The 57,160-nt window shown below is 47.1% G+C and carries 61 protein-coding genes and 3 tRNA genes (2 of these 64 cut by a window edge); 15 read left to right on the top strand and 49 right to left on the bottom strand.

Annotated features, from left to right (window positions below; all coding sequences use genetic code 11):
• A protein-coding gene (gene aroA / locus C558_RS0112370; RefSeq protein ID WP_018756593.1) for a 3-phosphoshikimate 1-carboxyvinyltransferase crosses the window boundary here: on the bottom strand, positions 1–397 show its 5' portion. The gene continues 893 nt to the left of window position 1, outside the view; only the first 397 of its 1,290 coding nucleotides appear in the window; the start codon lies at positions 395–397; its stop codon lies off the left edge, out of view.
• A gap of 73 nt (positions 398–470) precedes the next feature.
• On the opposite strand from aroA, the gene C558_RS0112375 reads away from it, so the two are divergent.
• Positions 471–770: a rhodanese-like domain-containing protein gene (locus C558_RS0112375; protein ID WP_018756594.1), complete on the top strand. Its 300-nt coding sequence runs from the start codon at positions 471–473 to the stop codon at positions 768–770.
• A gap of 12 nt (positions 771–782) precedes the next feature.
• Here C558_RS0112375 and C558_RS0112380 read toward each other — a convergent pair whose 3' ends face one another.
• Complete coding sequence (locus tag C558_RS0112380; RefSeq protein WP_018756595.1) at positions 783–1,295, bottom strand: shikimate kinase; 513 nt, start codon at positions 1,293–1,295, stop codon at positions 783–785.
• 260 nt (positions 1,296–1,555) lie between these two features.
• Here C558_RS0112380 and C558_RS0112385 point away from each other — a divergent pair, with 260 nt between their 5' ends.
• Complete coding sequence (locus tag C558_RS0112385; RefSeq protein WP_018756596.1) at positions 1,556–1,888, top strand: hypothetical protein; 333 nt, start codon at positions 1,556–1,558, stop codon at positions 1,886–1,888.
• Here the strand turns inward: C558_RS0112385 and gndA are convergent.
• The 5 genes from gndA to C558_RS0112410 form a co-directional block, all read right to left on the bottom strand.
• Complete coding sequence (gene gndA, locus C558_RS0112390; RefSeq protein WP_018756597.1) at positions 1,872–3,281, bottom strand: NADP-dependent phosphogluconate dehydrogenase; 1,410 nt, start codon at positions 3,279–3,281, stop codon at positions 1,872–1,874. The two genes, C558_RS0112385 and gndA, sit on opposite strands and share 17 nt — an antisense overlap.
• Positions 3,282–3,431: 150 nt before the next feature.
• Positions 3,432–4,028 carry a hypothetical protein gene (locus tag C558_RS0112395; RefSeq protein WP_026263883.1) on the bottom strand — a complete coding sequence of 199 codons (597 nt, stop codon included), beginning with the start codon at positions 4,026–4,028 and terminating at the stop codon, positions 3,432–3,434.
• Positions 4,029–4,220: 192 nt separating this feature from the next.
• Positions 4,221–5,381 (bottom strand): ABC transporter permease, encoded by a 1,161-nt coding sequence (locus C558_RS0112400; RefSeq protein ID WP_018756599.1) that lies wholly within the window; start codon positions 5,379–5,381, stop codon positions 4,221–4,223.
• On the bottom strand, positions 5,374–6,546 hold the full coding sequence (locus C558_RS0112405; protein ID WP_018756600.1) for an ABC transporter permease: 1,173 nt from the start codon (positions 6,544–6,546) through the stop codon (positions 5,374–5,376). Before C558_RS0112405 ends, C558_RS0112400 begins: the two co-directional genes overlap by 8 nt.
• Positions 6,547–6,560: 14 nt before the next feature.
• Positions 6,561–7,496: an ABC transporter ATP-binding protein gene (locus tag C558_RS0112410; RefSeq protein WP_018756601.1), complete on the bottom strand. Its 936-nt coding sequence runs from the start codon at positions 7,494–7,496 to the stop codon at positions 6,561–6,563.
• A gap of 178 nt (positions 7,497–7,674) precedes the next feature.
• Here C558_RS0112410 and C558_RS0112415 point away from each other — a divergent pair, with 178 nt between their 5' ends.
• From C558_RS0112415 to C558_RS0112425, 3 genes are read left to right on the top strand one after another with little or no spacing between them, the layout of a single operon-like run.
• A complete protein-coding gene (locus tag C558_RS0112415) occupies positions 7,675–8,847 on the top strand; it encodes a sensor histidine kinase (RefSeq protein ID WP_018756602.1) in 1,173 nt (390 codons plus the stop codon).
• Complete coding sequence (locus tag C558_RS0112420) at positions 8,844–9,491, top strand: response regulator transcription factor (protein ID WP_018756603.1); 648 nt, start codon at positions 8,844–8,846, stop codon at positions 9,489–9,491. The genes C558_RS0112415 and C558_RS0112420 overlap by 4 nt, the downstream gene beginning before the upstream one ends.
• 16 nt (positions 9,492–9,507) lie before the next feature.
• Positions 9,508–10,149 (top strand): DUF1054 domain-containing protein, encoded by a 642-nt coding sequence (locus C558_RS0112425; protein ID WP_018756604.1) that lies wholly within the window; start codon positions 9,508–9,510, stop codon positions 10,147–10,149.
• 71 nt (positions 10,150–10,220) lie between these two features.
• Here C558_RS0112425 and C558_RS0112430 read toward each other — a convergent pair whose 3' ends face one another.
• Positions 10,221–11,486 carry an MFS transporter gene (locus C558_RS0112430; protein WP_018756605.1) on the bottom strand — a complete coding sequence of 422 codons (1,266 nt, stop codon included), beginning with the start codon at positions 11,484–11,486 and terminating at the stop codon, positions 10,221–10,223.
• A 206-nt stretch (positions 11,487–11,692) separates the two neighbouring features.
• On the opposite strand from C558_RS0112430, the gene C558_RS0112435 reads away from it, so the two are divergent.
• A complete protein-coding gene (locus C558_RS0112435) occupies positions 11,693–13,168 on the top strand; it encodes an aminotransferase class I/II-fold pyridoxal phosphate-dependent enzyme (RefSeq protein WP_018756606.1) in 1,476 nt (491 codons plus the stop codon).
• 85 nt (positions 13,169–13,253) lie between these two features.
• On the opposite strand, the gene C558_RS0112440 is transcribed toward C558_RS0112435, so the two are convergent.
• The 14 genes from C558_RS0112440 to C558_RS0112505 all read right to left on the bottom strand — a co-directional run bounded on the left by C558_RS0112440 (position 13,254) and on the right by C558_RS0112505 (position 29,468).
• A complete protein-coding gene (locus tag C558_RS0112440; RefSeq protein WP_018756607.1) occupies positions 13,254–13,856 on the bottom strand; it encodes a hypothetical protein in 603 nt (200 codons plus the stop codon).
• Complete coding sequence (locus C558_RS0112445; RefSeq protein ID WP_018756608.1) at positions 13,846–14,040, bottom strand: type II toxin-antitoxin system antitoxin; 195 nt, start codon at positions 14,038–14,040, stop codon at positions 13,846–13,848. The genes C558_RS0112440 and C558_RS0112445 overlap by 11 nt, the downstream gene beginning before the upstream one ends.
• Before the next feature lie 17 nt (positions 14,041–14,057).
• The gene (locus C558_RS0112450) at positions 14,058–14,924 is read right to left on the bottom strand and encodes an SPFH domain-containing protein (RefSeq protein ID WP_018756609.1); all 867 of its coding nucleotides are present in this window, start codon (positions 14,922–14,924) and stop codon (positions 14,058–14,060) included.
• A 163-nt stretch (positions 14,925–15,087) separates the two neighbouring features.
• Positions 15,088–16,650: an aminomethyl-transferring glycine dehydrogenase subunit GcvPB gene (gcvPB, locus tag C558_RS0112455; protein ID WP_018756610.1), complete on the bottom strand. Its 1,563-nt coding sequence runs from the start codon at positions 16,648–16,650 to the stop codon at positions 15,088–15,090.
• Positions 16,647–18,065 carry an aminomethyl-transferring glycine dehydrogenase subunit GcvPA gene (gene gcvPA / locus C558_RS0112460; RefSeq protein WP_018756611.1) on the bottom strand — a complete coding sequence of 473 codons (1,419 nt, stop codon included), beginning with the start codon at positions 18,063–18,065 and terminating at the stop codon, positions 16,647–16,649. Before gcvPA ends, gcvPB begins: the two co-directional genes overlap by 4 nt.
• Before the next feature lie 23 nt (positions 18,066–18,088).
• A complete protein-coding gene (locus C558_RS0112465) occupies positions 18,089–18,871 on the bottom strand; it encodes an SDR family NAD(P)-dependent oxidoreductase (protein ID WP_018756612.1) in 783 nt (260 codons plus the stop codon).
• A complete protein-coding gene (gene ebgA, locus C558_RS0112470) occupies positions 18,864–21,998 on the bottom strand; it encodes a beta-galactosidase subunit alpha (RefSeq protein ID WP_040674972.1) in 3,135 nt (1,044 codons plus the stop codon). The genes C558_RS0112465 and ebgA overlap by 8 nt, the downstream gene beginning before the upstream one ends.
• An 18-nt stretch (positions 21,999–22,016) precedes the next feature.
• The gene (locus C558_RS0112475; RefSeq protein ID WP_018756614.1) at positions 22,017–23,201 is read right to left on the bottom strand and encodes a response regulator transcription factor; all 1,185 of its coding nucleotides are present in this window, start codon (positions 23,199–23,201) and stop codon (positions 22,017–22,019) included.
• 34 nt (positions 23,202–23,235) lie between these two features.
• A complete protein-coding gene (locus tag C558_RS0112480; RefSeq protein WP_018756615.1) occupies positions 23,236–24,063 on the bottom strand; it encodes a carbohydrate ABC transporter permease in 828 nt (275 codons plus the stop codon).
• Between the two features lie 13 nt (positions 24,064–24,076).
• Complete coding sequence (locus C558_RS0112485; protein ID WP_018756616.1) at positions 24,077–24,961, bottom strand: carbohydrate ABC transporter permease; 885 nt, start codon at positions 24,959–24,961, stop codon at positions 24,077–24,079.
• A 109-nt stretch (positions 24,962–25,070) separates the two neighbouring features.
• Entirely contained in the window at positions 25,071–26,408 is a 1,338-nt protein-coding gene (locus C558_RS0112490; protein ID WP_018756617.1) for an ABC transporter substrate-binding protein, read from the bottom strand.
• A 112-nt stretch (positions 26,409–26,520) separates the two neighbouring features.
• Complete coding sequence (locus C558_RS0112495) at positions 26,521–28,239, bottom strand: cache domain-containing sensor histidine kinase (RefSeq protein WP_018756618.1); 1,719 nt, start codon at positions 28,237–28,239, stop codon at positions 26,521–26,523.
• Between the two features lie 224 nt (positions 28,240–28,463).
• Positions 28,464–29,042: an RNA 2',3'-cyclic phosphodiesterase gene (gene thpR, locus C558_RS0112500; protein ID WP_018756619.1), complete on the bottom strand. Its 579-nt coding sequence runs from the start codon at positions 29,040–29,042 to the stop codon at positions 28,464–28,466.
• Positions 29,043–29,177: 135 nt separating this feature from the next.
• Entirely contained in the window at positions 29,178–29,468 is a 291-nt protein-coding gene (locus C558_RS0112505) for a DUF3055 domain-containing protein (protein WP_018756620.1), read from the bottom strand.
• Positions 29,469–29,691: 223 nt separating this feature from the next.
• Between C558_RS0112505 and C558_RS0112510 the strand changes: the two genes are divergently transcribed.
• A complete protein-coding gene (locus tag C558_RS0112510; RefSeq protein ID WP_018756621.1) occupies positions 29,692–30,111 on the top strand; it encodes a DUF1885 family protein in 420 nt (139 codons plus the stop codon).
• A gap of 57 nt (positions 30,112–30,168) precedes the next feature.
• Here C558_RS0112510 and C558_RS0112515 read toward each other — a convergent pair whose 3' ends face one another.
• From C558_RS0112515 to C558_RS33770, 6 genes are all read right to left on the bottom strand, one after another.
• Entirely contained in the window at positions 30,169–30,486 is a 318-nt protein-coding gene (locus C558_RS0112515) for a DUF1292 domain-containing protein (protein WP_018756622.1), read from the bottom strand.
• Positions 30,487–30,590: 104 nt separating this feature from the next.
• A complete protein-coding gene (locus C558_RS0112520) occupies positions 30,591–31,148 on the bottom strand; it encodes a stalk domain-containing protein (protein ID WP_026263887.1) in 558 nt (185 codons plus the stop codon).
• A gap of 151 nt (positions 31,149–31,299) precedes the next feature.
• On the bottom strand, positions 31,300–31,512 hold the full coding sequence (locus C558_RS0112525) for a hypothetical protein (protein ID WP_018756624.1): 213 nt from the start codon (positions 31,510–31,512) through the stop codon (positions 31,300–31,302).
• A gap of 178 nt (positions 31,513–31,690) precedes the next feature.
• Entirely contained in the window at positions 31,691–31,930 is a 240-nt protein-coding gene (locus tag C558_RS0112530; protein ID WP_018756625.1) for a DUF3892 domain-containing protein, read from the bottom strand.
• 54 nt (positions 31,931–31,984) lie between these two features.
• Positions 31,985–32,428 carry a GNAT family N-acetyltransferase gene (locus tag C558_RS0112535; protein WP_018756626.1) on the bottom strand — a complete coding sequence of 148 codons (444 nt, stop codon included), beginning with the start codon at positions 32,426–32,428 and terminating at the stop codon, positions 31,985–31,987.
• A gap of 254 nt (positions 32,429–32,682) precedes the next feature.
• Positions 32,683–32,838 (bottom strand): hypothetical protein, encoded by a 156-nt coding sequence (locus C558_RS33770; RefSeq protein ID WP_018756628.1) that lies wholly within the window; start codon positions 32,836–32,838, stop codon positions 32,683–32,685.
• Between the two features lie 111 nt (positions 32,839–32,949).
• On the opposite strand from C558_RS33770, the gene C558_RS0112550 reads away from it, so the two are divergent.
• Positions 32,950–33,672 carry a uracil-DNA glycosylase gene (locus C558_RS0112550; protein ID WP_018756629.1) on the top strand — a complete coding sequence of 241 codons (723 nt, stop codon included), beginning with the start codon at positions 32,950–32,952 and terminating at the stop codon, positions 33,670–33,672.
• A 13-nt stretch (positions 33,673–33,685) separates the two neighbouring features.
• Positions 33,686–34,132: a hypothetical protein gene (locus tag C558_RS32545; protein ID WP_018756630.1), complete on the top strand. Its 447-nt coding sequence runs from the start codon at positions 33,686–33,688 to the stop codon at positions 34,130–34,132.
• Positions 34,133–34,220: 88 nt separating this feature from the next.
• On the opposite strand, the gene C558_RS34685 is transcribed toward C558_RS32545, so the two are convergent.
• The gene (locus C558_RS34685; protein ID WP_156826095.1) at positions 34,221–34,325 is read right to left on the bottom strand and encodes a sporulation protein YjcZ; all 105 of its coding nucleotides are present in this window, start codon (positions 34,323–34,325) and stop codon (positions 34,221–34,223) included.
• Positions 34,326–34,503: 178 nt separating this feature from the next.
• Here C558_RS34685 and C558_RS0112560 point away from each other — a divergent pair, with 178 nt between their 5' ends.
• Positions 34,504–34,842 (top strand): L,D-transpeptidase, encoded by a 339-nt coding sequence (locus C558_RS0112560; RefSeq protein ID WP_018756631.1) that lies wholly within the window; start codon positions 34,504–34,506, stop codon positions 34,840–34,842.
• 92 nt (positions 34,843–34,934) lie between these two features.
• Positions 34,935–35,267 carry a hypothetical protein gene (locus C558_RS0112565; protein WP_018756632.1) on the top strand — a complete coding sequence of 111 codons (333 nt, stop codon included), beginning with the start codon at positions 34,935–34,937 and terminating at the stop codon, positions 35,265–35,267.
• A gap of 110 nt (positions 35,268–35,377) precedes the next feature.
• On the opposite strand, the gene C558_RS0112570 is transcribed toward C558_RS0112565, so the two are convergent.
• Together C558_RS0112570 and C558_RS0112575 are read right to left on the bottom strand one after the other, a co-directional pair.
• Entirely contained in the window at positions 35,378–36,055 is a 678-nt protein-coding gene (locus C558_RS0112570) for an LrgB family protein (protein ID WP_018756633.1), read from the bottom strand.
• The gene (locus C558_RS0112575; protein WP_018756634.1) at positions 36,049–36,423 is read right to left on the bottom strand and encodes a CidA/LrgA family protein; all 375 of its coding nucleotides are present in this window, start codon (positions 36,421–36,423) and stop codon (positions 36,049–36,051) included. Before C558_RS0112575 ends, C558_RS0112570 begins: the two co-directional genes overlap by 7 nt.
• A 110-nt stretch (positions 36,424–36,533) precedes the next feature.
• Between C558_RS0112575 and C558_RS0112580 the strand changes: the two genes are divergently transcribed.
• Both C558_RS0112580 and C558_RS33780 read left to right on the top strand, forming a co-directional pair.
• A complete protein-coding gene (locus tag C558_RS0112580) occupies positions 36,534–37,424 on the top strand; it encodes a LysR family transcriptional regulator (RefSeq protein ID WP_018756635.1) in 891 nt (296 codons plus the stop codon).
• Between the two features lie 146 nt (positions 37,425–37,570).
• On the top strand, positions 37,571–37,744 hold the full coding sequence (locus tag C558_RS33780; RefSeq protein WP_018756636.1) for a hypothetical protein: 174 nt from the start codon (positions 37,571–37,573) through the stop codon (positions 37,742–37,744).
• Between the two features lie 17 nt (positions 37,745–37,761).
• On the opposite strand, the gene C558_RS0112590 is transcribed toward C558_RS33780, so the two are convergent.
• The 4 genes from C558_RS0112590 to C558_RS0112605 form a co-directional block, all read right to left on the bottom strand.
• Positions 37,762–38,016 (bottom strand): hypothetical protein, encoded by a 255-nt coding sequence (locus C558_RS0112590; protein WP_018756637.1) that lies wholly within the window; start codon positions 38,014–38,016, stop codon positions 37,762–37,764.
• A gap of 49 nt (positions 38,017–38,065) precedes the next feature.
• Positions 38,066–38,623 (bottom strand): hypothetical protein, encoded by a 558-nt coding sequence (locus C558_RS0112595; RefSeq protein WP_018756638.1) that lies wholly within the window; start codon positions 38,621–38,623, stop codon positions 38,066–38,068.
• A gap of 97 nt (positions 38,624–38,720) precedes the next feature.
• Positions 38,721–39,458: an SDR family NAD(P)-dependent oxidoreductase gene (locus C558_RS0112600; protein WP_018756639.1), complete on the bottom strand. Its 738-nt coding sequence runs from the start codon at positions 39,456–39,458 to the stop codon at positions 38,721–38,723.
• A 454-nt stretch (positions 39,459–39,912) separates the two neighbouring features.
• Entirely contained in the window at positions 39,913–40,650 is a 738-nt protein-coding gene (locus C558_RS0112605) for an MBL fold metallo-hydrolase (RefSeq protein WP_018756640.1), read from the bottom strand.
• 209 nt (positions 40,651–40,859) lie between these two features.
• Here C558_RS0112605 and yjcZ point away from each other — a divergent pair, with 209 nt between their 5' ends.
• Positions 40,860–40,973 carry a sporulation protein YjcZ gene (yjcZ, locus tag C558_RS33150; protein ID WP_018756641.1) on the top strand — a complete coding sequence of 38 codons (114 nt, stop codon included), beginning with the start codon at positions 40,860–40,862 and terminating at the stop codon, positions 40,971–40,973.
• A 288-nt stretch (positions 40,974–41,261) separates the two neighbouring features.
• On the opposite strand, the gene C558_RS0112615 is transcribed toward yjcZ, so the two are convergent.
• Positions 41,262–43,334, bottom strand: a complete 2,073-nt coding sequence (locus C558_RS0112615; RefSeq protein ID WP_018756642.1) for a DUF5054 domain-containing protein — start codon at positions 43,332–43,334, stop codon at positions 41,262–41,264.
• Positions 43,335–43,738: 404 nt separating this feature from the next.
• Between C558_RS0112615 and C558_RS30940 the strand changes: the two genes are divergently transcribed.
• Entirely contained in the window at positions 43,739–44,140 is a 402-nt protein-coding gene (locus tag C558_RS30940; protein WP_018756643.1) for a PH domain-containing protein, read from the top strand.
• Positions 44,141–44,299: 159 nt separating this feature from the next.
• Here C558_RS30940 and C558_RS0112625 read toward each other — a convergent pair.
• The 13 genes from C558_RS0112625 to C558_RS0112685 form a co-directional block, all read right to left on the bottom strand.
• Positions 44,300–44,372, bottom strand: a tRNA-Val gene (locus C558_RS0112625).
• Positions 44,373–44,473: 101 nt separating this feature from the next.
• A tRNA-Ile gene (locus C558_RS0112630) sits at positions 44,474–44,550 on the bottom strand.
• 26 nt (positions 44,551–44,576) lie between these two features.
• Positions 44,577–44,653, bottom strand: a tRNA-Met gene (locus tag C558_RS0112635).
• A gap of 87 nt (positions 44,654–44,740) precedes the next feature.
• Positions 44,741–44,905, bottom strand: coding sequence for a hypothetical protein (locus tag C558_RS34260; RefSeq protein ID WP_018756644.1), 165 nt, complete (start codon positions 44,903–44,905; stop codon positions 44,741–44,743).
• 108 nt (positions 44,906–45,013) lie between these two features.
• The gene (locus C558_RS0112645; protein ID WP_018756645.1) at positions 45,014–46,504 is read right to left on the bottom strand and encodes an ABC transporter substrate-binding protein; all 1,491 of its coding nucleotides are present in this window, start codon (positions 46,502–46,504) and stop codon (positions 45,014–45,016) included.
• Between the two features lie 6 nt (positions 46,505–46,510).
• Positions 46,511–47,395: an ABC transporter ATP-binding protein gene (locus tag C558_RS0112650; protein ID WP_018756646.1), complete on the bottom strand. Its 885-nt coding sequence runs from the start codon at positions 47,393–47,395 to the stop codon at positions 46,511–46,513.
• A 3-nt stretch (positions 47,396–47,398) separates the two neighbouring features.
• A complete protein-coding gene (locus tag C558_RS0112655) occupies positions 47,399–50,239 on the bottom strand; it encodes an ABC transporter permease (protein WP_018756647.1) in 2,841 nt (946 codons plus the stop codon).
• Positions 50,239–51,321: an efflux RND transporter periplasmic adaptor subunit gene (locus C558_RS0112660; RefSeq protein WP_026263890.1), complete on the bottom strand. Its 1,083-nt coding sequence runs from the start codon at positions 51,319–51,321 to the stop codon at positions 50,239–50,241. The genes C558_RS0112655 and C558_RS0112660 overlap by 1 nt, the downstream gene beginning before the upstream one ends.
• Positions 51,287–52,084, bottom strand: coding sequence for an ABC transporter ATP-binding protein (locus tag C558_RS0112665; protein WP_018756649.1), 798 nt, complete (start codon positions 52,082–52,084; stop codon positions 51,287–51,289). Before C558_RS0112665 ends, C558_RS0112660 begins: the two co-directional genes overlap by 35 nt.
• Positions 52,085–52,352: 268 nt before the next feature.
• Complete coding sequence (gene pyrE, locus C558_RS0112670; RefSeq protein WP_026263892.1) at positions 52,353–52,994, bottom strand: orotate phosphoribosyltransferase; 642 nt, start codon at positions 52,992–52,994, stop codon at positions 52,353–52,355.
• Between the two features lie 2 nt (positions 52,995–52,996).
• A complete protein-coding gene (gene pyrF / locus C558_RS0112675) occupies positions 52,997–53,725 on the bottom strand; it encodes an orotidine-5'-phosphate decarboxylase (protein ID WP_018756651.1) in 729 nt (242 codons plus the stop codon).
• 67 nt (positions 53,726–53,792) lie between these two features.
• Positions 53,793–57,014: a carbamoyl-phosphate synthase large subunit gene (gene carB, locus C558_RS0112680; RefSeq protein ID WP_018756652.1), complete on the bottom strand. Its 3,222-nt coding sequence runs from the start codon at positions 57,012–57,014 to the stop codon at positions 53,793–53,795.
• Position 57,015: 1 nt separating this feature from the next.
• Positions 57,016–57,160, bottom strand: partial view of a carbamoyl phosphate synthase small subunit gene (locus tag C558_RS0112685; RefSeq protein ID WP_018756653.1) — the 3' end only. It continues 986 nt past the right edge of the window; the window shows 145 of its 1,131 coding nt (coding positions 987–1,131); its start codon lies off the right edge, out of view; its stop codon occupies positions 57,016–57,018.

Here is a 57,160-nt window from a genome sequence, read left to right on the forward strand (position 1 = left end):
CCATTTGCTGCAGCGAATCAATAAGATCATTATGCGGGCGTTTGCCGAGTGAATCCGGGTACGTATTGACAAATGTCACTTCTGGACATAATGCAGCAATAGCCATCAAGAAGCGCAATACTGCGCCAGCATTGCCAACATTCAGTTCACTCACATTCGCAGGACGATTACCAAAGCCAGTTATAACAATCTTGGTCTCATCCTCCTCAATGACAGCACCTAAATCACGAATACAACGACGCATCGCATCACTGTCTTCACTATGAGCTGGGAAATGAATTGTACTCGTCCCGTTCGCAAGAGCTGCAACGAGCAAATAACGCGTCGTATAGTTTTTGGAAGATAGGGCTTGAATCTCTCCTTCAAGCCTCGAAGTTGGTGTTACAATCACATCCACCTTGATTCACTCCTTCAATAATGTATGTTAAAATAAGGTTCAGATTTCATGAAAAGTAATGGGGGACTACCTAATGAACATTGTACAAATTCAACCCGAGGAAGTAAAAACAAGACTTGAACGCGGTGAATCATTAAATCTGATAGATGTGCGTGAGCCCGAAGAGGTCGCTCAAGGCATGATTGCTGGTGCAGTGCACATCCCACTCGGGCAAATACCTGATCGCATCGATGAAATTAAGCAGACGGGAGAAATTATTATGATCTGCCGCAGTGGATACCGAAGCGAGAGAGCCTGCGAGTATCTCACTGAACTTGGCCTTGAAGGGCTCAAGAATATGGAAGGCGGCATGCTTGCTTGGAGCCAGCTCTAAGCTTCGAATACCTTATCGATGATGGGCGAGAATGATCCCCACGATCGTATCCACAGACAAATCTGTTGTATCTATCGTCAAATCTGCAAATCGATACGCATCCTTGCGCTGTTCTAACAGCGTATGTACACGTTCTTCCACACTTCCTTGCAATAACGGTCGATTCGGATCCTGCGATACGCGAGCAATAATGCTGTCTGCATCGGCCGTTAGCGCAATGACTTGTCCACCGGCAAGCATCGCAGCCCGATTCTCTTCACGTAGTATGGAGCCGCCACCTGTCGATACAACAAGACCGTCGCTATGCAATATTTCCTGAATCGCCTCTTGTTCCAATTGACGAAAGATATCCTCACCACGTGAAGCAAATAATTCAGGTATTGAACTTCCTGCCTTCGATTCGATATATGAATCCGTATCAACGAACTTATAGTTCATCATATCAGCTAGCATTTTCCCTACCGATGACTTCCCAGTACCCATAAAGCCGATCAGAATAAGATTGCGTTTTTTGTCATTTTCCAACAGTTTTTCACCTCTAACGCCTAATCTTCTGTGAGCGAAACTTCCCATATCATACCACACTTACGGAAAGATTACATTTGAAACCCAGAAAAGAATGTATAATAACCTTACAAAATGGTGCTTTGTCTTCGAGGTAATTCAGGTACTTCACGGGGACCCCCGGAAATTATTAAATTCTAAACGTATAAAAAAGGGTTTTTAATCGTAAAGATGTTAATAGCCTTTTTTTTCCTAATTTTGAGATAGGAGTGAGCCTTCCCATGCAGTTGGAGACATCGAACAAACACAAAGTAACGCAACGACTAGATCGAATCTTTGATCCTAATCACTCATTATGCAAGGATGACATTATTTATGTGCTGGAGTTCATTAAAAAAAGGGTGGCTGATAAAGATCCACGATTATTGGATCTATCACAACCACGCCTTTTAGAGAATTTCCAATATTTCGCTGAAGCTGCCACGCTGCTCATTCATCGCCGCACAGGGCATGATCAGGAAATCAACCGACTCCGCCAGCTCTTAATGGAAGCCGTACACGGACTGTATCCTCAAGATCAGGAGAGCCGGTCCGAGATTAATCCATCCAGTTGAAGTGGAAAGTACCTTCCATATCAACACGTTTGAACGTGTGCGCACCGAAGTAGTCGCGTTGTGCTTGCAACAGGTTCGCTGGAAGTCTTTCTGTACGATAACTGTCGTAGTATGCTAGTGCGCTGGACATGCCTGGTACCGGAACGCCGTTTGCTACAGCTGCCGATACGACTTGTCTCCATGCATCCTGGTAGTTCTCAACGATATCCTTGAAGTAAGAATCAAGAAGCAAGTTCGGAAGATTTGCATCGCGATCGTACGCATCTTTGATGTTCTGTAGGAAACGGGAACGAATAATGCATCCGCCGCGGAAGATCATCGCGATGTTACCGTATTTCAAATCCCAGCCGTATTCATCAGAAGCCGCACGCATTTGAGCGAAGCCTTGTGCATACGATACGATTTTACTTGTGAACAATGCTTTGCGAACAGATTCGATAAACGCAGCGCGATCGCCGTCGAATGCCGATACTTTCGGACCGTTAAGCACTTTGGAAGCTTGAACGCGTTCTTCTTTCATTGCAGACAAGAAACGGGAGAATACGGATTCCGTAATCATGGAGAGCGGAACGCCGAGATCAAGCGCGCTTTGGCTTGTCCATTTCCCTGTACCTTTTTGGCCTGCAGAGTCAAGAATCACATCTACCATAGGCTTTTTCGTTTCTGGATCATATTTGGAGAAGATATCTGCCGTAATCTCGATCAGATAGCTATCAAGTTCACCTTTGTTCCACTCTGTAAAGATTTCATGCAATTCTTCAGCGCTAACGTGAAGAACGTTCTTGAGAAGATCATATGCTTCACAGATCAATTGCATATCACCATATTCGATGCCGTTGTGCACCATTTTCACATAGTGTCCAGCACCGTCTGGTCCGATATACGTACAGCAAGGGTCGCCATTTACTTTCGCGGAGATCGCTGTAAGAATTGGCTCTACCAATTGATAAGCACTTTCTTGTCCGCCTGGCATAATCGAAGGACCTTTCAACGCGCCTTCCTCACCACCGGATACGCCTGTACCAATGAATCGGAAACCTTTATCTTCCAACTCTTTGCTGCGACGAACGGTGTCAGGGAAGTAAGCATTTCCTCCATCAATGATGATGTCCCCTTGATCCAAATGTGGAAGAAGTTGTTCGATCGTAGCATCGGTAGCTTTACCTGCTTGTACCATGATCAGAATCTTACGAGGAGTTTCTAGCGATTGTACAAACTCTTCAACGGAATAGGTACCGAATAAGTTCTTGCCTTGCGCCTCTTGTACAAGATCGTCTGTTTTCTCTCTCGAACGATTGTACACGGAGACCGTGAATCCTCTGCTCTCAATGTTTAGCGCGAGGTTTTTCCCCATAACCGCCAAACCAATTACCCCGATTTGCTGTTTCGACATTTGGTTTTCCACCCTTTACCTTTTGTATATGTAGATTTTCTCAATATACCTATTTTACTCTTTTTATATGCAGAAGTGAACCCCTAACTCCATCCTCACACCAAAAACACCCCAACAGCCGTGAGGTGTCTGGATAGCATACAACCCCTACTAGCATTCAAGTTGCAGCATTTCACTGCGCAGGACAAGCAATTTTTCTTTGCACTGCTGTACACATTCATCATCTTCCCGCTCCAACGCTTCATACAAATTTGATAGCTCATAATCAAGCTCCATACGCAATACGCCGATTCGTTCTTCCGCGCGTGTCGATTGGAATGCACGAATCATTTCCTCTGTGGTGACGAGCGGCCGCTTCTGGAAAATAATCCGGTGATCCACACCCGATACTTCGACGAGCAGAATTAACTCCCCAAACAAAATACTCTCGATCAAAATTTGTCGATCCTTAAACCGCTTCACAACCGCATGCCCACGAGTGTCTCCGATCAGGCGCTCCATAAACTCTGACAGCTTCTCATCTTTAATCGTGTAGTTGCCTACAATTTTGTAGCGATTCTGAATCCGCTGGAACCGTAGTTTGACCAATTTACGACCTGTACGCACGGAAATGATAAATAATGATTCATTCTCACTCCAATATAAGGAGTAGCCTTCATGAATCAAATCGCGAATCAAATTCTGGATTGTTCTTCGATCGAACCGCAGCTCCAAGTTGCAATATTCCACTTCGTAGCTCTTGTTCATGGCAATTCCTCCCTTCATGTGATTGAATCCTCCAGCAAGCCTAGTCTCCATTAGAAAATGTTGACAACTTATGGTTTTACAATATCTTATACGTTATTTTATGTTTCGGTAACTTGGTTTATTGACTATTTTCAAGCCTGATTCTTCATAAAACGAAGAAAAAGCCCCCAAAGGGACTTTCTCGTCTGATAACTATAATGCTCTCTGGGCCGGTCTAAGAATCGAAGCTCCGATCGATAGCAGCAGAACCGCGAACAGCAGCAGAATCCCTAGATTCGAGGCTACAGCCATGAGATGCTCCCCATCAGCAAGCTTCATAGCCGCGTCAATCGCCCATTTTTGAGGAACGAAATTAGCAATCTTCTGCATAAAATCCGGCATAATCGCGATCGGCCAGAAGCAGCCCCCAAGCATGCATGTAGGTGTTACTAGAATATTGTTCACTTGCCCCAAACTCTTCGTATCTCGAACTGTACCAGCTATCGCACTAGCCATTCCTATCGCTGCGAGCAAGAAACATTCGAGCACAAGGAATAGCGCCAATAAAGGAATGCCATTGTAATCATACCCGATCACATAACGCGTGAAGAGCAAGGTGACACTAATCTGAATCGTACCGATCGCCGCATTCCCAAGGAAATTCCCTAATGTTATCTCCCAAGCGCGAACCGGAGCACTATATACCCGCTGCATCGTTCGATTTACCCGGTCTTCCATAATAATATGGATGCCGCCGCTGCTCATCATTAAGAGGAACATGAGCATGATCCCGATAATCGTATTAAAGTAAGGATTCAAATTATAGTGCCCTGGATCTATGTTCGTCTTAATCGCAGGCTGTTCTTGCTGTGTTAGCAGGCGCTCGAGCAACGCTTGATGATCTTGCGCTATCGCAGCATCTGCTGCTCTTGTCTGAACGATAGCCTGCTGCACGCGAGAGATCTCAGCATCGCTATATTGGCGAAGCATGACGGTTGACTTGGTCTGCGTAAGTTCGAATAGCTCTACGTCAGGCAGCTTGCCATCCCATAAGACTGCTGAGAAATCCCGTGGAATCACGAGAGCCCCACTCGCTTGATGCGCAACGATCTGACGCTTCACCTCTTCCATGCTGTCAACCGGTTCGACCGTGAAGCCCTGTTTGCCTTGCAATCCAGTCACCACATGCTTCCCGAGCTGACCTTGATCCGCATTGTAGTAGATAACTCGGATATTCTCAGCACCCATGGATGCGGTAATTCCAATAATGGCAGAGATGACAGCAACGGGTATGATAATCCGACTGAGTAGTGCTTTTCGACTGCCGAGCATACGACGAATGAAGAATCCAGCAATAATTAGGCTATTATTCATAAATGCTCCCTACCCTTCTTGCGAATCGTATTGCCAGAAGAAGCAGCACACCGGCGATGCCCATCAATACGAATAATAAATGCCACGCCGTATTCACATCCACACCCATCATGAATCGAAAAACACTCCCATTTGCCCAATAATTCAAGGTGAACTTCCCGACACTCTCGAGCTCTCCACCAACGAATACAATCATGCCGCCGCTTAGAAAGGTCATTATGAATACAATGGTTGAATATATCGACTCCACTGCTTTACTGCTCTTCAGAATACCCGCTAGAACCGCAGCTAGACTAATCGATGCAATAACTGTGAAGAATACGGTCAGACCAACCCCTAAGAGGTTCTCTCCCCAATCCACGCCATATACGAGCCCCGTGAACCCAATAATAAGAGCACCTTGAATGATTGACTGGATCGTTGCGCCGAGCAATTTGCCCAAGATCACATGAGAGACAGCTACTGGCGCGGCAATCATCCGTTGGAGCGTCTTGTTCTCTCGTTCCCGCAGCAAGCTAATCGCTGATGACATCCCCCCGAACAACAAGAACATAATGAGCATTGTGCAAGAATAATACTGGAAGGAGCTCGCTTCGTAGAGATTATCCTGCAGCTTGCCGATCTTCACCGCATTTATCGACTCCGCCTTCTGGCTAGAACTATTGATCGGTGTTCCGTTCACGCCAAGGACTATGGCTGCAGCTTGCGTTTGCGTCGTCTGATCTGTAAAAGCTTGCAGCATCATTCGTACCATATCATTCTTGCTCGTGGTCGGTCCTGCGACGTACGTCCAATCTGCTGTATGACCACCCATGATCTCTGTGGAGAATGTAGCTGGAATGATAAGACCGCCATCCACTTCACGTGCCTGGATACGATTCTTCAATTCCATCTCAGAATCCACATTCGTTACGCTTAGGATCTCTTGCGTTTTCGTTGATTGGAAGAATTGCTGTAAGATCGACTTCATCATGCCTGTATCTTGGTTATATACCGCAAGTTTCACTTGCTCAGGCGTGTATTCATTCGCAGAGAATTGACTCGACAGCGCCGATCCTAATACGAAGATCAATAACAGTGGTAAGACGAACAAGATAAGAAGAACGCTTCGCATCCTTGAAATTTGAAGCAATTCCAGTTTCATGACATGTAGTATGTTACGCATATGATCCTCCCCCCCTAATCACGCAAGGTACGTCCTGTTAATGATAAGAACAGCGTCTCCAAATTCGGTTCTTCACGCTTGAAAGATATCGGCTTAATCTGATGACTCGACAGAATGAATAGAATATCTTGAAATACCGTATCCGTTGGCTTCAGCAGCATCTCCAGTTCATTCCCGAGAACCTCAACACTCAGAATGTGCGGGTGTCGGCGAAGCTCAACGAGAACGGAATCCCGCAATGTATCCACGGTAATGAACATTTTCTCATCACGCCCAAGTTGTTCGAGCAGTTCTTCCTTCGTACCGCATGCAATCAGTTGGCCGTGGTCCATAATCCCAACCCGGGTACTGATCGCTTCAACCTCTTCCATATAATGACTCGTGTAAATAATCGTTGATCCCATGGCATTGAGCTTCCGAATCGACTCCATGATGTGATTGCGAGACTGTGGATCAATCCCTACAGTTGGTTCATCCATAATGATAAGCTCTGGATGATGCATGATGGCACAAGCGATATTCAATCTGCGCTTCATCCCGCCCGAGTAGGCCCCCGGCTTATCTCCCGCACGGTCTTTCAGCCCGACGAAATCGAGTGCTTCGTCTACCCGCTCACGCAACAGCTTGCCGCTAAGACCGTACAATCGGCCAAAGAATGTCACGTTCTCGCGTGCCGTTAAGGTCTCATAAATCGCTAAGTCTTGCGGCACAAGTCCGATCTTCTTTTTGATATCTATCGTATGCTTGTGGACTGATCGTCCATCGATAAGAATTTCACCTTGATCATAAGGCAAGAGGCCAGTCAGCATATGGATCGTCGTACTCTTGCCCGCACCGTTCGGTCCTAATAAGCCGAATACTTCACCCTTCTCGATTTTGAGGCTTAAATGGTTCACCGTCACCTTTGTATCATAACGTTTCAACACTTGCTTCAATTCAACAAAACTCATCACCTTATATCCCCTTCCGTTCCATCTCCGTTATGTGTTATGTACTCATTGTAGGAGATATTTCTCCGTCACACACGTCCGATTCGTCATGAAGTTGAGGTGACTAAAGTCATCTCATGACCATGATGGCTTGGTGTGGTATACTATTTTCATGATTTTGGACGAAGGGTGTGCCAATATGTTTGCCATTTTATCCTGGGTGCGCCATCTCCTCCTCGTCATTCCGGCCATCGGAACGATCTGGTGGGGAGATATCGGATCCCCCGCTGTGTATGTCGCATTCACCCTCATGACATTGCTGCTAGCTCGTGTGCGATTACTGAAGCTGCAACCATTTGCGTTTATCCTATTCGCAGCTGAAACGGCGCTCTGCATCTATATCAGTCTTCACTACCATGGCATCACGTTCTTAATGCTGTTATCTCCGTTAGTCGCGCTGTTCGAGCAATCGACACCATGGAAAGATCTGAATCACCAGATCGCTGGTTGTCTTCTCCTGCTCATTGGGTATAACATCACGCTAATCCATCAGCCTAGCATGATGGTGTTCGTCGCCAATGTGACATTCCTACTTACTGCCCTGCTGCTGATCGGGATTCGCATGACTTCGGTTCAGAAGAATGAGGCAGAAACGCTGTACGATCAACTAAGCTTAAGTCATCTGGAGCTAAGCGATGCCCGAACACGACTTGTCCAATACGCGAAGCAGGTGGAGCAGCTCGCCCAGCTCGAAGAACGGAACCGGATCTCGAAAGACATCCATGACGATCTTGGACATCGACTTATTCGGCAGAAGATGATGACAGAAGCCATTCTACAGATCTACAAGACGAAGCCCGATCAAGCGATCGCCATGCTCGAACAGGTTCGCGATCAAATGAGCGATTCCATGGAGACGCTTCGCCGGACCGTACGACGCATTGCGCCGCCAATTCAGGATTCCCAACAATATTCGTTGGACCACTTGATTCAATCGACCCGTGAAACCTTCGGAATTGCCATGGAATATCACATGGAAGGTCTGCCTTACGCGCTCTATCCTAGCATCGAATATGTACTCTACCGCAATGCACAGGAAGCCATCACGAATGCGCTTCGTCATGGGGGAGCAACCGAGGTTCACATTCTACTACGTTACGAACCCGATCAGATCCAAATGCGGATCAGCAATAATGGAAGCGTGCCAGATTCGGAGCAAATACGGAAAGGCATAGGCATGCGTGGCATGGAAGAACGCGTTCATCTAATCGGTGGACAGCTCTATTGGATTTGCGACGATCAATTCAGCATCATCACGCGTCTGCCGCATTATCCTAAAGAAAGTACATTATCGGAAGGAGCAACACTATGATTCGAATCCTCCTCGTGGATGACGATGCATTCATCCGTGAGAGCTTGAAGATGATCCTTGATTTACAGCAGGATATTGAGGTCATCGGTACCTGCGCGAATGGGAATGAGGCACTCGCCTTCATTCAGTCGCATCCCGAAGTTGAGCTCGTGCTGATGGATATTCGAATGCCGGAATGCGATGGTGTTCAAGGTACGAAGCTAATCAAGGCGCATGCGCCTCATATTGCCGTCCTCATCTTAACGACATTCGATGATGATGATTATATTGTGGAGGCTATTCGCAACGGTGCGGGCGGGTATCTGCTCAAGAACATTCCTCCGGAGCGGATAATGGAAGGCATTCGAACCGTGCATCGTGGTGATCTGCTCATCCATCCGGATATTGCAAGGAAGCTCGCAACCCTTGTGAGCGAACCTAGACCGAACCCAGCTTCATTGGATCGCAGCGCGAAGCTTGCCCAGCACCAGCTATCGAAAGCAGAGCAACAGATCGTGGAACTCATCGCTGCGGGCAAATCCAATAAAGAAATTGCGCAGACGCTCTTCCTTAGCGAAGGTACGGTAAAAAATTATATTTCCGACATCCTTAGCAAATTAGCATTAAGAGATCGAACGCAAATTGCAATCTTTTATTTAACATAGGAGGCTTAACCTCATCATGACAACCAATACACAAGCTATAAATACGAATTTTGTTGCAGCGGACTTCGATGTCTTCGCTATTCCGGGGCTAGAAGCGCGTATGAGCGCATTAATCGAGCGAGTTCGTCCGAAGCTCACAGAGCTTGGCAACCAACTTGCACCCCATCTTTCGGCACTCTGCGGCGAAGAGATGTTCCCCCACGTCGCGAAGCATGCAAGACGCACCATCAACCCGCCAAACGATACATGGGTCGCATGGGCGAATAACAAGCGCGGCTACAAAGCTCATCCGCATTTTCAAGTCGGCATGTTCGAGTCGCATCTCTTCATTATTTTCGCTGTCATCTATGAGAGTGATAATAAGAAGGTGTTCGCGAAGCATCTATCCGAGCATCTGCAAGACGTACGTGCAGCAGTCCCGGTGAACTTCTTCTGGTCTCTAGATCATATGAAGCCAGAGGGAACATCGCATGCAGACATGAATGAGGAGGCTTACGAGACCATCATTCACAAATTGCAGCACATTCAGAAATCAGAAGTACTCTGCGGCCTACGTATTGATCGCGATAATCCGCTGCTTGCCGACGGAGAGAAACTGCTCTCGACCATTGAGCATACCTTTGAGCAGTTATTGCCGCTATATCGACTCGCATTCTAATCTTCGCAGTGAATATGAAAAGGCAGTACAGTGACCTCTATCGGACACCGTACTGCCTTATATTTTTGTCGTCAAGCCGTCACTTTTGCACGTGGTCTCGAAGTCATATACCAATGAATCCCGAATAATACGGCTAACACCAAACTGCTGCCGTAGAACGGCGCATGCGGACCAAGAATATCCCACAGTCTACCCGATATAATCGGACCAACAACCATCCCTGATCCTTCAATCGTAAGGAAAAATCCCCAGACGGCCCCTCGCTCAGACTTCGGAATCACGGAAGCAATATAAGCATTCCAAGCGGGAACGATCAGTGCGTAACCAATGCCAATAAGACAGACCAAGATATAGACAAGGAACATCGCGCGTGCAGTTGCGAAGAAGAACAACGTGACGGCCGTTAATCCAAATCCGATGTGCAAGAACCATTTCGTCCCAATCTTATCCACCCATCTTCCCATCGGAATAAGCGCCAGCACGGTAATCCCTCCGCCAATCATCAGCAGGAGACTGTACTGTGCTGGCGTAAGGCCAATGACCGTTCGGGCATATAGTGTAATTACCGGTGTAAGTAAGCCGATCGAGAAGGTCTGCAGAAAAAGCGCGACGAAAAATTGCCAGCTTACGTGCAGATTGCGCCGCACATCTTGCAAGGTCTCTCGTATTTTACCAGACAGATTCTGAACAGACAGCCTCGCCTTGGACTTCAAATTCTGCATGTCCTCTTGCGCATGCAGCTCCTCTGTTTGCTGTCTTCCCGGCAAAAAAAGAGCAACAATCGTGACGACAGCCATACAAACTAACAAGACTCGAAAAGCCGGTGCATACGACTTAGCAACAAAAAAATTAATGACAACAGGTCCCGCTCCGGTTCCACTGAGCCAAGCGAAATAGACAATGCTAAGCACCGTCCCCTGCGCCTTCTCTCCCGCTACTTGTGTCGTGCCTGTAATAACGCATGGCCAGAGCGGAGACGTCCCGATCCCGAGCAATAAACAGGCAATTACGATTAGAAATAAATTCGAGGTAAAAGCGATGAGCCCCACGGATATGAAGGTGATGATTAATCCCGCTAGCATGCTGATTCGGTAGCCTACCCGTTCTGTAATCCAACCTATCGGACTGCGGAATATGTTATCTCCGATATATTGAAGCGAGAAGGCCCAGCCAATCGCAAAGGTTGAGAGCCCAAGGACCGTCCCCATATAAATGGGAAGGATCGTAACGAGCAGCGCTCCTTTCACAAATTCCACAAGAAATAGAATGATTAGCAATTCAATAACAAATGGGGAGAACAAATGCCGTAGCTTCCCCTTCATCTTCGCCCTTTCCATATCCAACCAACTCCTCCTTCAACTTCGTCTTCCTTTTCAAGTCCGCAGGTACACCTATTTCTTTAGTGTGGCCCAAGATGATGGAAAAATTGCACATTGTCCATGAAATCTTCCAAATATCCACTAATAAATTGCTTGCATTCCCCCACGTTTTTGTTATACTTCTCCTTGTTTGTTTATTAATTCGAGAAAGTTGGGATGAAAGAATGGATCATTCACGTACACCTTTGTTCACTGCTCTTCGGCAGCATGCTGCGAGCAATCCCGTTCAGTTTCACATCCCAGGCCATAAAAAAGGAGCCGGCTCTGATCAAGAATTCCGTGAATTTATCGGCGATAACGCCTTTTCTATAGACTTGATTAATATTGCTCCCCTAGATGACCTGCATCAGCCGACTGGCGTAATTGAAGAGGCACAGAAGCTTGCTGCTGACGCCTTCGGTTCGGACCACACCTTGTTCTCTGTCCAAGGAACAAGCGGCGCGATCATGACGATGATCATGTCCGTCTGTTCGCCAGGCGATAAGATTATCGTCCCACGTAACGTGCACAAATCGATTATGTCCGCCATCATCTTCTCTGGCGCGCGTCCGGTCTTTATCTCTCCGGCACGTGACGAGAATCTCGGAATCGATCATGGCATCACGACGCGGTCCGTTCGCCGGGCATTGACGAAACACCCGGATGCCAAGGCTGTCCTGGTCATTAACCCGACGTATTACGGCATCTGTGCTGACTTGAAAGAAATCGTTGATCTAGCGCATTCCTTCCACGTACCTGTTCTTGTCGATGAGGCACATGGTGTACTCATTCATTTCCATGAGGATCTGCCAATGTCTGCGATGCAAGCAGGCGCCGATATGGCAGCGACAAGCGTGCACAAGCTGGGCGGCTCTATGACGCAGAGTTCGGTGCTTAACGTGAATACGAAGAACGGCTATATTAATCAGCAGCGTGTACAGACGATTATCAGTATGTTGACGACGACATCGACATCCTATATCCTGCTCGCTTCATTAGATACATCCCGTCGCAATCTAGCGCTTAACGGACATGCCATTGCAGAAGAAGCTATTCGACTCGCGCAGTATGCCCGTACAGTAATCAATTCGATACCTGGCCTCTATTGCTTCGGCGATGAGATCCTAGGCGACGAAGCGACGTATAACTACGATCCGACGAAAGTCACGACCCACGTTCGCCATCTTGGCATGACTGGCTATGAAGCGGAGAACTGGCTTCGCGAGCATTACAATCTCGAAGTAGAGCTCAGTGATATGTACAACATTCTGTGTCTGGTAACACCAGGAGACACACAGGAGACAGTAGATACGCTCCTTCGGGCGCTTCGTGAAATGTCAGAAACCTTCTATAACATGAATGAAGTGAAAGAAGTGGTCGTGAAGATTCCTGAGATCCCGCACCTCTCCTTGACACCGCGTGAAGCGTTCTACGCAGATACGGAAGTGATTCCGTTCAAGGAATCCGCAGGACGTATCATCGCGGAATTCATCTACGTCTATCCGCCAGGCATCCCGATTCTATTGCCAGGTGAAGTGATCTCGCAAGAGAACATTAACTACATCATGGATCATGTCGAAGTCGGGTTACCGGTCAAAGGACCAGAAGACCGCAGCATTAAGAACGTGAAAGTTATTGTCGAGACAGAAGCGATTTTCTAATCTATAAAAAAGGACCACCCTTAAGTTCAGATTGAACTCGTGGGCGGTCCTTTCGTTCTATGGCGCGAATGACCCGAACGTCAAATTATCGCGGTTCATAAATCACACTCTGATCCTGAAGTGCTTCGATGAGCTGCTCCATCATCTCCACACTCTCAGCTATATTGTGCTCATCAAGCTTCTTGATACGTTCACGATACGTGAGCTTGGCGTTATGGTCTTTGATGTGCAGGCGAATTTCCGCACTGGGATGCTCAATGAGCCTGTCGTGAAGCTGCTCGTGCTTAAGTACAGACCGGAGTATGCTAGGGTGGGTTGAACTGCCCTTAAACAGCTTAGCCAGTGCAGCATTCGGCATCGTTGTTGGCCGTAATCGTTGCAGCCAGAAACCGATCCGTTTCGCTGAAGACAAAGAGAATTCCAGCTTACGCCGTGATCGATAGGTGTATACAATTTCTAACGTATCGGACGAACCTGCATTATTCCCAGATTCGATAATGATCACCTGCATCTCCCCTGCCCCTTTGCGGGAGTTGACCATCACATGCTGAGGTGTGTAGTTGAAGCCTTTCAAGGAGGAGGCATGATAGGTTCCATGATTGATATGCGCATATTGACGGAGAATCCCCGTACTCTTCGGCTCCCACCACTTCTTACGAACGAAGTCCTTCTTCGAATTACTCGTCATCCGAATCCTCCTCCTTCCTGTGCCGCTTCACCACGGGGAGACGTCCCGCCTCTCTTAGTGCTTCACGCAGCAAATATTCCATATGACCATTTACGCTTCGAAATTCATCCGCTGCCCAGCGCTCTAAAGCCTCGTATATGGTCGGATCAAGGCGTAGAGGAAAACTCTTCTTCTTACCTGCCATGGTAACGGATTACTCCTTTAGTACAGCGTGCTCGTATTGATCACCGGCTGGGCAGACCGATCCGACACAATCGCGACGAGTAAATTGTTAATCATCGCAGCTTTGCGCTCTTCATCCAGCTCCACGGCACCATCCGCCTCTAGGCGCTGAATTGCCATTTGAACCATGGTTACAGCACCCTCGACGATTTTCTCACGTGCAGCAATGATTGCTGATGCCTGCTGGCGCTGCAGCATTGCACTTGCGATTTCCGTTGAATATGCAAGGTGCGTTAACCGAGACTCGATCACGTTCACACCCGCGATGGCAAGACGATTTTGCAGTTCCGTACTTAACTCCATCGCGATCTCTTCCGCGTTACTGCGCAGCGAGAAGCCTGCTCCATCCGCACCGTCATAAGGATATTTACTCGCAACATGGCGTAACGCCGTCTCACTCTGAATTTCGACGAACGTCTCATATTCATCCACTTCGAACAGCGCTTTCGCCGAATCCACCACGGAGAATACGACAACAGCTGCAATCTCAATCGGATTCCCTTCCACATCGTTAACCTTTAACTTAGCGCTATTAAAATTGCGAACACGCAAGGATACTTTCTTATGGGATGAGAAAGGAACCGTCATATAGAAACCACTCTGACGAATGACACCTAAATATTGACCGAAAAAGGTAATGACATTCGCTTGATTAGGCTGCACGATCGTTAGCCCTGTCAACAAGATGACGGCGACCACTTCAAGCACGACCCCTAATGCAATCAAAAGACCATTCGAAGCACTGCCACCCGCAATAAGGACATACACACCTGCCCCGATGGCCACAAGCGCCAGCAGTAATCCCCAAAAGCCATTCACGTTAGGACTCTTCTTCTCCTGAAACATACAACTCACTCCTTAATATCTCTAAGATATCTTTATGATATCACTTTTAACTAATATTGTAAATTAATATATTTGTCCGATTGTCGTCACAACACAAAAAACCTAGCTTCGACCATCAGATGGTAGAAGCTAGGTTCTCTGGATTGCACTTATAGATGCGACATTATTCGCTTGGTGTCGTCTTCTTCAAATACGATCTCCACGTAATACACCATTTCTCTGGATCATCAAAGCTCGAATCCTCGATGCGGTGAACCGTACTGCGCGTTGGCGCGTTCTTCACAATCTCGGGATTGCTGTACGCTTCGTCCGAGATCTGCTGGAGGGCATTAATGTATTCATCCAAATCCTCTTTTGAATAAGACTCGGTAGGCTCCAGCGTGAATGGCTGCGGCACAACATAGGGATGATGACTAGTCCAGTAGTGAAGACCGAAGTCACACATCCGGCGGGTTACGTCCTCTGTCGTTACGCCTGTCTCCTGCGTCATTTGCTCCCAGCTATAACGAACCTGCTCTAAGCGGTTCCCTTTCACGTATGGAGCTGATGCACCGCGGATTTCAAGGATTTTGTGATACAAGTAATTATTGTTCAGTACGGCTGTATGTGCCACCTGACGCAAGCCTTCGGCACCTAGGCTGCGAACCCATGCATAGGAGCGAAGCACCGTCTGTGCGACCCCGTGGAAGCTGCGGACTTTACCAATGCTTAAGTCGCCGACTTCCTTCAGATCATAGCTCGTGCCATCGTATTCCACGATCGGCCCCGGAAGGAACGGAATGAGTGTATCCACGACACCGAGCGCGCCCGTCGCCGGCCCACCGCACATATGCGGTGCAGCGAACGTCTTATGCAAATTGAAAAAGCACATATCGAAGCCCGCTTCCTTCGCGCGTGTTACGCCGAGAAGTCCGTTCGCATTCGCCTGATCGTAATAGCAAATCCCTCCCGCTTCATGAACAAGGTCAGTGAACTCTTTGATCCGTGGATTATAGATACCTGTATCCTCTGGATTCGCTACGACGAAGCCTGCTGTGCGGCTTGAGATCACTTTCTTCAGCTCTTCAATGTCTGGGAAGCCATCCGCATCCGGGTACAAGGTAATAATCTTATATCCCTTCACGACCGCTGTTGCCGCTTGGGATGGATGCGAGAAGATTGTCGTAATGATCTCGTTACGCTGCTCGCCTTCGCCTCTTGAATCATGATAAGCACGCACGATCGATGCCATTGCGAGCAATGCTTGTGTCCCGCTGCTTGGTTGGAAGGAGAATTTATCCAGGCCAGAGATTTCGCGCATCGCGAGGTCAAGCTTGTAGAACACTTCCAGAATCCCTTGTGCATTGCTGACATCTTGTAACGGATGTAGATCCATGATTTTCGGCGTCCGAATCATCATCTCATTCACTCGCGGGATGTATTTCATCGTACATGTCCCTTGGCCGATCTCCACATTGAAGTCGGAGCCCATCGTCTCTTGGGATAGTCTAAGATAGTGACGAAGCACTTTCGCCTGACCAATCTCCGGAAGAGCTGGAGGCGTCGTGCGTTTCATTCCATCCGGAATGCGAGAAATGCCATCACCTACGGTAGATTCAATCTCCGCTTCTGCTTGCGGAACCTCAACACCGCGTTCACCCGGCTTATGAAGCTCGAATATGATCGGCTCATCCCATTTCGCTTGATGGAAATTTCTCACCTTATGATCTCTAACGATCCGTTTCATACCGATTCCACCTCTTCCTTCACGACGCATGCTCTCTGAATGGCTGCAGCAAGCGTCTCTAATTCTTCCTTCGCATGTACTTCCGTCACGCAATACAATGCACATTGACCGAGTTCAGGGAAATCTTCGGATAGATCTTTACCGCCTTGAATACCATCAGCTAGCAATTGACGATGAATCTCACGAACCGTCTTGCCTGTACCGTTGAAGTCAACGACGAACTCTTTGAAGAAGGTTGATTGCAAGCGAATCTCTACGCCATCAATCGCTGCGAGCAGTTCTGCTGCATATTGCGATTTCTGCATGATTGTCTGACCGAGCTCTTGCATCCCGTAAGGGCCGAGCAATGCAAGGTAGACCCCCGCAGTAATCCCCCATAGTGCCGTCTGTGTACCGACGGACTCTTTGCCCGTCTCGCGATGTGCAAAGGACGTACGATCATAGGCAACGTCCCCGAAGCCATATTCGCCTTCTACTATCGTCGGCGCAATCCCGAACAGACGGGACGGGTATTCCATAACGAATTTCTCTTCATCACGTGTTGCAATAAATCCAGCCTGACCGCCGCCATAGTTCATATGCATCCCTAATGGCTGAAGATCACCGCAGATAATATCTGCGCCGTATTGACTTGGCGGCTTCAAGACGCCTAGCGAGCTCGGATCGACACCGACGACGCATAACGCGCCAGCCGCATGAGCGATGTCAGCAATTTGCTGTCCTTGCGATTCAATCGTACCGAGGAATGTCGGATTCTCGAAGTAGACCGCCGCCGTATTCGCATTAACTTTGGACTTCAAGTCTTCTAGATCCAGCTCACCTGACGGGTCGTTAAAATCAACAAGCTGATAGGATAATTGCGGTGTAATATAATTCGCGATAATCATGAGCTTATCACGATCGATGGTCGCAGGAAGCAAGACTTCCGTGCGTCCCGTAATCCGAGACGCCATGCGCAGCGATGTCGATGCGGCTTGCGCCCAGTCGAACGTTGGTACATTCACAACATCCATATCGACGAGCTCTGCCACCAAGCTCTGGTATTCGAATAGTGATTGGAAACGGCCCTTATCTTCATAAGGCTCGCCTGCGTAGGCCGTTACAAATTCCGAGCGCTGATTAATCTCATCACATACCGCAGGGATGAAATGCTGCCAGCATCCCGCACCAAGGAAGTTGATCGTCTCATTCGCACTCTTGTTCTTCTGGAGCAGCTTATCGATCTCCCGCTTTAATTCGAACTCGGATAATGCAGGAGGCATATCCATTAAGCGATCCATTTTGATGGCATCGGGAATAATATCGTATAAGTCCTCAATCCGTTCGACACCGATCTCATCGAGCATCTGACGCTGTACCTCAGGAATCATATTCGGAATATAGGGATGTACACTTGCTTTTCTACGCGTTTCCATGCGATCACCTCATTCGTTATTTGTTATGCTAAGCCGCCGCCATCAACGACAACAACACTGCCTGTTACCCAACTGGACAGATCACTTGCTAAGAATAATACGGTACCTGCAATATCGCGCGGTGTGCCAAGACGCTCTAGTGGGCGTCCGGATGCCGAAGATACGAGGAATGATTTCTCCTCTTTGCCTAGCTGCTTTGCTTCATCGCGAAGGAGCGGCGTATCCGTATCGCCTGGGCATACACAGTTCACGCGGATATTTTGCGGACCGTGGTCAATCGCCATGGCTTTCGTCAGGTTAACGACACCCGCTTTGGCTGCGCAGTAAGCCGCAGCTTGATCGCCGCCCTTCAGTCCCCAACCGGAACCGGTATTCACGATACTTCCGCCACCACCCGCAGCCATGACCGGAATGGCATATTTGGACAGAAGGTATGCCCCTTTCAGCGACACGTCCATCACTAGATCCCAATCCTTCTCTTCCAGTTCGACCACTGTCTTCCGGCGAATAACACCTGCATTGTTAAATAGAATATCGATACGTCCGAAGTCGCTCTTGATCTGCTCAACCACTTGCTGGCAATCTGCACCGGAAGTCACGTTACAGCGATAGAACTTCGCTTGACCTCCATTCTCACGAATTGTCGCCGCCGCTTGCTCACCGAGTTGTTCATTAATATCCAGCAGCATGACATTCGCACCAAACTCCGCGAGCATCTCCGCTGTTGCGAATCCAATACCGGAAGCTCCTCCTGTGACGACAGCAACTCTAGAATCCAGGCGTAAAATATTAGCAGTATTATTCATGTTCGTTGAACCCCTTTCGCAAAGTAGATGGTGAAATCATTTGATTCGAATATGGCTTCAGAATCATACCGAATTGGAATGCTTCTGGACGAAGCTCGTACGGCGGCAATTGCGGCTGACCGCAGCTGTTGCTGCCTAGACCATTCTGGCGGTAATCGAGATGCAGCGTAATGGTCTCACGCGGCTTGAGGTCCGTCGTATGCTTCGCTTGCTCCAGATCTTCATTCGTGTAGCGGTGCGCGCTGAACTCGAGGAGCTGCGGCAAACCTGCTGCGAATAACCCGATGCCGCGCTTATTCGTGAGCGACGCCCATGCCACATCGGTACGGTTCCCGTTGTCTTGCGGGTAAATATAATTCGTGAATAGATCATCCACTGTCGATTTATAGAACCCGAACAGATTCGCTTGCTTACTGTCTGAATACGACTCTCCAGGACCTCTGCCTTCCCAAGCGACTTGATCCATCGCGCCTGGTATGCGCAGTTCAAGCCCGATGCGCGGAAGCATCTTCGGCGGCGTGCCGATTGGTGAACCTTGAACGTCTACCTGCACATGTCCATCACCGGATACGCTATAGACATACGTGACGTGGAAGCCCCAGTCGCTTACGATCGGTGCCACACGTGCTTGTACTTCAATACGAAGCGATGACGGACTCAGTGCTTCCCACTTCACATGGTCGATTCGGTGCGTCATCTTGTGCACATAAGCCTTGCGCCAATCTTGCACAACGTACATATCATTATCGATCGGTGCGCGCCAGAAAGAGAGCAGCGGCCCCATTTCGTCCTCGATCATCGCATGTCCTTCATACTGCCAAGACGTTATTTTTCCGCGTACGAGATCGAATCCAAGCTCGAAATTGTAACCCTTCACGGCGAGACGCTGACCCGCCTGTTCCACTTGAATAGGTTCGTGATAGGTGGTCGTTACCGCAGCCGCCTCTGTTAACACAGTCAATTCGAATTGCGCTGTCGCGAACTCATGGCCTTTCTTCGCCCATGCGCAGTCGGCATGCAATGCATAGCGAATTGTCAGATACGCCGTCGTGTCCACGCGTGAAGTCAGAGCTTTCACATCGTAAGGTATTGTAATAACCACTTTCTCGCCCGGCTGTACGTTCGGCAATAACTGCGAACCGCTCTGACGTACTTCGCCTTCGATCTGAATCGACCAGTTCAGCTCCAAATGATCAAGTCCAATAAAGTCATAACGGTTCTCAATTACGAGCTGCCCTTGCTCCGCATTGACCATTTCGGTATATACCGGCTCAATGATTTTCTTATATTCCAAAAGCCCTGGCGAAGGCGTACGGTCCGGGAACACTAACCCGTCGATACAGAAGTTCGAATTATTCGGATCATCGCCAAAATCGCCGCCGTAGGCATAGTACACTTCACCTTTGTCATTGACCTGCTGAATCCCATGATCGATCCACTCCCAGATGAATCCGCCTTGCAGGCCCTTATACTTGCGGAATACGTCGTCATATTCCTTCAATCCGCCCGGTCCATTGCCCATCGCATGCGCGTACTCACAAATGATACGAGGCTTGCGAATGTCCTCTGAGACTTCGAGATCTGTTTCACAGAGGGTTGACAGCTTCTCGCAGGTCGAGTACATCGTACTCATCACGTCGACGGACTTCCCTTCGCGATCTTCTTCGTAATGAATGATGCGTGTCGAGTCATTCGCTCTGCACCAAGCTGCCATTGCTTCGAAGTTGCAGCCGTAGCCAGACTCATTCCCCATCGACCACATAATGATGCTCGGATGGTTCTTATCCCGCTCCACCATGCGTTCCATCCGTTCAACGTAGACCTCTCTCCAAGCCGGATCATCACTGATCTTGCTAATGTTACCGAGCGGCTCGAAGCCATGCGTTTCGAGGTCGGCCTCATCCATGACATACAGTCCATGCACATCGCATAGATCGTAGAAATAAGGGTCATTCGGATAATGCGAAGTCCGAACGGCATTAATGTTGTGCTGCTTCATCATGATCACGTCTTGAAGCATCGTCTCTCGCGGCGTATAACGGCCAAGTTCCGGATGATGATCGTGACGATTTACCCCTTTGAGTTGAATCGCAACGCCGTTCACGAGGAAGTTGCCTTTCTTGATCACAATGGTACGGAAGCCGACGCGATAAGGAATGCATTCGATGCATTCACCTTGCTCATTTTCCAAGCAGATCAATACATGATATAAATTCGGTGTCTCTGCAGACCATAGCAATGGATTTGCCACTTCGATCTGAACCTGAATATCCATCTCTCCACCAGCAGGAATCGCAACTTGCTCTACGCGGGCCGTGCCCACCTCGGTCTGCAGTAGCGCGTCCCATAACACACAGCGGAGTTGATAGCCCGACGCAACTTGACCGGTTAAGTTCGCAAGATTCGTCTCTACATGCAGTGTGCCTTGCCCATGATCCTCCGTCACGTCCGTGCGAATCGTAAAATCGCGAACCTGCACATCAGGACGCGCCCAAAGGCTCACATCCCGGAAAATCCCACTCATATACCACATGTCCTGATCCTCAACATAAGTCCCGTCGGACCACTGATAGACCTTAACCGATAGTTGGTTATGGCCTGATTGGACATATTTGGTTATATCAAACTCGGATGCGAGCCGGCTGCCTTGGCTGTAGCCTACTTCTTCACCGTTCACCCACAGATGGAAAGCACTATCTACACCTTCAAACCGAAGGACTATTTGTCTGCCATCCCAAGCTTTGGGCACATAGAAATCTCTGCGATAGCATCCTGTCGGATTTTCCGATGGCACACGCGGCGGATCTACCGGGATCGGATACAATAAATCCGTATAATGAGGCTTGCCATACCCTTGCAGCTGCCAATGTCCCGGTACTGCAATCGCGTCCCATCCGGTCACATCGTAATCCGCCCGATAGAAATCAGGTGCAAGCTGCGGCGCTTCAGCGAAATAGAACTTCCACATCCCGTTTAATTGTTGATACCAAGGGGACTGGCCCCGCTCATACGATAATGCAGTTGTCGCATCGGCATACGAGTGGAAATACGTGCGGCTCTTCATTCGATTTCGTTCTAATACCTCTAAGTTCTCCCAATCATTCAGCTGTACCGTGTTGTTGTTCATCACAGCGCGTCTTCCTCCTTATGTCAGTTCATTTATGACGTTCTTTTTACTGGATCGATATTGACTCGGGGATAGCCCCGTAACACGTTTGAACCATTTGCTAAAATAATTCGCATCGATCATGCCCAGATGATCTGATATCTCACTCACGCTCATCAGTGTGGTAAGCAGCATATACTCTGCTTTGTGAAGCTTCATTTTGCTCTGGAAGTCAATAATGTTCTCGCCGACAACCCGCTTGAATAAGGTACTGAAATGACTGCGGCTGAAGCCGACCGTATCCGCGAGTTCAGCAACAGACATGCTGTTACTCTCATCCCCTAGAATCAACTGCACAGCATGCATAATGGGCTCTGGCCATGAATCATTCCATACGTCGTATTTCCTCCACAGCTCATCCTGGTGATACAACTGCATGATGCTGCGAACCCACTCTTCATGTGATTGAATGGGGCCTTGAGCCTGCCAAGTTAACTTCTTATTCAAGCTCTTGGCGGACTTGAGCCGGAACATGACCAAGTCATCCGCCTCTGCCCTACACAAGAATAGATAGCGCCCCTTCCCGCATGGGATCCGTTCGTTCGGTTGCCCTACGGCTTGTTCCATCCCTAGCCAGTCAATCTGATCCGGTATCTGCTCAGAATCGGTGCGAATCAGATACATTCGGCAGCCTTCCTTCATCCATGCCCAATCGGTTTGGAACCACCTTTGCAGGTGTTCATCAATATCAGAGGTGAAGCCGCCAAGCCACGAATAAATCTGTGCCTGGCGATCTTTGGCCTCGTTCGACAGCTCCTGGTTCTCTTGACTGCGCAGCCGGAATTGCTGCTCGAACTGCTGCAGATAATATCCGAGCTCTTCCTCATCCATCGCTGTCTTGAGGACGTAACCCGATGCACCGATGCGAAACCCCTGCTGCGCATACGAGAAATCCTCGTGACAGCTCAGCAGGAGAATCTGGGTCTCGCTCGCAGCTTGTTTCACTCTTCTGGCGAGTTCGAGCCCGTTTAACTTCGGCATCACAATATCTGTGATCAAGACATCCGGCTTATATTGTAAGAAAGCTTCCCAACCTTTAAGTCCATTGGGTGCGTCCGCGACGACTTCCATCCCGTACCGCCCCCAATCCACCGTGGCCCGAAGTCCTTGGCGGACGATTAATTCATCATCGATGATGAGTACCTTAATGTTCCGAATAACCAAGTGACAACGCCTCCTCACCCGCAAGTGCAGTACATTATCCTTTTAACGTGCCTTCTGTCAGTCCGGCGATAATCTGCTTCTGGAATATAAAAATCGCGAGCAGCATCGGCACAACGCTGATGACCGAGCCTGACATGATCAAGTTATACGGCGTCCGAACACCCGATTGCAGTGCACGAATGGCGACCGCGAGGGTCAGGTTCTCTTGGGACCGTAGAATGATGGTCGGCCACAAGAAGTTGTTCCACTCTTCCACGAAGAAGATAATCCCGAGACTTGCGAACGCAGGTATCAAGATCGGAGCGACAATACGGAAGTAAATCCGCGCCTCGGAGCATCCGTCAATCCGGGAAGCTTCAAGCAATTCATTCTCAATCGTCATACAATACTGCCGCATATAGAAAATACCGAATGCGCTCGTGAGCCGCGGTAGAATCACGCCCCACAGTTGATCAATCATTCCGAGATCACGGTAAATGACGAAGAGCGGTACCAAGCTCGATTCCATTGGAATCATGAGCGAGGCGAGTACGAGACCGAATAACAATCCTTTACCCCGGAAATTGTATTTCGCGAAGGCGAACCCTGCCATCGAGCAGAAGAACAACCCGCCGATGGTACCCGTAATCGCAGTAAACAAGCTGTTCAGGATGACGCGTCCGAAGTTTTTCTCCGTGAACAATTGCGTGAAGTTCTCGAAATGCAGCTTCGCAGGAATCCAAATCGGCGGATTCGCGAAGATTTCACTCTTTTCCTTGAACGATGAACTTATCATCCATGCGAACGGGAACAGAAACACCGCTGCAATCCCAAGGAATACTACCAACATGACGATGGACAATGCTCTCGTCTGAATTCTCATGATCCATCGCCCCCTAATCATGCTCCCGGAACAGTCTAAGCTGAACCAAGGAGAGAATCATCATCAGAATGAAGAAGAAAATGGAGATCGTCGAGGCATACCCCATATTCAAGTTCTTGAAGCTTTCGTTGTAGATCAGGACCACCGGCGTCGTGGTCGCCATGTTCGGACCCCCGCCAGTTAGGATGAACGGCTCCGTGAAGAGCGAGAACGTCCCCAGTGTCGAGAGAATCGTACAGAAAGCGAGTAGTCGCCGCATCAGCGGAAGCGTAATATGCCAGAAGGATTGAATGCCGTTCGCCCCGTCGACCTTGGCCGCTTCATATAGCGACTTCGAAATGCTCTGTATGCCGCCGAGCAGCAGGATCATGTTGTATCCCGTCCATCGGAATATTACCAGAATGGCAACCGATACCCGTGCCCACCATGGCGTCTCCAAGAACCGAATCGGCTCATCGAAAAGTCCCAGCGACATCAATATTTGATTGAGAATTCCTTGGTCAGCGTTAAAGATCAGCAAGAACACAAAGGAGATCGCGACGACGGAAGTAATATTCGGAATGAAAAATACCGTTCTGAAAAATCCTGTCCACTTCATCCACGTGGTGCTAAGACATGCGGCGAAGATGAGTGCAAGCGCCAACATGATGGGTACATAGAGCACGAAGATGAGAACACTATTCACAATGGACTGCCAGAAGTCACCGCTCTTCAGCAAAGTGGCATAATTCGCAAGACCGACAAAGGTCTTCGTCTCCTGACCATGCCATTCGGTAAAGCTGAGATACACAGAATACGAAAATGGTAAGAATACAAAAATGATGAAGCAAATGACGAACGGAGCAATAAACCAATAAGGCGCTGATTTGAATTGCCACTTCCAATACAAATTCTGCATGAGACTCTCCCCCAAGATGTCAAGCCTTCGTCATCATCCCTCGTGCACTGATGAAGTCTGAATCTGAAGGCTTCCATCCCGTTACTTATGAAGTTCCTTGCACGTGTCTTTATTTACGCCCAGTTTTCTGTCTCAGCTGATCCGCCGTCTTCTTGAATACTTCTTCAACGGATTTCTTATCGAGGAAAATCTCTGCGAACGCATTGCGAATCAATTCATTCGCTAGCGGGTAATCCTTCGTATAGGTAATCGGCGTTGCATTCTTCACCGCATCCACATAGAGCGAGCGTACAGGCTGATCGTTGAAGTAAGGTACTTTCTCTTGGAACACAGGGTCTTGATATGTCGTCTCAAGAGATGGGAACAAGCCGCCTTCCATCATCTTGAGCTGCGAAGCATCGTTACCTAACATAAATTCGATGAACTTCCATGCTTCTTCTGGGTGCTTCGAATTTTTGTTAATTGCAAGGTTCGATCCGCCGTCGATTGCACTGCTGTACTTGTCATCTGCGGACCATTTCGGCATTGGCGCAACAGACCATTTGCCTGCACCTTTCGGATCAATCAAGCTTGGAAGCAATCCGTCATACCACGAAGCGCCTACAATCGTCGCTTGTTTGTTCTGTTGGAAGGAGCTGTACCATGCGTCGCTCCAAGGCTCCACCTCGTTCACATAGCCTGCGTTCATCATGTCGACGAAATATTGTCCAATCTTAATGAATTCGGGGCTATCCACTTGAACCGAGCCATCTTTGCCGAAGAACCATTGATCATGCTGCCAGAGCATTTCTTGGAAAATTGTCCCGTCCGTTTTGGTCTTGGAATCCGCCATGATCGCGACGCCCGTCTTTTCTTTGAGCTGCTTCGCAAATCGCTTGTAGTCGTCCCACGTCTTGAGCTGTTCCGCAACTTCCTTCGGATCGGAAGGCAACCCCGCTTGCTTGAATAGATCATTACGATAGAACATCACGACGGGACCACTATCCCAAGGCATCGCATAAGCTTTGCCGTCTTTCATCGCATCTGCCCATTTATACGCATTCATCTTGTCTTTGTAAGGCGCGACCTTGTCGCTGATATCGAGCAGCCCGCCCGTCTCGATCATTTGAGACAATCGATGCGATTCCAGGTTGACGATATCCGGCACCTTATCCGCGGAGCTCGCTGCGATCAGGAAGTTCTGATAGACATCCGCTTGTGCAAGGACATGCAGATCCACATCGATATTCGGGTATTTCTCCTTGAACGCCGGCATGTTGAGATCAATGACGTTTTTGGCATCTTCCCAAATCCATACGACAATTTTCGTCTTCTCCCCCGCGTCACCGCCAGCAGCAGATTCTTCTGCTTTCTTCTCTCCAGAACCGCCAGAACAGCCAGTCAACGCGATACTAACCAATAGAACCATGCTTAGAAGCGTCGAAAATATTCGTTTTTTTGGTTTCAAAGCTCGTTCCCCCTTAGGCGATGTCGTTTATTTGTCCTCATTATATAAGGACTGTAAGCGCTTTAACACGGAATTTTGTTAGCTATAACCTGCCAATTTGTTCGATTGAAGTTCACGAAGTTGCTACAATTCGTGGCCAACGAATCGTTATTCGCGTCCCTTTGTGTTCTTCTGAAGTAATCAACATCCCATATTGGCGGCCAAAATGAAGCTTGAACTTCTGATCCACATTAAAACACCCGAGCCCTCCACTTCCGAGAGCGCGCGGCTGATTCTCTCGCAACAGCATCTTCAGCCGTGCCTCTTCAATTCCTTGCCCATCGTCTTCGAGTACGAGTACGAGATCCTCCCCATCCGGTGTGATCTGAAGCGTAATGTTCCCTTGCCCATCTTCAAATCCATGGAAAAAAGTGTTCTCCAACAGGGGCTGCAGCGTCATTCGCGGGATCAAGCAATCCAACAACGCCTCATCACAATCAAATGTGAAGCTAAAAGCATGTCCATAACGAACCTCTTGAATCTTCAAGTAATTGTCCACTGTATTCATTTCCCGTTGAATAGATATGAGCTCCTCTGTAATGACGAGATTTCCTTCTAATACTTTGGTCAGATGATAGATCATCCCTCGAATATCCTCATCGCCCTTCATCTTCGCCTGCCATTGGATCATATTTAACGTATTAAGCAGCAGATGCGGGTTGATCTGATAGTGATAGGCCCTTAGCTCTGCTTCTTTCTTCAGCTGCTCCTTCTGCTTCACTTCTCCAATTAACTCCTGGATCTGCTCCACCATCTTATTGAAGCTGCCGCCAAGACGCCCTAACTCATCTTCCGTCTCCGGTTCGATACGGGAATGGAATTTGCCAATTCCGACGAGCTGCATGTTGTTCTTGAGCGAGATGATCCGCCGTGTAATGCGTGCAGAGAAAAGATAGGATACGAGCAAGGAGAGCAGCAGCGCAAACCCAATCAGTGCAATCGTGAAATACCGAATCGTCAGTGTCTCTTGAAAAACAGGCTCAAATGGCGTTCTCACCTCAATCGTCCAGTGATTCGATTCCAGCTGTTGCTTCCAGACCAGATCATCCTTATGATTCTCTCGATCCTGTGCCGTCTGATAGATCACGCGCCCGCTTCGATCGGTTATGGTCAGGAAGGAATGTAGATTATGTTCAATCAGGTCAAAAGAATCCATCAGCTTTGATGCATCCATCTCGATGACAATCTTGCTGTTCTTCAGCGATCCATATTGTCCTTGCAGCGGGAAGACTAATCCGATCACTTGTTTCGGAAGATTGAGGTTTCTAGCCAGGTACGGGCTTGTCCCATGGATCCCAGTCCAATACGCGCCTTTATAGTCTTCTGGGATCTCCTTCCACCATTTCTGATTGATCAGCTGTTCCACATCAATTTGAGGCGAACCATAATAATAACCGGATGGTGTAACCACATAGATCCCTGTCGTATCTAGGGTTTTGTGGGAATCCAAGAGACGATTGAAATTCTCCTGTGCCAGAAAATGACTATAAGACGTCGGCTCTTCTCCATCCAATACGTTACTAATCGGATCCAGCAGGTACGAATAAATGAACCGTGTTGTTGCCTGCATCTGTCCTGAATAGGCATCCACTTGGGCCTGAAGCTGTGTGATCGTCGATTGTCCGTACTGCACCATCTGGGATTCCACCACTTCGGAGGATTTGGAGAAAGACAAGTATCCCAAGATCAGCAGCGGAATCGTCGCCACCATCACGAAGAATATGAACAATTTCATCCGCAGACTACGTCTTGGATAATAAATAAAGCTTCGAACATGCTGCATCCATGCCATTCGAATGATCTCCTCTCAAAATGAAATCTATGATCCAATGAATCGATCATAAATTGCAAGCGCTTACAACAATCCGTATTATTTTGAATCTTCATATCTAAAATTGGTGCTACTATTGTACTATGATCCTCAGGCAAGCTGTCAATGGCTCTGCCGGAGCAAAATAAAGAGGCCATGACCACAAGGGTCATGACCGGACATTCTTGCTATTCGCATGTAATTTTTTACGCCAGCGGAATCAACGCCAGCTTCTCATACATCGGCTTCTGATGCATATGTGTCTTGTAAACAACGAGATGATCGACACTCCATGCGATCTCCTCCATCGGTTGGAGGATGTGGGTCCCCTCGATATCGAACCCTGCTTGTCCCGTATATTTACGCGCGACCGTAATATGAGGCCGATAAGGCCGATCTTCAGGTATAAACCCTAGCGGCTCTGTCACCTTGAGCACGGACGCCACGACATTCTCCAGCGCCGGGATGTCCCCGCGAACCCCCGCCCATAATACACGAGGTGCGTTAGCAGTTCCGAAGGTACCTGTCCCGCTCAATTCCAGCGAGAACGGCTCCACTTCGCGAACAGCTTCCTTCAGCGCTGGGATCAGCTGATCCAGCACCTTCTGACTTGTATCGCCGAGAAATTGTACCGTAATATGATAGTCTTCGGGATGAACCCATTTCGCAAACGATAGAATCTGTTCGGCCTCCGCTTGCCAGCGCTCCAGCTCCATGCTTGCCGCCTCTCCAAGACCTACAGCGATGAACAATCGTCCTGCTACCTGTTCCGATACATTCGTCATTCCTTCACCTCCACCTTATCAGTGTGCACAAGTAGGTACGACTTTATCGTCCATTTAAAGCTATTGCTCTGAAAACTGAAAAAACCGGGACGATTCTACGCTGAACGTAGAATGCCCCGGCCTCATTGTAATCGCTTAATATTGATCAGACACACCAACGACAGGAATCCGCGATCTCAGCAACACAGCTAAATCCTCGCCAACCTTACGATCCGTAATATGGAACATCTTCTGAATATAATCGACATTGTTAAGATCCTCGGTACCGATCACGGCTGATCTACCTGTCTGCATACAGACGACAAGAGGCTTCCCGAAGAAGTGATTCGTGTAAATGATAGAGAAATCATACCTCGCATTTTCTGAAATACATCCAATGAAATTAACGTTGGTTTGCTCTGCTTCATCATAGAGATGTTCGAACATCCTAGATTCCTCCTCTCGTTTGAACCGAAAGTTACATTACAGAATATTCAGATTATTTAAATAATTCTATCATGAGTTCGGCTTGGCATGCAATCCCCTTTTTCCCTGAATGTAGAAATGATTGTCAAGAAGAACCTCGAAATGCTATGATGTTGTTGTGATAAATGGGATAAGATGGAACCGGATCACCCGGGCGACAATAAGGACTTGAGGTGGTATAACGATGAGTCAAAGCGCTTACATAACATTCGTTGAAGGATCTACCGTGACGGAGATGTCCCTGGAGGACGTGAAGCAATCACTCCTTCACTACAAAGAACAGACGGCACTAACGGGCAAGCAGCTTGATTGGGATTATGCAGAAGCTGCCTTTCCGTATACGATTGAGACGCGGCCAGGGGAAGAGAAGCAATGGTTTTATTTGAAAGGCGCTCTTCCTCGCTACAAATATATCCTATTCGGTGTAGGATCTCGTGTCGAAGATGACCAAGAACGCCACTATATCCAGATCGTTCTTCCCGAAGAAGCCACGCATGGCGACAAAGCGAAAGGCAACGAACTCTGCAAGTACATTGCTCGATCGAATAAAGCTCAGCTTCGTATGTTCAACGGTAGAACGTTTTATTTCAATCCACGCAAATAATGATAACGGTATGGAAAAACCCGCCAAGCATCTGCTTGACGGGTTTTGTTGTTTGAATTAGCCTTCGTTCGCTGCAACAAGCTCTTCATAAGCTTTCTGAACGCGATCCCATTCTGCTTCATCTTCAATATTATAAAGGACCATTTCCTCGTCCTCTTCTTCCATACGAAGAATGACGCCATCCGCTTCCGGATTGCTGCGCTCCAGCAACAAAGCATATACACTATCGTCACAGTTAAAAGTTTCAACGAGGACCATTTCCACTTCTTTACCGTTCTCATCCGTTAATGTTAGTACAAATTCTTCATGGTCGTGGTCATGACTGTGGTCGTGACCGCATCCGCAGTTGTCGTGATCGTGATTATGATCGCTCATCTGTAAACCCTCTTTTCAGTTATTATGTACACCTCGTATCGTAACATGTTCCTGGACAAGGGTCAAACATCGAATTCTCAATCCTTTACCCTATCAATAAGCGATTAGATCGCAGTAATTTCTTTCTCAGCAACGCGTGTGTAGTCCCCGCCCGAAGGCTTGACAAAGAATGCAATCGTATACTTTCCTGCTGCCTTAAAGTCGTATGTAAGTTCTTGTGTTTGGAACATGAAATATTCCTTGCGTTCCTTCAGATCCAGTTCCTGAATATCTTTCACTTTGCCAGCAGGATCAATAATTGATACCTTAACTGCATCTGCTGCCACCTTCAAATTATCTACCGAACATAGCACATTGAACTTGAATTCCCCGCGCTTCACGACTCCGAAAATATCTTTACCTGAGAACGTGAGCATATGGACATTCGGCTTATTTACAGTAACCTTTTTCGCATTATCATCCCACTCGACGATCGCCTTAAGTGCTTCGCCAGCTTGGCTCACCGAAAGGTACGTCTTTCCATCTATCATGACAGCTCCATCGCTTACTTCTTCTCCGTTAAACACCATTTTAATCTTCTGTGTTATGGAATCTGCAAAAATAACCGAACCGCCCATCAGCGATAGTGCAAGTGCTACAACCATTACTCTTCTAGCCTTCATCAATTATAGACCTCCAATATTGTGACAGTTGATTGTATATACTCCAATTAAAGGCCAGAGTTGCGGTCTAGAATAGAATAATTTATTGTTGATTATTGCGGTTGCCCGGGAAATGAAGAGAAAAGGTTTGCTTCCCCATTTCCCGCTCGCATTATTTCGAAATTAATGTTCTTGTCAGAATACAAGGTACCCCTTTACCGACTGACCCTTCTTTACGCATATGTTCCATGTACCGAATCCCTCTTGCGCACTGCTTCTTACAGACTTCACAACGGTCCGAGGTCACAATGCGCATCGTGTACTGCGCACGCTCGGATGATTTTTTCTTCTTCTTGACGGATTTCCCTTTGGCCAACGAAATCATCTCTTTTCATACAAAGTTCTTCATTCCTCCATCATATGAAAAGGGAGCGTTCCATGTTCGCCCGTGGCTGGTTCAAAAAGAAAACGATCTGCATGGGAAATATCCACACAGATCGTCTATTTGCTGCTTATAGAATCGAAATTTTCCGTTTCCATTTATCGAAACTTTATAAAAAATTCTATTGGAAGGTCGGCAAATTGTCCAAGTTATTCGATGGGTCGCCATCAGCATCGCCACGAATATACATTTCACCATCGCGCCCTTTAAAGGCGTTAACACCAGCAATCTCTCCATTTTTAACGGCTTGCAGTGCTTCTTGGTACTCCAGAACGCGCCCGGATGAAGTTTTGAATTGACGAATATCACCGTCTCCATTTTTCTGAACAGCTACAATTGTCTCACGTTGATTCGCTTCCATGGTTACATCCGCTCCTCGATCTATAGTCGTCGTGTGTTCGAGGATAGTATAACCTTATAGCGGTTTTTTCATACGAACATGTAGAATGCCGGCGTCATAGAACGGTTCTTGCGATATCACTTCATAGCCGAGCTTTGCGTAGAATATCTCTGCTTGACACTGCGCATCTAAAATTGCGTCACTCAGACCCAAATCCTTGGCTATTTGTTCGAGCGCTAACAGCAATACACGACCATATCCGTATCCTCGATACGCTTTCTTCACCGCAATACGCTGCATTTTCGCCATATGATCTTGATAGATGGTTAACCGGCCTGTCGCCACCGCTTGTCCTTCATGCTCGAGCAATACATGATAAGCCTTGCCAGCGAGTGTATCGTATTCATCAATCTCCAAATCTTCAGGCACCTGCTGCTCATGAACAAAGACTTCTAATCTGATGGAGAGACACTTATTGAGTTCTTCTTCTGTCTTGACTTGAATAATTTGCGCTGCCATGTCTTCACCTCTACCCTGGATATCGAACTTCCTTAAATTTGTAACATTCCTGATTATACAAAAGAATGTTTTTGATGTATAGTTGGGGTGGAATGAAGCTCGAATGATTGAATGCGAAGGGAGGTCATCGCCATGACAGCCGCAATTATTGGATCGATTATTATTATTGCTCTGATCACATGGGTCACCTTGTGGGTAACGCGTAAAGCCTATTCGAGAAAGTGGGAAGAAGAGTAGGATCGTGCGCAGGACACTTATTTATCAATCTCTGTAAGTCGTCTTAGCCAGACAAATTGTTCATCATGTTTCATGCTATCCCTACTTACGAAGATTGCGAGCAACCAGATGACTCCGATAACTAACATCGAGAAACATAATAACCACCCGATAAATACGCCAACTTCGTTCATTCGCACCCTCCTCTTGACCTAGAATCACTACTTATGACAATTTTATGAATGATCGGTGCGAATTAGTCCGACGACCTCGTGCTTTACCCGTTTTTGGAAAGGAGTTCCACCATGTCTTTTGTTTTACCGCAAGATTGGAACCAGCAGCTGCATGAAGAATTAGAGCAGCCTTACATGCAGGAGCTGAGTGAGTGGCTAGATGCAGAATATCAGCATGAGACCATTTACCCGCCAAGGGAATACCTATTTGAAGCGTTCCGATTAACGTCCTTCGCGAATACCAAGGTCGTTATTCTGGGGCAAGATCCATATCACGGGCCCGAGCAGGCGCATGGACTGAGTTTCTCCGTTCGACCTGGGGTACGGATCCCACCTTCGCTTCGAAATATCTATAAAGAATTACAAGCAGACCTGTCTTGCTCCATCCCTGATCATGGAACCTTAACGGATTGGGCGGCGCAAGGCATTTTGCTGTTAAATACCGTACTAACGGTTCGTGCCGGACTCCCTGCATCGCATCAAGGACAAGGCTGGGAGCGGTTCACTGATGCCGTATTGCATGCACTTCAGCAGCGCAAAGAGCCACTCGTCTTCATTCTGTGGGGCAACCATGCGATTCAAAAGGCCGGAACCATCAACTCTGAGCGCCACTGCATTATTACGTCAGCACACCCGAGTCCGCTTGCGGCACGCAAAGGATTTTTCGGTAGTCGTCCATTCTCTCGCACGAATGAATTTCTTATACAACAAGGGCTAACACCAATCGATTGGAATCTTGATTATCTTGATATTTTTGCTACTATTAAAGAGGATAACTCGAAGATTCGGTCATAAGGGAGCTAGTACGATGAAAAATTTAGTAGGGAAACAAGTTATGGTCTATTATGGTCAACGGATGCAGCTTACCGCTCAAGGGACCCTAAGTGAGTGGAACGAACAGGAAGAGATGATTACCCTCGCTCCCGAAGGTATTCGAATTCCGATCGCACAAATCGCGAAAGTCGAGCTGTTGGAACCTGTGGAAGCGCGATCTGAACTTGCGCAAGATCCTGCTTATCGCTCAGGTAATGTTCGCTTTGTCATGCACGATACCGTTCAATTCGATAATGCGATCTACTTTCAATCCCCCGTGTCCATTTGGCATAAAGATCGACTCATCTGTCATGAGAATCGCATCATCCATCATACGGAGCATGAAGTTACGATTCAAGGCGGTACCGTTTTCCGCAAAGATGAATGTCAGTTTATTGTCAAATCCATGATCGGCATTCAACACTCGTCTAGAAATGAATAAGAAATCGCTCAAATCCAAGAGCGCAATCATAACAAAAAGGTAGCCGAATTCGGCTACCTTTTGTTGTAGGAGAGGTTATTTCCAGTAATCAGAATAGACATGCACAACTTACGATTACCAAAAGAATGAAAAGCACCAAAATCGTACCTGTGCTAGTAAAGAAACCAAATCCTCTTTCTTCTACTACTCCCATGCTCCTCCCCCTCTCTGAAGAAGAATTATTAGTTACGGGACATTGTATGTTGATTGCTGCCCGAATGTATGGGCAAGTATATAGATCGAATTTGTTTTTATATGTTAATCCCTCCTACTCGAAATGACATACCTTGTTACAAGAGGAATTGATTTATGTTAAAGGAGGGCGGACACAAATGCCGCAATATCACATAATCATTGATCTATCAGATCGAATGCTGTATGTATTAGATGGTGATCGCGTGGTACGCGGATTTCCTGTAGGTGTCGGGAAGATGGTCACCCAAACGCCAAGCGGGGAATTCGAGATCATTAACAAGGTCCCAAATCCAGGAGGACCGTTCGGCGCCTTTTGGATGGGATTATCAAAGCCCCATTATGGCATTCACGGTACGAATAATCCATCATCCATTGGCCATGAAGTCTCGCATGGGTGTATTCGCATGTATAATGAGGATGTCTTGCAGCTGGCTTCAATGGTTCCAATCGGCACACCTGTCACGATTCGACCCTAGGGCATTCGCCCATTCTTTTCCGGGCGAGTGTCCCGAGTGTTGAGAATAGCATACGTTATTCTATACTCAACAATCAGGAGGATGAATCAAATATGACCTATGTTCCAACGACGTATCAAGATCCTAACTACGCCGGGTACTACCCTTATCCATATCCTTGCGATCAATATCCATACTGTCCATCGCCGTATCCTTACCCTTACTCCTACTATCCAAGCTATACACCGTTCTTCTTCCCCATCTTTATTGGCGGATCCCATGACGGCTTCCACAATGGATTCCACGAAGGTCATCACGGGGATCATCATGAAGGTCATCACGGCGGCGGACATGAAGGCCACCGGGGGCCATTCTATGGTCAACAGCCGGGATTCCATGCCAATCAACAGAACGAAGTTGTTCGAGTCAACCATAAGAAAAAGTAACATGCAAGACAAAACGCCTCCCCAGTGCGGGGAGGCGTTTATACAAGCCCAAAATTGTTACCGCTATGCATAAATGCATGGAAATAACAGTTCTGCTGCATACCATGTTCTTAAAACCAAGTCATAATAAATGGAGCTAACCCAAGTGTAATAAAGGCGGTTGCCATCATCGAAATCCCCGCGACAGAACCTGCAACAGCATCATATTCAAGTGCCTTGCTAATTCCACAGGCATGCGCACTTGTTCCGAACAAAGCGCCTCGAGCGACCGAGCTATGAATCCTAAAATATTTGACGATCATCGGCCCAATAATCATACCTAACAGCCCCGTAACTAATGTAGCCACCGCAGTCACTGTCGGAATCCCACCGATCATATCCGATACGGAGACTGCTATCGGGGTTGTTGTTGAACGCGGTGCAACCGAATCCGTAATTTCCTTGGTGAGACCTAACATCTTCGCGATACCCGCCGAAGTAATAATGGCAATAATCGCCCCGGCACCTACACTAACGATAATCGCCGTTACATTCTTTTTCAGTACATCAACATGTTTGTAGAGCATAACCGCAAGAGCAATCGTTGCCGGCTTAACCATCTCGGACAACCAGCCTGCGCCTTCATTATAGGATTGGAAGGATACGCCGCTAAATTGAATCAATAGGATCACAATAATAGGCACGATCAGGACAGGCGTTAAGTATACTTTTGGGAAAGCCTTATATAGACGTTTGGAAGCAAAGTAAATTGCTACGGTAATGAATAACCAGAAAATCGCTTCTAACATTCGCTGTTCCCTTCTTTCTTAGCTGCAAACCGTTGACTGATAAGTCCTGTACAGATCATCACGGCTAATGTACTGAGAAAAATTGTAATCGTCAGACGAAGCCCGCTCTCCACTACCAAGCTTTTGTAATTAATAATCCCGACGGCCGCAGGGATAAAAAATAACAGCATCTCGGCAAGCAGCCAATTGGACCCTTGTTCGATCCAATCCATTCGAATCACTTTGAATTTCAATAGAATGAATAATACGGCGATCCCAATAATCGTACCTGGTATAGGAGAATGAATCCATGCTGCAAAAGCATCCGATATTTTGGCTACGATAATAAAAAATAGAACTTGGATGACGGTTCTAAGTAGTGTTCTCATGGATGAATCCATCCCCTCTCTGTATTCAGTATACAGATTCCATTTTCATAGGTAAAATGAATATATATTATGGTTTTCATTCCATCTAGCTATGAAGAGAGGTCTTCCCTATGGATATACGGCACTTACAGTACATTACAGAAATTGTGCGCTGCAACAGCTTCACGAAAGCGGCAGAATCCTTACATATCACGCAGCCGACAATCAGCAAGTCCATCATTAACCTGGAGCAAGAATTGAATACGGAAATCTTCGTTCGTGAGGGCAAACAAATCAAATTAACGGATGCGGGCGACGCGATCATGAACTATGCAGAACCCATTCTGCATTTATTCGACCAGCTGATGGCTGAAATTAATGACTTGACCTACCTTAATAAGGGAAATATTCGCATTGGGATTCCGCCTATGGCAGGTTCGAGTTATTTTCCAATGGTAATCAAGCAATTTCAAGCCACCTATCCAGGGATCACGATTCACATGGTGGAGGATGGCGCCAAACGCATCGAAGAACGAATTGAAGAAGGCGATATTGACGTGGGGGCTGTACTGCGGCCGATCGATCATGAAATGTTCGATTCATTTCCAATCGTCGAGGATCGCTTGAAAGTCATTATGCATCCATCGCACCCGCTGGCAGAACGTAAGCATATTGAACTGCAAGAACTATCCCAAGATCGATTTATTCTATTTAGCCACCAGTTCGCGCTCCATGAACGGATCATTCATGAATGCCGTGCCGTGGGATTCGAACCACAAATCGTGAGTGAGAGCTCGCACTGGGATTTTATTGGTGAAATGGTGGGGGCGGATATCGGAATTGCCATGCTGCCGGATACGATCTGCCGACTGCTCTCCCCGGAGAAGGTTCGTGCGGTTACATTAATCAATCCAATCATACCTTGGCAGCTATCGATGGCTTGGCGTCGGGTGGGATACCTGTCGCGGGCATCTCGTGCATGGATTGCTTTTACGAAAGAATATTTCGGTATCCTTTCTTGAGACGCAAAAAAGAGCGGCCCAATGAAATTCATCAGCTGGACTGCTCTTTATTCTTTTTTGCGAGAGTTTTCGAGGTATATAATACATCATATTCTCTTCGCTCGGGCATCCTAAATCAATCATTTGACGAGACAAGGAGCAACGTGATGAAACATGATGATCTAGACCAAGTAACCGATCCAAAAGTATTATATGATCTCGGTCTTGCGGACAAAACCCTCATGAAGACCGAGCAACTCATTCAAAATATTGATCACGCTTATGACAACAAGCCTTACAGCACGATCATGAACACCGAAACGGAAGGAGAGGTCAATTGACCTCTAACCATTGACTATTAACCACAAGTATCGTCTTCCAAAATGAGATGACTGCCACGTTCTACAATGACATAATCCGCATGTCGTATGAACCAATGCTCGGTTTCCTTATGCTCTGACACCTCAACCCCGAACTCCCCATCCGCCGGTTCAAAGTCATACCAGCTTGTAACCAATACCTCTTGACCCATCTCGAATGGATGGTCGTTCGTGTTGCCCGTAATCTTCACTTTATCTCCTGGCTCTGCATGTCCGATATGCTGTTCTTTCATTTCAAATCCTCCATTATCTTCATTAAACACTCTGGGATGCTGTGCTGTGTTACTGCTCTTCACTAACGACTACCGAATCTCGAATCTGTTCGAATGAAATGGGTTGATAGTCCCAGTGTTCAACACTTACGTTGAAATAACTCTTCCCCTCATACTTCTGGCCATGGATATGTCCGTGCACATTCACAAAAGGCATATGTCTGTTCATATACATCGGCTCATGCGTGAGGAAGAAAAATTGCTGGTATATCATCGGATGCTCGCTTACTTCATTAAATCCTACATCCAGCCACCACGTACGCGAACGCCCTCGATCATGATTGCCTAGAATCAGATGCTTATAACCGTTCAGCTGACTGACAATGTCTCGGGTCCGCTCACGATTCCAGAAGGAGAAGTCTCCGAGATGAAAGACTTTATCTTCTTGCTTCACGACAGCATTCCAACGCTCTATCATATACGGATCCATTTCCTCAACGCTCTGAAAGGGTCTCGATTCAAAATCAATAATGCCGCGATGACCAAAATGATGGTCGGATGTAAAGAAAACCTGCTGCATGAAGTCACGTCCCTTCGCGAATCCTTCTTTCTCTATAGAGTCTAACATGTTTTGGATTCCTGTCAAAATAAGAGAAACGACTACAATCGGCCTTGCCGAATCCAGGCCGCTCTTAATTTCTTGTTCTTATTCATGGGACATCCTCTTAGGCATCCGTATATTTTACAAGCTTACCGGGTTCGAATGTTTTCTCAATCATGTTCAATAAGTGCCTGCACAGGGCTTCCGTTGAGAGTAACTGTCCTGTTTGATGTGCATGTTTAAAATACTTGGCCATCTCAAATTCTTGAGCGTTCTTCTCCCTTGCGAGCATCTGCATCTCGGTATCGACCATGCCGGGGTCTACAGCAATAATTTCTACAGGGAATTGGCTTCTGCCTTGCTCTAAGCCGACACATTGCGAGAACATATTCAAGCCCGCCTTGGCCGTGCAATACACACTCATATCCGGTGCGGGATAGGAGCCTGATCCGGATGATATATTGATGATTTTACGCCGGATTCGTACGTTCTCCGATAAATTGATAAAACAAGAGGTTAGCAGCATCGGTGCGACGAGACTGATCTGGAGGTTTCTATGGATCTCACCTAGCGTACATTGCTCGATCGGCTTGAGCGGCTCAGCCATAGCTGCGTTGTTCACGAGACAAATCATATCCGCATGATGGAGATCGATTTGGTTGAACACCGTATCCATCAGGTTCTCAATCCCCGAGGTATCACTTAAATCATAATGAATATGTGTATAATTCTGAAACTCCGTCAGGCTAGAATCCCCTCTGGATATGCCGTGGACCTTGTGGTCTTGCTCCAGCAGCATTTTGGCTAACTGTTCACCAATTCCTCTTGAAGTCCCTGTAATAATGAAATGATTCCGACGCATTGCATCTCCTCCAATAGTTATCAAATATCTATGATATGAGCTCACGTTCAACCGTTCACGAATGATGATTTAGTTGGATGACCAAATCTTCTCATTATAGTAATTCAGCGTCGCTTAAATGCTGCACCGCGTTCACCCTTTATTATTCTATTCTGTTGCTTCCATATCAAGAAGGAGTTATCTATTTTGAAGAAACTCTAACATCCTTTTATTCGTCTGCGAACTCTGGCGTCGTCTATGCATTCGATAGACACCCCGATCAGGATCATCTATGTTCATAAATTCGATTCACTCCTGCCATTTACCTTCTTCTCCATGTCAACTACGCGGACATCAGAACTGTAAAAAAGCCACCGATAAAGGTTCATTCGGCAGCCTGAATTTATTTAGTAGGACAATGATCAACTCAATCGACTGCGTATCCTTCGATATCGCAAGCTACACACACACTGCTCTATCCTGCACTATATGTAAGAATGAGCTCCCTGAGCGCTTGTTTGACATCCCCATGAAATAATCCTCCATGATAGCAGATAATCTGCTCAATGTCGTAGTTAAGCAACAGCTCAACGGAATTGACAGCCTCTTCTAGATTCAGGGTATAGCTAGGATTAGCAATGTTGAATGTGCCATCTTCAATCACGACGGCATCAGATGCAATCAGAGTTTTGCTCTCTGGCAAATATAACGATATATGCCCAGGCATATGACCAGGGGTATGGACAATCTCTATACCGCCGCACCAAGGAAACTTGTCTCCATGAGACACCGAACGGTCAACGGCAGCTGGCTCGTAGGACTGTAAGAAGCGAATAAATTGTTCAGCACCCGGTTTTTCTTCGGCCTGCAAATCATTATACGTTGATTCAGCCTGTTCAAGTCGCAACGACTTTTGTCTTCCTTCAATATACGGTATTTCAAGCTCATGTGCGATGATTTCGATATGTGGATACAGCTGCTTAAGAGAAGCAAGTGATCCATAATGGTCCATATCATGATGGGTTACAATCAATTTTGTAATTGACTCCAGCTTGACGCCGTTCCGGTTAGCCGCTTCTTCAAGAAGAGATATAAAATTAGGATAACCACAGTCGACGAGAATGGCATCGTGTTCATCCCGTAGCAGAACCGGGGTGATGACCTGTTTTTGTCCGTTAAACTCAAATTCAATATCAAGTAACTGATTAATCATACCAATACCTCCATCCCAAGCAACATTTAGATACCTGATTATAAGTAATTCGAACTCAGACATCAAATTCTACGACAATCAGTTAAAGTAAGGTTAGCGCTAAAAATTAAATATTGCAATCAATTATGAATAACTAGGAACAATCACCCAAACCAAGAGAGAGCTGCCTTCATAACATATCGAGTACTAAAAGTTAGGGAGGTGCTTACATGTCCGGTTTAGTTGGTGGAGCTTTTACAAACACTGGTACAATTCTTGTATTGTTCATCTTATTAGTTATCGTCGCCTGCAGTTGTATGGGTGGCTTTGGATTCGGTATTTAATAACTAATAATGCCCCTTAAGTACTTTTAGTGTCTATTGTCGTCAATGGAGATAATCATCGAGAGCTAGTCCAAACCCTTGGTATCCATTATAAAAGCCTTACGCAATAAGCTGCTCCCGGCATGATGCCGGAGGCAGCTTATTTCTCTATGACCCGCTGCTAATTGAGAATATCCGCTGAAATCGTCATGTATCGCGTTTCAAGTCTCCACATAAAGAAGGCGAAAATTGTACAATCCAATTTTCGCCCCTGCCTTACATTATTCTATCCCTTCAAACCGCTTAATCTCATTCATTCGATTGCAGCGTAAGCCGGAATCGGTATTTCATATCATCTTCGAACCACATGACAAAGTTCGTTCCCCACACGTTGTTGTGCAAATTAAAATGAAATCCGCGGTCCAACGGAACGAAGGTGTTATCGAATTCCAGAATTCTTCTTTCACCCGGACAAACAATTGGCGCATCCAATGTCTCGATGAACGCCGTACCGTCCGCCCCCCCATAGTACAAGCCTGTTTGAACCCCGTGCAAATTCCTGTTGCCGTTCTTGACTACAGACAAAGGCGAAATATGACGCCCTAGCTTATCCATTTCCCAGATGTTTGGATTGTCGACGAGTGGCGCGAAAGAAAACCAGCTCGCCTCGGGCAAGCGGCACACCTGCTTCTCCTGCCACTGCAGCTCGACCTCAATATGCGGACCGCAGCGCTGGAATTTATACAGGACATTCAGCTTCCGAGGAGCTCCATGATGCTCACATACCTCTTCCGGTAGCTGTAAATCGATACTTACTACGTCGTACTCCGGCTGTCTATCCAGCATAATTTTGTCGGCTCTCGCCTTAAACAGCTTATGCACTGGCTTAGGATCAACATATTCGATCCCCGGCTTGCCTAAGTCGTTATCAGCCCAACCGTGATGTCTAGGCAAATTGGTCACATATTCTTGGAAATAGCGATCATAGCTTTCTTTACTGAACGTTTCATATCGGAATTTGCCCAGCTCATGCTCTTCATCGGCCCATACTTTCCCGCTGTTGTCCATCAAGGAACAGATCGATCCATCAGAAGCGAAGGCGACCCGGAAAGCTCCAAGATCGTAGTATTCACCGATCTGTAGAGACTTAGATTGATCAAACACTTTACCGTCCATCGAAGGGCTTAGTTGTTCAAGCGCAGTTACCGCTTCTTCAGCCAAATCTTCAGGTAAGGCAGCAATTGCCTGGTTTAAGTAGTCACGCTGTTCTTGCCACGAGCTCTCATAAGAGCTGAAGCGGCGATCTGGAACTGCTTGGTTACGGAGGTAATCGAATTTCTTCCACTTCGCGTCATCGATCACGTCCCGCTTCCTCGCGGCAGCTAGATCAGATGGCGAATAGTTCGTAAAATCAACGAGATACACGGACGAATTCATTCCCCAAGTATGCTCCGGAATAAGCATCAAATTGTCGCTGAACCGGCCATATGCCTCGCTTTGTACATCAAGCGCACCTGAATCCAGCCACTTGTCGCGCAGCCGCAGCAGCTCACGGTAACGTGCGATTTTCCATGGGTCAGAGGCGGCGCCGTGAATCCATGAATCACCGATTTCTTCGGTAATCATCGGCAAACGGTGCTTCACCGCCTGCAGCTTTTCTGCGTAGGCATCCATGGTTGACGCCATTATACTAGCGCCCGGATAATCGCGCTGCAGCTGATCGTAGAGCGCTTTCACTTCTTCCAATTTAGGAGGACCGAAATTATCATGCGTATGAGCGAAGTACAATGCATCCTCCATACCTTCCAGATGAAAAGGCTTACCATAAGCATCAGCATAATTTACGATAATTTCCGAGCCATCCGCTGCCCGCCATACAAACATTTTCGGTACACTTGGATTTTTGGATACATCGTTGACGCCGATATGTAAATATTGAATGCCGCTTTTCGCCATCAGCGGAACCATCGCGATCGTATGGCCAGGAACATCCGTCATTTTGGCAGCAATTGTTGTTCGTCCATAAGTTTTATCTAAATCTTGAGATAACGAAAGACCGTACTCGAACAGGCGTTCATCCATGAGCTCTGTATGAATCGTGAAAGGCAAGCCGTGCCATACGATTCTGCCTTGGCGAATTCCTTCCTCCATACGGGCCCGCATCGGCTCTGATGCTGTTTGTAAAAATTGCTTGATCAGCCATGAGCCTGTCGTCCATACGAATTTGACAGGTCCTTCCTCTTGAGCGAGCTTCTCCGATAAATCTAGAGCCTGTGGTATAAAGCTGTTCATATAACGATCGACGACATCTTGTGCCATGTGCGTATAACCGATATCCAGATGGGTTTTAAATACGACATGGACTCTCTTAATTGTACTCACTCTAGCTTCTCCTCCAATGCCTCATGTTGTCAGTCCGACACACACGGCGTGTGACAATACCTAATCGCTTGTGCAGCGGACATGTTTGCCTATCTAACCCACATACTACTCTTTCACGATTCCTACGACAATGCCTTTAACAAAAAACTTTTGAAGAAACGGGTAAACTAGCAAAATAGGCAATGAACCATTTTCCTTGATCAATTTTTTGTCTATATCGACCCAAGCTCCTTCACCATCGAAGGTCGTAGAACCACCAAACCAATCAGAGAATTTCGCTAGTGCTTGATCGACGAACTTTTGCTGTGCTTCTGGGTTCCGTTATTCATGTCAAAATGCTACAATTAGGGTGGTATTGACTTTCAAATTTTTCTATATTTTTCTCTCAGAGGAGGTAGACTCGAATGTCAAATAAAGAGTCGCTAACACGTGGATCGTTAATTTGGGAAGGGAGAAAACGCACAATCTTCGGCTTGCCGCTTTCATTTACAAAATACTTTGTGTACGAGAAAAGATTGGTCACAAGAACAGGATTCATTTCATTGGTAGAGGATGAATTGGATTTCTATAAAGTACTAGATAAGAGTCTAGTGTTACCATTCTGGCAGCGTGTATTCGGTTGCGGTTCGATTCGCCTCAATGTTGCCGATGTGGATACGCCAATCAAAATACTTGAATCGGTTAAAGCTCCACGAGAAGTCTACGATCACATCGATACTATCGTAACGGAACTGACAAAGAATAACTCGGTACGTACAGCCGCCAGCATCCTTGGTTCGATCTCTCAAGAAGACTTCATTCGTTAGATGTTCTCATATGCAATAATCTACGAATTAAAAAACTCCAGAAATGCAATAAACCCTTACTCCGTAAGGGTTTATCTAGTACCAGGCTGTTCAATCCAAATAAATATTAATAAAAACAAAAGAGCCCTTATATCAAGGACTCTCAGGTTTGATCTTGTATGATCTGTAGTGGGCTCGAACCACTGACCCCTACCCTGTCAAGATAGTGCTCTCCCAGCTGAGCTAACAGATCATGTTATGAAGACAAATACTATAGTACCAAATTCTGATTGCGATGTCAATCTAAAATCTAGAAATCTCTGAAACTTATGTATGATAGATCAAGGATTACTATGGTGGGCCCTGAGGGACTCGAACCCCCGACCAATCGGTTATGAGCCGACCGCTCTAACCAACTGAGCTAAGGGCCCTTAATCAATTCATCATCATAAGAATTTGGTTGCGGGGGCAGGATTTGAACCTGCGGCCTTCGGGTTATGAGCCCGACGAGCTACCGAGCTGCTCCACCCCGCTTCAATTATTCAATAGCGACAAAAATAAATATACACTATATATACGAGTAAAGTCAAGAAGAATTTAACGTTCTAAACAATTATCACCTTAGGTGATAAATCGTACCCCATAACGACCCTTACGCGAGCGAAAAATCTCGATTTCCTGCGGATCTGAATAGCCATAAATCCATGCGTCATTCTCGATACGCTTCAGGATGCAGCTCGCTTGAAATTTGGTATTGTACAACTTGCCCCAGTAGATCCATTTCATATTGACTCAGCTCCTGTCTTATCATGATGTCTTCTTTATGCCTATAGAATACCCCATAACATGAAAAAAAAGCCTTAAACTTCATACGAAGTTTAAGGCTCTCCTTACTTAACCTGCTGGTGCGACTTCCGTCGTGCCACCGTTCATGCCGTTAGCTGGCTTACTCGGGTTCTTCTTCATTTCGATCAGCATCTTGTCGCCTTCTTTTTGCCACTCTTTCAAGCCCTCTGCAGAAGATTTCTTGCCATCAAGTACCGTCTGGAAGATCTCTCTTCCTTTTTCTCCCACTTGATAAATGTTAGGGTACTTATTACCCAGATCCATCTCTTGGTTGTTCGGTGTTACAGGCTTGAGCGTATAGAAAGCTGCAATGTTATAGTTCAAACCATCTTTTGGTTGAATATATTTCTTACGGGATACAATCTCGTAGCTGCTGCGCGATTTCAATTTCGCCCATTCTTCACTATTTAAGAACTTGATGAAATCCCAAGCATCTTTATCATTTTGAGCTTTGGCATTAATACCCATCAAGTTGTTCAGATAGATATTACCGCCAATGCCCGGTGCTTCAGGATGCGTTGGAAGGGTTACAACATCCCAATCCACTTTCTCGAAGTTCTTAATTTTAGACGCATTTTTATTTGCATCCAAAATATCATTTACATAGCTGTAGTCCGCAATCGTCATTGCTGTTTTACCAGACAAGAAGCTATCGCTTGCAAGCGGATTATAACGTCCATTAGACGAATCATCCTGTTGTAGGTCTTTTTGTGTTGGAATGACTTTCTCGGATACCAGCTTCGCAAATGTGCTCCAAGCCTTCTCCCAAGCTGGTGTATCAACCGTCATCTTGTCGCCCTTATCATCGAACATACGAAGCTGCAAGGCAGAGAGATACGTTCCTGTCATATCATAGAATGGATCTCCTGACCAACGATTCAATTGAAGTCCGAACTTCTTGTTCGCACCATCACCCGATTTCAAACGACGTGCTAGCGTAAAGACATCTTCCCAGCTCATGCCGTCTTTAGGTGGCTCAATATTGTTCTGTGTGAAGAATTTCTTATTATAGAATAAGGCCGATGAACCAAACGTAGGCGCGAGACCATAAATATTGTTGTCGCCCAAATCTTTAATGCCATCCATAACAGTCGGAACAATATCTGTAGTATCAAATTTATCTTGTTGGATCATTGGATCCAGCTGTTTCAACATATTCTCACGAACGAGCTTCTTGTACACATTCGTGTCCATAATCATCACGTCAGGAGCATTTGGACCAGAGAGCAGCTTCTTCGTCTCTTCAAATGGATCCGGTTGCTTCTGGTCCGGCTTCGGCTCTTCATAACGATAGTTACTATTGTCAATCGCCGATACGAATTCAATCTTCACATTCGGATGCGTATATTCATAGATATCCGTGTATTGCTGGCGAAGATAAGAATCGTCGCCTCCGTAACTATAGATCGTACCAATCCGTAATACTTTCTCTTGTCCGGCTTCCTCGCCTTCACCCTTGCTGCATGCCGCAAGAACAGGAGCGAATAATGACAAACTTAACGTAACCATTAACAGTTTCTTACTCCACTTTGTCTTCATCCTAAATTATCCCTCCAATGATTTGGGTGACCGAATAATAATCTGATCCCCATCGAACTCCATTGATGCTTTATCTTTAATTTGCAGAGCTTGCAAGTACTCTTTAGGCACCTGCAATCGTCCAACCCGGTCTACAACCACGTACGCCTCATGAATCTGCTGCAGCGCACCTTGGCCCTTCAATAGCGCCTCTTCATCTTGATCCAAGTTTGGATTCCGTTTGATGAACTCCGTACTTGTCAGACCATCCCGAATGGCTACTACACGATCGACTTTCTCAGCGAGCGATAAATCATGGGTTACGATAACGATCGTAACGCCCAATTCTTGATTCAATCTCCGGAAAATCCCCATAATGCTATCCGAGGTCTGCGTATCCACAGAACCTGTCGGTTCATCGGCCAGCAGAAGCCGTGGACGATTCGAGAGCGATATCGCAATCGCCACACGTTGCTGCTCCCCCCCGGAGAGCTGATGCAACTTGTTATACATCCGGTCTTTCAGACCGACCCATTCGAGCAATTGCTTCGCATAGGCGCGGTCTACCTTCCCGCTGAGCATCATTGGCATCTCCACATTCTCAATCGCTGTTAGATAAGGGAGTAAGTTCCGCGCATTATTCTGCCAGATGAACCCGACCGTATTGCGTTTATACTCTACGAGCTGATCATCCGTTATCTTGAGCAAATCCCATTCGCCGACACGAACTTGGCCCGCTGAAGGGCGATCTAGCCCACCGAGAATATTCAGCATCGTCGATTTCCCGCTGCCGCTATTCCCGATAATCGCCATCATCTCGCCTTCCTTCACGGATATATTCAAGCCTTGGAGCGCAACGACTTCAAGATCATCCGTCTTAAAAATTTTGACAAGTCCTTCGCAATGAATCATCGTTTAACGCTCCTCTCCCATTTTGACGGCTTGATGCACGCGTAATCGACGAATATGCATGAACAAGAGCGCAGCCCCGGTTACCATCATAACGCCTACAACAATGTACAACTGCGTCGTATCCTTATTCTCGAATACAATTCGGAACGGAGGCACCTGCATATTCACATTTTCCGTCGTCTGCAGGAATGGCAAGAACAGAATACTGGATAATTTACCGATTAATACCCCGAGCACAATGGACAGTCCTGCTGTGAAAATCTGCTCTAAGAGCAGCATCCCTGTCAACTGCTTCCTTGATAGTCCCATCGCACGCAGTACGCCGAACTGAACGACGCGTCCCGATAGGTTGAAGAACCAAAATAACAAATACCCAATTAATGAAATAATGACTGATACGAGGAAACCGAGACTTAGAATTCCAAATACGCCGCCGCGCTGTGGATGCTTATTCTGCTTCACAAGTTCTGTCCGCACATCATCAATCGTCGCAAGCTCGATGTTGTTCTTCGCTAATTCATCGATGAGCGGCGCAACGAGTGCCTTCGGCTCCATTTTCAACCACACTTTGTACGGAATGAGCGGTACTTGGTCATAGATATAATCCAGATTCGTAATGAAGAACGGCGTCTGCTTCGGATATTGCGTCGGCCAATACGGCAGAACGCCTACAACCACAAATTCGATTGGCTGATTCTGAAGCGAGATGTTGACAACATCGCCCGGTTTGATCTGGTACTTTTTCGCTACATTTGAAGGAATGATCACCGCGTTCTCATAAGAGCCAAGCAGGTTCAAATAATTGAACGGATGAACAGGGAACAAGTCATTGCGGAACCATGCGACTTTGGAGAAATCTACATTATCGATTCCAAGAATATTCCCGTTGCCGATCGATGTCCCCGACACGCTTACGCTGCCCTTGGTCTCCAGCACACGAGTCGCCGCCTCGACCCCTTTCAAATGCTTGAATACTTCGAATGGAGGTTCATTATAAATGATCTTACTTGGCTTCTGGCCTTGCCCGGGCTGACCGCCTTTTCCACCGCCGCCATTCTTCTGATCATCCGGATTCACTTCCGAATAACCTTCCCACACCGCTTGCATAATCACGTCTGCACCGTATTTATACAAAGTACGTTCTGTCGAGTTCGTATCGATCGTTCGTGCTGCGGATGCATTGTACACCCCAAGCCCGAGCGTTAGAATCAACAAGATCATGAGCGGATAATACGAGGTCGCTGAACGGGAGAGCTGTGTGATCGTCAAGTACAACGGTACTGGGAGCACTTTCTTCGCAATCCATGTCACGAATCGTAAGATCCATGGGAATAAACGCAAGAAGAACAAACCAAATGCAAAAATCGATAACGCCGGAACGAAGAACAGGAACGGATTCACTTGTAATTGGTCCGTCGTCATCCCGGTCTGGAAGGTTAATAGCTGTCTTTGATTAAACATGTAATAGCCATACCCAGCGATCGCTAACAAAACAATATCTAGATACCAACGCTGCCAGAAAGGCTTCTGATCCGACCGCGCCAGCTTCTGCTTATAACTTACAATCGATGCTCTGGCAAATACAACCGCCGGGATAACACTCGCAATAATCGCGATCAACACGGCAACTGCACCGTATATTATCGCCTGCGAGTTCAGTCCGACAGGAATGGATTGACGATCTACGAAAGTTAAGAATCCATTCGCAGAACCGATACTCTTCGCCATGAACCATCCGACGAAAGGCCCGATAATCAGCGCGATGATTCCGAGGAATACCCCTTCGATGAGATACATCATTGAAATCTGCCTTGTGCCCGCCCCGCGGCTTCGCAATACCGCAATATCGCTGCGCTGCTTATCCAGTGCCTGCCTAGCATTCATCGCAATGAAGTAGAACACCATTGCGATCATTGGCGCCGCTAGCGTGAAGAGCAAGGTCTGAAGCTGCAGACTTTGCACCTTAAATTCATCCAACACATCGGCAAACGACATTTCCATCTTCGTATCTTTCAGATGTTGGTAGAGCTCAATTTTGAGACGATCAAGCGTATTGCCAAGCGGCGTCAGCTGACTCGTCTTCACTTCCCGCAGATCAAATGCATAGTACCAGCTTGCTTGATTTAACGGGACCTTGGATTCTTTGAGAATATAATCATTAAATACCTTGTCACTGATAAAGAACGTGTTCATGAGGCTTTCTTGCCCTTGATACCAGTAAGCATCCGTATCATTCTTGGCCTTCACCGTACCGACAATCTTTACCTTCAGTACGAGATCCAGACCGCTATATACGGGATATTCGAATACATCGCCAACATGTAGATCGTTCCGGTACATTGCCTCATCGAGAATTACCGCTTCAACGGTATCCCCATCATGTGAATCGGAATACATCTTACCTAGCGCAATCTCCGTCTTGTCTTGAAGACCCGTGAGCGATCCTAATCCCATTGTACGGACACGACTCGTATCTACCTTCGTTGAATCAACGGGTGATATTTCCGTTGCCCGGATTCCTTTGTTGCTGACATAGACTTGATGCGGGAACCCAATCTCAATTGGAACCTGATCGCGAATAAAATCATCAACTGACTTCAGTGAATTGATATCCGTCTTCGTACCACCTGGTGCTTGATATCTTAACAATAGCGATCCGGCAGGCAGACCGTCGCTCTTCTCTTGGAGTGACTTCGCCACAACGCGCTTGAGTGAACCGTCCGCATACATCGGAATACTCACCGTGAACGATACGGCAACAATAAGGCCTAATAGCGTGCTTAGCGTCATCCAACGGGTGTTCCACATCTTGCGGAACAAAAATCGTAGCAGTGGAATACCCATTAGCGACCCACTACTTTCTGTCCTGGGGTAAGGCCTTTCACAATTTCCACATCCGTTGTTGACTGTTGTCCGACTTCAACGTCGACTTCCCGCTTCCCATTCTCATCCACAACTTGGACATACGTCCGGGAACCAATGGAACGCAGTGCAGATTGCGGAATGGTCACGACGTTATCTCGACGCAGCGTAATAACAGCAATACTCAGCGGTGTGCCTCGAGTTAAGCCTTTTGGCATATTATCCAGCTGTACGAGAAGGAAGTCTTCCAGCTTCTCTGGCTTCTGGCCTCCGCCTGGTCCACCATTGCCTGAATCTTCCTTGGCTTGAGGCAACTGCTTCACTTTACCTTTGAGCGTCTTGCCAACCGTATTAATATCTACATTCACTTCCATGCCGACAGCAACTTGCTTCAAGTCATCTTTCGTAACAGATGCTGCTACAGCAAGACGGGACGTATCTGCGATGATCGCAATCGGGTCATAAGCCTTGACCAACGAACCCTTCTCTGCGTTCAATGAGACGATCGTTCCGCTGAACGGAGCGACCAGTGTCCCTTTTGCAATTTCATTCTCGAGGTCCGTAATCGCTTGGCGACTCTCTTCGAATACGATCGAAGCCTGTTCGAATTCGACCGGATCCATCTGATCTTTCTGACGAAGTGTTTCTTTCATATTGATCTCGTCTTTACGGAACGCGAGTTTCTTCTTCCGAAGATCCTTCTGCATATCCTCCATATCCAGAACGACGAGCACTTGACCTTGTGTTACTTTGTCTCCGTTCTTCACAAGGACATTCTTGATGCGTTTGCCATCTGCTGTGAAGAACATCGTCTCTTCTTGCTGAGACATTAATCTGCCGCTTGCTGTTACCTTGGTTTCAATCGTCCCCTTGGTTACTTCATACTCCGGTTTTTGGGAGATTTTCGGCGGTGTAATGGTCGGCAATACTTCCTCTGCATCTTCCTTCGGAAGTAATGAACAGCCTGCCGTCATCATCATTGCTCCACAAAGGGATACAAGTAGAATCTGGCGCAGCCTCCTCCCTGATTTAGATGAATTTCCCGTCAACCATTTCATAGACATGGTCCGCAACCTCCAAAATTGTAGGATCGTGTGTCGTCATACATATTGACACTTGTTCAGTTCGAATAATGTTTCTAAATACGGCCATAATCTGTGCTCCCATCTGGGAGTCTAGCTCCGCCGTCGGCTCATCGGCGAGTAAGAGACGCGGACGGTGTGCAATCGCCTTCGCAATCGCAACACGCTGCTGTTCTCCCCCCGATAGCTCAAATGGGCGGTGATGCATACGACTGGACAGCCCAACAAGATCGAGACAATGCTCGACGCGGCTCTTCCATTCATTCTTCGGCACATTCGCCATACGAAGCGATAGCTCTACATTCTCCCAAGCAGATAACAATGGCATGAGTGCAAACGCCTGAAAGATAAAGCCGATATCCATTCGACGCGCTAGTGTACGCTTATCATCATCCCACTTATGAAATGGGTTTCCGCGGAAAAAAACTTCGCCCGATGAAGGCTGGTCTAGCCCTCCTAGAATGTTCAACAGCGTTGTTTTCCCCGAACCCGATCTTCCTTTAAGCATGACGAGTTGTCCTGGTAGCACCTCCATTTGGATGCCTTTCAGGACATGCAATTGCTGATTCCCTACAGGAAAAAAGCGTTCCACTTGATTCACGACGAGAATAGGCTCCGTATCTAGCAATCTAGCAGGCGATTCCTCAGATCGTTCTACTATTTCTTCTACATGTTCTATGTAATCTGATGCAGTGTCCGTTGTTATGTCCGGTGTGTCTACAGATCGTTTTCGGAACCAAGCCATAATATTGCCCGCTCCCCCTTTGACTATTATTGACCCAAGGATGGATTACTCCTGAATTATAAACGATATGACCTAGCAAAAAGTTACAAATCAATTAACTTATTTTCATAATTATAGACAAAAGTTTAATGTTTTTTCCATAAAGTAGAAAGTGTGAAAACGGCGCGGAGCACGTCTTATATACTACGTTGTTCGGTAACAACGACAAAAAGAGCCAAAATAACTATAAGCTACATAGTCATTTGGCTCTTCATTTAAGAGTCGAATCTTATTTACCGAACGAAGTCGGATCTTCACGCCATGCTTTTAATGTCGCTAGATCTTCCGCTTGTACATAGCCAAGCTCTACCGCCACATCCATGAGTGCCGTATAGTTGGACAATGTCTGAAGTGGAATGCCAGCTTCTTCGAAAGCTGATGTTGCTTTATCCAATTGATAGCTGAAAATCGCGAGGACGCCAAGCGGCGTTGCGCCTGCTTCCTTCACAGCAACCGCTGCTTTGAGCGAACTTCCACCGGTAGAGATCAAGTCCTCGATCACTACAACCTTCTGACCTGGCTTGATCACACCTTCGATCAAGTTCTCTTTGCCGTGACCTTTCGCTTTGTCACGAATGTATGCCATCGGCAGGTTCAACTTCTGTGCTACCCATGCAGCATGCGGAATACCAGCTGTTGCAGTTCCTGCAATGACTTCTGCATCCGGATACTGCGCACGAATGATGGCTGCGAATCCTTCGGCAATCGTCTCGCGGATTTCCGGGAAGGACATCGTCAAGCGATTGTCGCAGTAGATTGGCGATTTGATACCTGAAGTCCAAGTGAACGGCTGATTCGGCCGCAAAGCCACCGCCTCAATTGTTAATAGATGCTTCGCAATTTGTGCAGGGATTTGTTCCAAAGTAATCACGTTCAAATCAGCTCCTCAATAATATTCTCAATCGCTTCTCTAGGGTTCGCAGCGGTCGTAATCGGACGACCGATAACAACAAAATCTGTCCCTTGTTCAAAAGCTTGCTTCGGTGTCATGACACGCGTCTGATCACCAAGCGCACTGCCCGCAGGACGAATGCCAGGGGTAATCGTCTTGAAGTCGCTGCCGCAAGCTTCCTTGATCATTTCCACTTCTAGCGGTGAAGCCACGACTCCGTCAAGGCCCGCTTGCTTCGTGAATTTGGCATAACTAACAACGGATTCTGCGACCGATCCCGCGATGCCTATCTCGTTGTTCAGCATGTCTTGGCTTGTACTAGTAAGCTGTGTCACAGCGATGACGATAGGCTTGTCTAATGCAGGGTTCTCTTCTAATGCTTCATTCACACCTTGCATAGCCGCAGCCATCATCTCTACGCCGCCTGCTGCGTGGACATTAATCATGTCCACGCCAAGCTTCGTAATACTGTTCGCACCGCTCTTTACCGTGTTCGGAATATCGTGTAATTTCAAATCTAGGAATACTTTGTAGCCTAGTTCCTTCAGCTCGCGCACGAATGCAGGGCCTTCAGCGTAATAGAGCTGCATGCCCACCTTCATATAACAAGGAATACCCTGTAATTGTTGTAATAGCTCACGCGCCTCTGACGCTTTCGGATAATCGAGCGCGACCATAATGCGACCTGCTACTTCATCTCGATGACTCATCGTTTACGGCTCTCCTCCTTGTTTTTATTTCGATCATTCATCTTCGAACTGCTGATCAAGGCTGATCTTATTGACCGTGGAATGCTGGCATGCTGCGAGTTGAGAAATTGATTGACTCGAGCATCTCTAGCAATGCGCTAACCGTATCTAGCGATGTCATACATACCACACCGTTCTCAACCGCTTCGCGGCGAATCCGGAATCCATCACGTTCAGGGGTCTTCCCTTTCGTCAATGTATTGACAACAAAGTGCGCCTGTCCATTACGAATCATATCCAGGATGTTCGGTGTGCCTTCGCTTAGCTTGTTCACGTTCGTTACGATCATGCCAGCTTTTTCAAGCGCTGCTGCCGTTCCGCCTGTTGCAATGATTTTGTAGCCCATATTGTAGAAGCCGCGTAGAATCTCAACCGCTTCATCTTTATCCTTATCCGCCACCGTTGCGATGATCGCACCTGTTGGCGGGATACGCATGCCAGATCCCACAAGACCTTTGTACAATGCTTTTGCATAATTCACATCGCGGCCCATAACTTCCCCTGTCGACTTCATTTCCGGTCCAAGGGTCGGTTCAACACGGCGCAATTTCGCGAAGGAGAATACCGGTACTTTTACCGATACATAGTCATCTTCCGGCCATAATCCATCGACGTAACCAAGATCCGCAAGCTTCGTTCCGAGAATCGCCTTCGTTGCGAGATTCGCCATTGGGATGCTCGTTACTTTGCTTAGGAACGGTACCGTACGGGATGAGCGCGGGTTCACCTCGATCACATACACTTGATCTTTGAAGATGACGAACTGGATGTTGACCAATCCGATCGTTTTCAGCTCTTTGGCAATCTTGATTGTAATATCAATCACTTGTTGTTTCAAGTGTGGCGCTAAATGTTGTGGAGGATACACCGCAATCGAGTCACCGGAGTGAACCCCTGCGCGTTCGATGTGCTCCATAATCCCCGGAATCAATACCGTCTCGCCGTCGCAGATGGCATCAACTTCCACTTCTTTACCTAACATATAGCGGTCGATCAAGACCGGATGGTCTGGGTTGATCTTCACCGCTTGCTCCATGTACCCTAGCAATTCTTCATCGGAGTATACGATCTCCATTGCGCGGCCGCCTAAGACGTAAGATGGACGTACGAGTACCGGATAACCAAGACCTTGCGCGATGGCAACAGCTTCATCAACCGAAGTAACCGTGCTACCTTGTGGTTGTGCAATATTTAAGCGGGACAGAAGGGCTTCGAATTTCTTACGATCTTCCGCCTCATCAATGCTCTCTAAGCTTGTTCCTAGGATACGCACGCCAGCTTTCTTTAGTGGTGCTGCCAAGTTGATTGCCGTCTGGCCACCGAATTGTACGATAACGCCAATCGGTTTCTCTTGCTCGATTACGTTCATAACATCTTCGAAGAACAACGGCTCGAAGTAGAGTCGGTCAGATGTATTAAAGTCTGTCGATACTGTCTCTGGGTTATTATTGATGATGACAGCTTCGTAACCTGCACTTTGGATCGCCCATACCGCATGTACTGTCGAGTAGTCAAACTCAATCCCTTGACCAATCCGGATTGGACCTGATCCAAGTACGACGATCTTCTCTTTCGGCGTCTCGATCACTTCGTTCTCTGTCTCATACGTTGAATAGTAGTAAGGTGTTGTCGCTTCGAACTCTGCTGCGCACGTATCAACCATTTTGTATACAGGCTTCAAGTTGTGCTCAAGACGGAAGCTGCGTACATCTGCTTCTTGCGTCATCGACAGCTCAGGGTTCGCGTTGCGTCTGATCTCTGCGATCGAACGGTCTGTTAAGCCTTTGCGTTTCGCTTCATACAAAGTCTCGTAGCTAAGGTTTGTCTCTTGTGTGATCAACGCCTCGAACTTCACGATACCTTCGATTTTATCAAGGAACCACCAGTCGATTTTCGTTAAGTCTTGGATTTGCTGCAGCGTGTAGCCTCTGCGGAAAGCTTCTGCCACCAAGAACATACGCTCATCGTCCGGCTTCTCAAGACGTAGGTTCAGCGTTGCTTCATCCAGTGTCTCAGCATCCTTCAAGTAGATGCGGTTCACACCGATCTCCAGGGAACGAACAGCTTTGTGAATCGATTCTTCGAATGTCCGGCCAATCGCCATGACTTCGCCTGTTGCTTTCATTTGCGTGCCGAGTTTACGGTTCGCGGAGATAAATTTATCGAACGGCCAACGTGGAATCTTCGTTACGATGTAGTCCAGTGTTGGCTCGAAGCATGCATAAGTTTGGCCCGTAACCGGGTTAATAAGTTCATCTAATGTATAACCTGCTGCGATTTTCGCTGCCATCTTCGCAATCGGGTAGCCCGTAGCTTTGGATGCGAGTGCCGAAGAGCGGCTGACACGCGGATTCACTTCAATGACATAGTATTGGAAGCTGAGAGGATCAAGCGCGAACTGCACGTTACATCCGCCTTCAATATTCAATTCACGAATGATCTTAAGTGATGCGGAACGCAGCATTTGATATTCGCGGTCAGACAAGGTTTGGCTTGGCGCAACGACGATACTATCGCCGGTATGTACGCCAACCGGGTCGAAATTCTCCATGTTGCATACGACGATACAGTTGTCGTTCGCATCACGCATAACCTCGTATTCGACTTCTTTCATTCCTGCAATACTTTTCTCGATGAGACATTGGTTGATAGGGCTGTAACGAATCCCTGAAGCAACCGTCTCAAGCAGTTCTTCTTCATTCGCACAAATCCCGCCGCCTGTACCGCCGAGTGTATAAGCAGGACGAACGATGATCGGGTAGCCGATTTCATTTGCGAAATCAACAGCTTCTTGCACTGAAGTTACGATTACACTCTCAGGCACAGGCTGCTCAAGCTCACGCATTAAGTCGCGGAACAAGTCACGATCTTCCGCTTTCTCAATCGCTGTCAGCTGTGTACCGAGCAATTTCACGTTCTCGCGCTCGAGTACGCCTGCCTTCGCAAGTTCAACCGCCATGTTCAGACCTGTCTGTCCGCCAAGCGTTGGAAGCAATCCATCTGGACGCTCTTGACGAATAATCTGCGTTACGAATTCAAGCGTAATCGGCTCGATGTATACTTTATCAGCCATATTCGTATCTGTCATGATGGTCGCTGGGTTGCTGTTGATCAAGACAACTTCGAGACCTTCTTCTTTAAGTGCTTGACAAGCTTGTGTACCAGCATAGTCGAACTCTGCTGCTTGCCCGATCACAATCGGACCGGAACCAATGACGAGAATCTTCTTCAGTTCAGTATTTTTAGGCATATTATAGATCTCCTTTCATGGCAGCGACGATTTCAGCTTGACGAGGTGCCTTTGGATTTGCAGCTTTATGTTCACGGATCATCTCAATGAATTGATCGAACAAGTAGCTGTTATCGTAAGGTCCTGGTGCAGCTTCCGGATGGTAT

The sequence above is a fragment of the Paenibacillus terrigena DSM 21567 genome, from assembly GCF_000374845.1.
GTDB lineage: Bacteria > Bacillota > Bacilli > Paenibacillales > Paenibacillaceae > Paenibacillus_K > Paenibacillus_K terrigena.

Bases quoted from the DNA above. Each gene is read 5' to 3' on its own strand.
- C558_RS0112375 (WP_018756594.1), top strand. From the start codon at position 471: ATGAACATTGTACAAATTCAACCCGAGGAAGTAAAAACAAGACTTGAA.
- C558_RS0112385 (WP_018756596.1), top strand. From the start codon at position 1,556: ATGCAGTTGGAGACATCGAACAAACACAAAGTAACGCAACGACTAGAT.
- gndA (WP_018756597.1), bottom strand. From the start codon at position 3,281: ATGTCGAAACAGCAAATCGGGGTAATTGGTTTGGCGGTTATGGGGAAA.
- C558_RS0112395 (WP_026263883.1), bottom strand. From the start codon at position 4,028: ATGAACAAGAGCTACGAAGTGGAATATTGCAACTTGGAGCTGCGGTTC.
- C558_RS0112400 (WP_018756599.1), bottom strand. From the start codon at position 5,381: ATGAATAATAGCCTAATTATTGCTGGATTCTTCATTCGTCGTATGCTC.
- C558_RS0112405 (WP_018756600.1), bottom strand. From the start codon at position 6,546: ATGCGTAACATACTACATGTCATGAAACTGGAATTGCTTCAAATTTCA.
- C558_RS0112410 (WP_018756601.1), bottom strand. From the start codon at position 7,496: ATGAGTTTTGTTGAATTGAAGCAAGTGTTGAAACGTTATGATACAAAG.
- C558_RS0112415 (WP_018756602.1), top strand. From the start codon at position 7,675: ATGTTTGCCATTTTATCCTGGGTGCGCCATCTCCTCCTCGTCATTCCG.
- C558_RS0112420 (WP_018756603.1), top strand. From the start codon at position 8,844: ATGATTCGAATCCTCCTCGTGGATGACGATGCATTCATCCGTGAGAGC.
- C558_RS0112425 (WP_018756604.1), top strand. From the start codon at position 9,508: ATGACAACCAATACACAAGCTATAAATACGAATTTTGTTGCAGCGGAC.
- C558_RS0112430 (WP_018756605.1), bottom strand. From the start codon at position 11,486: ATGGAAAGGGCGAAGATGAAGGGGAAGCTACGGCATTTGTTCTCCCCA.
- C558_RS0112435 (WP_018756606.1), top strand. From the start codon at position 11,693: ATGGATCATTCACGTACACCTTTGTTCACTGCTCTTCGGCAGCATGCT.
- C558_RS0112440 (WP_018756607.1), bottom strand. From the start codon at position 13,856: ATGACGAGTAATTCGAAGAAGGACTTCGTTCGTAAGAAGTGGTGGGAG.
- C558_RS0112445 (WP_018756608.1), bottom strand. From the start codon at position 14,040: ATGGCAGGTAAGAAGAAGAGTTTTCCTCTACGCCTTGATCCGACCATA.
- C558_RS0112450 (WP_018756609.1), bottom strand. From the start codon at position 14,924: ATGTTTCAGGAGAAGAAGAGTCCTAACGTGAATGGCTTTTGGGGATTA.
- gcvPB (WP_018756610.1), bottom strand. From the start codon at position 16,650: ATGAAACGGATCGTTAGAGATCATAAGGTGAGAAATTTCCATCAAGCG.
- gcvPA (WP_018756611.1), bottom strand. From the start codon at position 18,065: ATGGAAACGCGTAGAAAAGCAAGTGTACATCCCTATATTCCGAATATG.
- C558_RS0112465 (WP_018756612.1), bottom strand. From the start codon at position 18,871: ATGAATAATACTGCTAATATTTTACGCCTGGATTCTAGAGTTGCTGTC.
- ebgA (WP_040674972.1), bottom strand. From the start codon at position 21,998: ATGAACAACAACACGGTACAGCTGAATGATTGGGAGAACTTAGAGGTA.
- C558_RS0112480 (WP_018756615.1), bottom strand. From the start codon at position 24,063: ATGAGAATTCAGACGAGAGCATTGTCCATCGTCATGTTGGTAGTATTC.
- C558_RS0112485 (WP_018756616.1), bottom strand. From the start codon at position 24,961: ATGCAGAATTTGTATTGGAAGTGGCAATTCAAATCAGCGCCTTATTGG.
- C558_RS0112495 (WP_018756618.1), bottom strand. From the start codon at position 28,239: ATGGCATGGATGCAGCATGTTCGAAGCTTTATTTATTATCCAAGACGT.
- thpR (WP_018756619.1), bottom strand. From the start codon at position 29,042: ATGACGAATGTATCGGAACAGGTAGCAGGACGATTGTTCATCGCTGTA.
- C558_RS0112505 (WP_018756620.1), bottom strand. From the start codon at position 29,468: ATGTTCGAACATCTCTATGATGAAGCAGAGCAAACCAACGTTAATTTC.
- C558_RS0112510 (WP_018756621.1), top strand. From the start codon at position 29,692: ATGAGTCAAAGCGCTTACATAACATTCGTTGAAGGATCTACCGTGACG.
- C558_RS0112515 (WP_018756622.1), bottom strand. From the start codon at position 30,486: ATGAGCGATCATAATCACGATCACGACAACTGCGGATGCGGTCACGAC.
- C558_RS0112520 (WP_026263887.1), bottom strand. From the start codon at position 31,148: ATGAAGGCTAGAAGAGTAATGGTTGTAGCACTTGCACTATCGCTGATG.
- C558_RS0112525 (WP_018756624.1), bottom strand. From the start codon at position 31,512: ATGATTTCGTTGGCCAAAGGGAAATCCGTCAAGAAGAAGAAAAAATCA.
- C558_RS0112530 (WP_018756625.1), bottom strand. From the start codon at position 31,930: ATGGAAGCGAATCAACGTGAGACAATTGTAGCTGTTCAGAAAAATGGA.
- C558_RS0112535 (WP_018756626.1), bottom strand. From the start codon at position 32,428: ATGGCAGCGCAAATTATTCAAGTCAAGACAGAAGAAGAACTCAATAAG.
- C558_RS33770 (WP_018756628.1), bottom strand. From the start codon at position 32,838: ATGAACGAAGTTGGCGTATTTATCGGGTGGTTATTATGTTTCTCGATG.
- C558_RS0112550 (WP_018756629.1), top strand. From the start codon at position 32,950: ATGTCTTTTGTTTTACCGCAAGATTGGAACCAGCAGCTGCATGAAGAA.
- C558_RS32545 (WP_018756630.1), top strand. From the start codon at position 33,686: ATGAAAAATTTAGTAGGGAAACAAGTTATGGTCTATTATGGTCAACGG.
- C558_RS34685 (WP_156826095.1), bottom strand. From the start codon at position 34,325: ATGGGAGTAGTAGAAGAAAGAGGATTTGGTTTCTTTACTAGCACAGGT.
- C558_RS0112560 (WP_018756631.1), top strand. From the start codon at position 34,504: ATGCCGCAATATCACATAATCATTGATCTATCAGATCGAATGCTGTAT.
- C558_RS0112565 (WP_018756632.1), top strand. From the start codon at position 34,935: ATGACCTATGTTCCAACGACGTATCAAGATCCTAACTACGCCGGGTAC.
- C558_RS0112570 (WP_018756633.1), bottom strand. From the start codon at position 36,055: ATGTTAGAAGCGATTTTCTGGTTATTCATTACCGTAGCAATTTACTTT.
- C558_RS0112575 (WP_018756634.1), bottom strand. From the start codon at position 36,423: ATGAGAACACTACTTAGAACCGTCATCCAAGTTCTATTTTTTATTATC.
- C558_RS0112580 (WP_018756635.1), top strand. From the start codon at position 36,534: ATGGATATACGGCACTTACAGTACATTACAGAAATTGTGCGCTGCAAC.
- C558_RS33780 (WP_018756636.1), top strand. From the start codon at position 37,571: ATGAAACATGATGATCTAGACCAAGTAACCGATCCAAAAGTATTATAT.
- C558_RS0112590 (WP_018756637.1), bottom strand. From the start codon at position 38,016: ATGAAAGAACAGCATATCGGACATGCAGAGCCAGGAGATAAAGTGAAG.
- C558_RS0112595 (WP_018756638.1), bottom strand. From the start codon at position 38,623: ATGTTAGACTCTATAGAGAAAGAAGGATTCGCGAAGGGACGTGACTTC.
- C558_RS0112600 (WP_018756639.1), bottom strand. From the start codon at position 39,458: ATGCGTCGGAATCATTTCATTATTACAGGGACTTCAAGAGGAATTGGT.
- C558_RS0112605 (WP_018756640.1), bottom strand. From the start codon at position 40,650: ATGATTAATCAGTTACTTGATATTGAATTTGAGTTTAACGGACAAAAA.
- yjcZ (WP_018756641.1), top strand. From the start codon at position 40,860: ATGTCCGGTTTAGTTGGTGGAGCTTTTACAAACACTGGTACAATTCTT.
- C558_RS30940 (WP_018756643.1), top strand. From the start codon at position 43,739: ATGTCAAATAAAGAGTCGCTAACACGTGGATCGTTAATTTGGGAAGGG.
- C558_RS34260 (WP_018756644.1), bottom strand. From the start codon at position 44,905: ATGAAATGGATCTACTGGGGCAAGTTGTACAATACCAAATTTCAAGCG.
- C558_RS0112645 (WP_018756645.1), bottom strand. From the start codon at position 46,504: ATGAAGACAAAGTGGAGTAAGAAACTGTTAATGGTTACGTTAAGTTTG.
- C558_RS0112650 (WP_018756646.1), bottom strand. From the start codon at position 47,395: ATGATTCATTGCGAAGGACTTGTCAAAATTTTTAAGACGGATGATCTT.
- C558_RS0112655 (WP_018756647.1), bottom strand. From the start codon at position 50,239: ATGGGTATTCCACTGCTACGATTTTTGTTCCGCAAGATGTGGAACACC.
- C558_RS0112660 (WP_026263890.1), bottom strand. From the start codon at position 51,321: ATGTCTATGAAATGGTTGACGGGAAATTCATCTAAATCAGGGAGGAGG.
- C558_RS0112665 (WP_018756649.1), bottom strand. From the start codon at position 52,084: ATGGCTTGGTTCCGAAAACGATCTGTAGACACACCGGACATAACAACG.
- pyrF (WP_018756651.1), bottom strand. From the start codon at position 53,725: ATGAGTCATCGAGATGAAGTAGCAGGTCGCATTATGGTCGCGCTCGAT.
- carB (WP_018756652.1), bottom strand. From the start codon at position 57,014: ATGCCTAAAAATACTGAACTGAAGAAGATTCTCGTCATTGGTTCCGGT.